This is a genomic window from Krasilnikovia sp. MM14-A1259, from assembly GCF_047159535.1.
Taxonomy (GTDB): domain Bacteria; phylum Actinomycetota; class Actinomycetes; order Mycobacteriales; family Micromonosporaceae; genus Actinoplanes.
Genome location: NZ_BAAGAJ010000002.1, coordinates 6896919 through 6954589, shown reverse-complemented (window position 1 = coordinate 6954589; position 57671 = coordinate 6896919). Strand labels below are relative to the sequence as shown.

Annotated in this window: 51 protein-coding genes and 1 pseudogene (2 of these 52 cut by a window edge); 25 read left to right on the top strand and 27 right to left on the bottom strand. The window is 73.3% G+C overall.

The window, feature by feature from the left end; all coding sequences use genetic code 11:
* Together ACMCNK_RS31715 and ACMCNK_RS31710 are read left to right on the top strand one after the other, a co-directional pair.
* A protein-coding gene (locus ACMCNK_RS31715) for a DUF308 domain-containing protein (protein ID WP_412740009.1) crosses the window boundary here: on the top strand, window positions 1–602 show its 3' portion. Its footprint begins 280 nt before the window's first position; only the last 602 of its 882 coding nucleotides appear in the window; the start codon falls outside the window, past its left edge; it ends in the stop codon at window positions 600–602.
* A 55-nt stretch (window positions 603–657) separates the two neighbouring features.
* The gene (locus ACMCNK_RS31710) at window positions 658–2169 is read left to right on the top strand and encodes an alpha,alpha-trehalose-phosphate synthase (UDP-forming) (protein WP_412740008.1); all 1512 of its coding nucleotides are present in this window, start codon (window positions 658–660) and stop codon (window positions 2167–2169) included.
* Window positions 2170–2173: 4 nt separating this feature from the next.
* Here the strand turns inward: ACMCNK_RS31710 and ACMCNK_RS31705 are convergent, their stop codons facing one another.
* The 6 genes and pseudogenes from ACMCNK_RS31705 to ACMCNK_RS31680 form a co-directional block, all read right to left on the bottom strand.
* Window positions 2174–2965 (bottom strand): alpha/beta hydrolase, encoded by a 792-nt coding sequence (locus tag ACMCNK_RS31705; RefSeq protein WP_412740007.1) that lies wholly within the window; start codon window positions 2963–2965, stop codon window positions 2174–2176.
* Window positions 2962–4296, bottom strand: coding sequence for a flavin-containing monooxygenase (locus tag ACMCNK_RS31700; RefSeq protein ID WP_412740006.1), 1335 nt, complete (start codon window positions 4294–4296; stop codon window positions 2962–2964). Before ACMCNK_RS31700 ends, ACMCNK_RS31705 begins: the two co-directional genes overlap by 4 nt.
* A 25-nt stretch (window positions 4297–4321) precedes the next feature.
* Window positions 4322–5008, bottom strand: a complete 687-nt coding sequence (locus ACMCNK_RS31695; protein ID WP_412740005.1) for an endonuclease/exonuclease/phosphatase family protein — start codon at window positions 5006–5008, stop codon at window positions 4322–4324.
* 37 nt (window positions 5009–5045) lie between these two features.
* On the bottom strand, window positions 5046–5996 hold the full coding sequence (locus ACMCNK_RS31690) for an ROK family glucokinase (RefSeq protein WP_412740004.1): 951 nt from the start codon (window positions 5994–5996) through the stop codon (window positions 5046–5048).
* 585 nt (window positions 5997–6581) lie between these two features.
* Window positions 6582–7020: pseudogene (locus ACMCNK_RS31685) on the bottom strand (hypothetical protein); the annotation flags it as partial.
* Window positions 7021–7049: 29 nt separating this feature from the next.
* Window positions 7050–7502, bottom strand: coding sequence for an SRPBCC family protein (locus tag ACMCNK_RS31680; RefSeq protein WP_412740003.1), 453 nt, complete (start codon window positions 7500–7502; stop codon window positions 7050–7052).
* Between the two features lie 95 nt (window positions 7503–7597).
* On the opposite strand from ACMCNK_RS31680, the gene ACMCNK_RS31675 reads away from it, so the two are divergent.
* Window positions 7598–9286: a GAF domain-containing sensor histidine kinase gene (locus tag ACMCNK_RS31675; RefSeq protein ID WP_412740002.1), complete on the top strand. Its 1689-nt coding sequence runs from the start codon at window positions 7598–7600 to the stop codon at window positions 9284–9286.
* Window positions 9287–9293: 7 nt separating this feature from the next.
* Window positions 9294–9962: a response regulator gene (locus ACMCNK_RS31670; protein WP_130511446.1), complete on the top strand. Its 669-nt coding sequence runs from the start codon at window positions 9294–9296 to the stop codon at window positions 9960–9962.
* 73 nt (window positions 9963–10035) lie between these two features.
* On the opposite strand, the gene ACMCNK_RS31665 is transcribed toward ACMCNK_RS31670, so the two are convergent.
* Window positions 10036–10545 (bottom strand): MarR family winged helix-turn-helix transcriptional regulator, encoded by a 510-nt coding sequence (locus tag ACMCNK_RS31665; RefSeq protein WP_412740001.1) that lies wholly within the window; start codon window positions 10543–10545, stop codon window positions 10036–10038.
* 63 nt (window positions 10546–10608) lie between these two features.
* On the opposite strand from ACMCNK_RS31665, the gene ACMCNK_RS31660 reads away from it, so the two are divergent.
* Window positions 10609–11571, top strand: a complete 963-nt coding sequence (locus tag ACMCNK_RS31660) for an MFS transporter (protein ID WP_412741044.1) — start codon at window positions 10609–10611, stop codon at window positions 11569–11571.
* Window positions 11572–11578: 7 nt separating this feature from the next.
* Here ACMCNK_RS31660 and ACMCNK_RS31655 read toward each other — a convergent pair whose 3' ends face one another.
* From ACMCNK_RS31655 to ACMCNK_RS31640, 4 genes are all read right to left on the bottom strand, one after another.
* Complete coding sequence (locus tag ACMCNK_RS31655; RefSeq protein WP_412740000.1) at window positions 11579–12703, bottom strand: glycosyltransferase family 4 protein; 1125 nt, start codon at window positions 12701–12703, stop codon at window positions 11579–11581.
* Complete coding sequence (locus ACMCNK_RS31650) at window positions 12703–13959, bottom strand: M48 family metallopeptidase (RefSeq protein WP_412739999.1); 1257 nt, start codon at window positions 13957–13959, stop codon at window positions 12703–12705. The genes ACMCNK_RS31655 and ACMCNK_RS31650 overlap by 1 nt, the downstream gene beginning before the upstream one ends.
* Window positions 13960–14026: 67 nt before the next feature.
* A complete protein-coding gene (locus ACMCNK_RS31645; RefSeq protein ID WP_412739998.1) occupies window positions 14027–14245 on the bottom strand; it encodes a hypothetical protein in 219 nt (72 codons plus the stop codon).
* Between the two features lie 133 nt (window positions 14246–14378).
* The gene (locus ACMCNK_RS31640; protein ID WP_412739997.1) at window positions 14379–15743 is read right to left on the bottom strand and encodes an NYN domain-containing protein; all 1365 of its coding nucleotides are present in this window, start codon (window positions 15741–15743) and stop codon (window positions 14379–14381) included.
* Between the two features lie 105 nt (window positions 15744–15848).
* Here ACMCNK_RS31640 and ACMCNK_RS31635 point away from each other — a divergent pair, with 105 nt between their 5' ends.
* From ACMCNK_RS31635 to ACMCNK_RS31615, 5 genes are all read left to right on the top strand, one after another.
* Window positions 15849–17648: a DEDD exonuclease domain-containing protein gene (locus ACMCNK_RS31635; RefSeq protein ID WP_412739996.1), complete on the top strand. Its 1800-nt coding sequence runs from the start codon at window positions 15849–15851 to the stop codon at window positions 17646–17648.
* A 183-nt stretch (window positions 17649–17831) separates the two neighbouring features.
* Complete coding sequence (locus ACMCNK_RS31630; RefSeq protein ID WP_412739995.1) at window positions 17832–19619, top strand: RelA/SpoT family protein; 1788 nt, start codon at window positions 17832–17834, stop codon at window positions 19617–19619.
* A 43-nt stretch (window positions 19620–19662) separates the two neighbouring features.
* Window positions 19663–20181 (top strand): NUDIX hydrolase, encoded by a 519-nt coding sequence (locus tag ACMCNK_RS31625; RefSeq protein ID WP_412739994.1) that lies wholly within the window; start codon window positions 19663–19665, stop codon window positions 20179–20181.
* On the top strand, window positions 20178–21011 hold the full coding sequence (locus tag ACMCNK_RS31620; RefSeq protein WP_412739993.1) for a nucleotidyltransferase family protein: 834 nt from the start codon (window positions 20178–20180) through the stop codon (window positions 21009–21011). Before ACMCNK_RS31625 ends, ACMCNK_RS31620 begins: the two co-directional genes overlap by 4 nt.
* A 151-nt stretch (window positions 21012–21162) precedes the next feature.
* Entirely contained in the window at window positions 21163–21450 is a 288-nt protein-coding gene (locus tag ACMCNK_RS31615) for an Lrp/AsnC family transcriptional regulator (protein ID WP_412739992.1), read from the top strand.
* A gap of 57 nt (window positions 21451–21507) precedes the next feature.
* On the opposite strand, the gene ACMCNK_RS31610 is transcribed toward ACMCNK_RS31615, so the two are convergent.
* Genes ACMCNK_RS31610 through ACMCNK_RS31595 form a run of 4 tightly spaced genes read right to left on the bottom strand, consistent with a single transcriptional unit; the run spans window position 21508 to window position 25750 of the window.
* Window positions 21508–23124 (bottom strand): cytochrome b N-terminal domain-containing protein, encoded by a 1617-nt coding sequence (locus ACMCNK_RS31610; RefSeq protein ID WP_412739991.1) that lies wholly within the window; start codon window positions 23122–23124, stop codon window positions 21508–21510.
* Complete coding sequence (locus ACMCNK_RS31605; RefSeq protein ID WP_412739990.1) at window positions 23121–24221, bottom strand: ubiquinol-cytochrome c reductase iron-sulfur subunit; 1101 nt, start codon at window positions 24219–24221, stop codon at window positions 23121–23123. Before ACMCNK_RS31605 ends, ACMCNK_RS31610 begins: the two co-directional genes overlap by 4 nt.
* A 37-nt stretch (window positions 24222–24258) precedes the next feature.
* Window positions 24259–25107: a c-type cytochrome gene (locus tag ACMCNK_RS31600; protein WP_412739989.1), complete on the bottom strand. Its 849-nt coding sequence runs from the start codon at window positions 25105–25107 to the stop codon at window positions 24259–24261.
* Between the two features lie 43 nt (window positions 25108–25150).
* A complete protein-coding gene (locus ACMCNK_RS31595) occupies window positions 25151–25750 on the bottom strand; it encodes a heme-copper oxidase subunit III (RefSeq protein WP_412739988.1) in 600 nt (199 codons plus the stop codon).
* Between the two features lie 108 nt (window positions 25751–25858).
* On the opposite strand from ACMCNK_RS31595, the gene ACMCNK_RS31590 reads away from it, so the two are divergent.
* From ACMCNK_RS31590 to ACMCNK_RS31575, 4 genes are all read left to right on the top strand, one after another.
* Window positions 25859–26899: a cytochrome c oxidase assembly protein gene (locus ACMCNK_RS31590; RefSeq protein ID WP_412739987.1), complete on the top strand. Its 1041-nt coding sequence runs from the start codon at window positions 25859–25861 to the stop codon at window positions 26897–26899.
* A gap of 51 nt (window positions 26900–26950) precedes the next feature.
* Complete coding sequence (locus ACMCNK_RS31585) at window positions 26951–27394, top strand: hypothetical protein (protein WP_412739986.1); 444 nt, start codon at window positions 26951–26953, stop codon at window positions 27392–27394.
* Window positions 27395–27468: 74 nt separating this feature from the next.
* Entirely contained in the window at window positions 27469–28533 is a 1065-nt protein-coding gene (gene trpD, locus ACMCNK_RS31580; RefSeq protein ID WP_412739985.1) for an anthranilate phosphoribosyltransferase, read from the top strand.
* 163 nt (window positions 28534–28696) lie between these two features.
* Window positions 28697–28906 carry a hypothetical protein gene (locus ACMCNK_RS31575; protein WP_412739984.1) on the top strand — a complete coding sequence of 70 codons (210 nt, stop codon included), beginning with the start codon at window positions 28697–28699 and terminating at the stop codon, window positions 28904–28906.
* A gap of 57 nt (window positions 28907–28963) precedes the next feature.
* Here the strand turns inward: ACMCNK_RS31575 and ACMCNK_RS31570 are convergent, their stop codons facing one another.
* Window positions 28964–29389, bottom strand: a complete 426-nt coding sequence (locus tag ACMCNK_RS31570) for a cytochrome c oxidase subunit 4 (RefSeq protein ID WP_412739983.1) — start codon at window positions 29387–29389, stop codon at window positions 28964–28966.
* An 8-nt stretch (window positions 29390–29397) separates the two neighbouring features.
* Entirely contained in the window at window positions 29398–30327 is a 930-nt protein-coding gene (coxB, locus tag ACMCNK_RS31565) for a cytochrome c oxidase subunit II (RefSeq protein ID WP_412739982.1), read from the bottom strand.
* A 224-nt stretch (window positions 30328–30551) separates the two neighbouring features.
* Here coxB and ACMCNK_RS31560 point away from each other — a divergent pair, with 224 nt between their 5' ends.
* Together ACMCNK_RS31560 and ACMCNK_RS31555 are read left to right on the top strand one after the other, a co-directional pair.
* A complete protein-coding gene (locus tag ACMCNK_RS31560) occupies window positions 30552–31709 on the top strand; it encodes a cysteine desulfurase family protein (RefSeq protein WP_412739981.1) in 1158 nt (385 codons plus the stop codon).
* Window positions 31706–31918, top strand: a complete 213-nt coding sequence (locus ACMCNK_RS31555) for a sulfurtransferase TusA family protein (protein WP_412739980.1) — start codon at window positions 31706–31708, stop codon at window positions 31916–31918. The genes ACMCNK_RS31560 and ACMCNK_RS31555 overlap by 4 nt, the downstream gene beginning before the upstream one ends.
* Here ACMCNK_RS31555 and ACMCNK_RS31550 read toward each other — a convergent pair.
* The 4 genes from ACMCNK_RS31550 to ACMCNK_RS31535 all read right to left on the bottom strand — a co-directional run bounded on the left by ACMCNK_RS31550 (window position 31911) and on the right by ACMCNK_RS31535 (window position 35175).
* Window positions 31911–32411, bottom strand: coding sequence for an AAA family ATPase (locus ACMCNK_RS31550; protein ID WP_412739979.1), 501 nt, complete (start codon window positions 32409–32411; stop codon window positions 31911–31913). The genes ACMCNK_RS31555 and ACMCNK_RS31550 overlap by 8 nt on opposite strands.
* Before the next feature lie 7 nt (window positions 32412–32418).
* Window positions 32419–33396: a carbohydrate kinase family protein gene (locus ACMCNK_RS31545; RefSeq protein ID WP_412739978.1), complete on the bottom strand. Its 978-nt coding sequence runs from the start codon at window positions 33394–33396 to the stop codon at window positions 32419–32421.
* Window positions 33397–33549: 153 nt separating this feature from the next.
* The gene (gene erpA, locus ACMCNK_RS31540) at window positions 33550–33924 is read right to left on the bottom strand and encodes an iron-sulfur cluster insertion protein ErpA (protein WP_412739977.1); all 375 of its coding nucleotides are present in this window, start codon (window positions 33922–33924) and stop codon (window positions 33550–33552) included.
* Window positions 33925–34062: 138 nt separating this feature from the next.
* On the bottom strand, window positions 34063–35175 hold the full coding sequence (locus tag ACMCNK_RS31535; protein WP_412739976.1) for a glycerate kinase: 1113 nt from the start codon (window positions 35173–35175) through the stop codon (window positions 34063–34065).
* Between the two features lie 112 nt (window positions 35176–35287).
* On the opposite strand from ACMCNK_RS31535, the gene nadA reads away from it, so the two are divergent.
* The 3 genes from nadA to ACMCNK_RS31520 all read left to right on the top strand — a co-directional run bounded on the left by nadA (window position 35288) and on the right by ACMCNK_RS31520 (window position 38751).
* Complete coding sequence (gene nadA, locus ACMCNK_RS31530) at window positions 35288–36457, top strand: quinolinate synthase NadA (RefSeq protein ID WP_412739975.1); 1170 nt, start codon at window positions 35288–35290, stop codon at window positions 36455–36457.
* 223 nt (window positions 36458–36680) lie between these two features.
* Entirely contained in the window at window positions 36681–38036 is a 1356-nt protein-coding gene (gene murA / locus ACMCNK_RS31525) for a UDP-N-acetylglucosamine 1-carboxyvinyltransferase (RefSeq protein WP_412739974.1), read from the top strand.
* A gap of 85 nt (window positions 38037–38121) precedes the next feature.
* Window positions 38122–38751 carry a DUF3043 domain-containing protein gene (locus ACMCNK_RS31520; protein ID WP_412739973.1) on the top strand — a complete coding sequence of 210 codons (630 nt, stop codon included), beginning with the start codon at window positions 38122–38124 and terminating at the stop codon, window positions 38749–38751.
* A gap of 21 nt (window positions 38752–38772) precedes the next feature.
* Here ACMCNK_RS31520 and ACMCNK_RS31515 read toward each other — a convergent pair whose 3' ends face one another.
* Complete coding sequence (locus ACMCNK_RS31515; protein ID WP_412739972.1) at window positions 38773–42783, bottom strand: hypothetical protein; 4011 nt, start codon at window positions 42781–42783, stop codon at window positions 38773–38775.
* Window positions 42774–43850 carry a metallophosphoesterase family protein gene (locus tag ACMCNK_RS31510; RefSeq protein ID WP_412739971.1) on the bottom strand — a complete coding sequence of 359 codons (1077 nt, stop codon included), beginning with the start codon at window positions 43848–43850 and terminating at the stop codon, window positions 42774–42776. Before ACMCNK_RS31510 ends, ACMCNK_RS31515 begins: the two co-directional genes overlap by 10 nt.
* A gap of 200 nt (window positions 43851–44050) precedes the next feature.
* On the opposite strand from ACMCNK_RS31510, the gene ACMCNK_RS31505 reads away from it, so the two are divergent.
* The 4 genes from ACMCNK_RS31505 (at window position 44051) to ACMCNK_RS31490 (ending at window position 53381) form a co-directional block, all read left to right on the top strand.
* Window positions 44051–45322 carry an MFS transporter gene (locus ACMCNK_RS31505; RefSeq protein WP_412739970.1) on the top strand — a complete coding sequence of 424 codons (1272 nt, stop codon included), beginning with the start codon at window positions 44051–44053 and terminating at the stop codon, window positions 45320–45322.
* Between the two features lie 56 nt (window positions 45323–45378).
* Entirely contained in the window at window positions 45379–46455 is a 1077-nt protein-coding gene (locus tag ACMCNK_RS31500; protein ID WP_412739969.1) for a TolB family protein, read from the top strand.
* Between the two features lie 425 nt (window positions 46456–46880).
* Window positions 46881–52364 (top strand): WG repeat-containing protein, encoded by a 5484-nt coding sequence (locus ACMCNK_RS31495; RefSeq protein WP_412739968.1) that lies wholly within the window; start codon window positions 46881–46883, stop codon window positions 52362–52364.
* Window positions 52365–52385: 21 nt separating this feature from the next.
* Window positions 52386–53381 carry an aldo/keto reductase family protein gene (locus tag ACMCNK_RS31490; RefSeq protein ID WP_412739967.1) on the top strand — a complete coding sequence of 332 codons (996 nt, stop codon included), beginning with the start codon at window positions 52386–52388 and terminating at the stop codon, window positions 53379–53381.
* Between the two features lie 22 nt (window positions 53382–53403).
* Here ACMCNK_RS31490 and ACMCNK_RS31485 read toward each other — a convergent pair whose 3' ends face one another.
* Window positions 53404–54213 carry a site-2 protease family protein gene (locus ACMCNK_RS31485; protein ID WP_412739966.1) on the bottom strand — a complete coding sequence of 270 codons (810 nt, stop codon included), beginning with the start codon at window positions 54211–54213 and terminating at the stop codon, window positions 53404–53406.
* Entirely contained in the window at window positions 54210–54407 is a 198-nt protein-coding gene (locus tag ACMCNK_RS31480) for a hypothetical protein (RefSeq protein WP_412739965.1), read from the bottom strand. Before ACMCNK_RS31480 ends, ACMCNK_RS31485 begins: the two co-directional genes overlap by 4 nt.
* A gap of 129 nt (window positions 54408–54536) precedes the next feature.
* Here ACMCNK_RS31480 and ACMCNK_RS31475 point away from each other — a divergent pair, with 129 nt between their 5' ends.
* Together ACMCNK_RS31475 and ACMCNK_RS31470 are read left to right on the top strand one after the other, a co-directional pair.
* Entirely contained in the window at window positions 54537–56405 is a 1869-nt protein-coding gene (locus ACMCNK_RS31475) for a bifunctional adenosylcobinamide kinase/adenosylcobinamide-phosphate guanylyltransferase (RefSeq protein WP_412739964.1), read from the top strand.
* Window positions 56398–57141: an adenosylcobinamide-GDP ribazoletransferase gene (locus ACMCNK_RS31470; RefSeq protein ID WP_412739963.1), complete on the top strand. Its 744-nt coding sequence runs from the start codon at window positions 56398–56400 to the stop codon at window positions 57139–57141. The genes ACMCNK_RS31475 and ACMCNK_RS31470 overlap by 8 nt, the downstream gene beginning before the upstream one ends.
* A 3-nt stretch (window positions 57142–57144) precedes the next feature.
* Here the strand turns inward: ACMCNK_RS31470 and ACMCNK_RS31465 are convergent, their stop codons facing one another.
* Window positions 57145–57495, bottom strand: a complete 351-nt coding sequence (locus ACMCNK_RS31465) for an MmcQ/YjbR family DNA-binding protein (protein WP_412739962.1) — start codon at window positions 57493–57495, stop codon at window positions 57145–57147.
* Window positions 57496–57671 carry the final stretch of a glycine cleavage system aminomethyltransferase GcvT gene (gene gcvT, locus ACMCNK_RS31460; protein ID WP_412739961.1) on the bottom strand. The gene runs 916 nt beyond the window's last position, so 176 of the gene's 1092 nt are visible here — the last part of the coding sequence; its start codon lies beyond the right edge, outside the window; the stop codon is at window positions 57496–57498. It abuts the gene before it with no gap.

The window sequence follows — 57671 nt, the reverse complement described above, 5'->3', positions numbered from 1 at the left end:
CCCCACCGGCCCCACGGCAGGACAGCGGATCGGCTCCGGGGGGCAGCCAGAGCGAGATCGACGCCGAGTGGGCGAAGATCATCTCCGGCTTCCACACCGCGGTCGATCCCACCGCCGCCCCGTGGCCCGCCGCGGAGGACCTGGACCCGACGCGCCCGCCCGAGCCACCCGCCACGGACCCGACCTCCCCGCCCGCCGACCGGTCGCGCCCGTCCGGCACGCTGCCGTCGGCCACGGACTTCTCCGGCGTCTCGCTGAACCGGCGGCGCACCGACCCGAAGCCGCCGCCCGAGCCTTCGCTGCTGGACGGTCTCGACACGTTCGGCACCGACACGCCGGGCACCGAGGACGACGACGAGAGGTACACCCCACCGCCGCCGCCCCCGCTGCCGCACATCTCGAAGTACACCGTCGCCGGGGTGCTCGGGGTGGTCATCGGCTTCCTGCTGTTCCTGCGGCCCAGCCTGCTGCCGATCGACAAGAACCTGGTCACGCTCGCCGGTTTCACCGCGGTGATCGCGGGCGCGGTGACGCTGGTCTGGCGGCTGCGTTCCGGCGAGGACGATGACGACGACGACTTCGATGACGGCGCGGTCGTCTGAGATTCATCGAGACTCACCGCTGTATCTCTGCGTAGTCCTGACGTAACCTTTCGTGATGCGTCAGAGCTCTCTCGTCGTCGTCGCCAACCGCCTGCCCCTCGATGACAACGCCGCGCCCGACGGCGCATGCGAGTGGCGCCGCAGCCCCGGCGGACTCACCAGCGCCCTGCACGCCATCCTCGAACAGACGCCCGCCACCTGGGTCGGCTGGGCGGGCGGCACCGGCCGCGCCCCGATCTTGCCGGACCTCGGCAGCCTGCAGATCCGGCCGGTCGCCCTCAGCGAGGCGGAACTGCGCGGCTACTACGAGGGATTCGCCAACTCCACCCTCTGGCCGCTCTACCACGACGCGGTCGAACCGCCGGTGTTCCACCGTGACTGGTGGGAGACGTACCAGTCGGTCAACCACCGGTTCGCGCAGGCCACCGCGGAGGTGGCCGAACCCGGCGCCGCGGTCTGGGTCCAGGACTACCACCTGAGCCTGGTGCCGCAGTACCTGCGGGACCTGCGCCCCGACCTGCTCATCGGGTTCTTCCTGCACGTGCCGTTCCCGCCGCCGGAGCTGTTCATGCAACTGCCCCGCCGCGTCGAACTGCTGCGCGGGATGCTCGGCGCCGACCTGGTCGGATTCCAGCGGCCACAGGCCGCGCACAACGTCGCCCAGCTCGCCGCGAAACTGCTCGCCGCGCAGGCCACCGACGACCAGATCACGCTGCCCGACGCCCGAGTCGTGCGCACCGGCGCGTTTCCGGTCTCCATCGACGTGGCCGAGATGCAGTCGCTGGCCCGCCGCCCGGCCGTCGTCAGTCGCGCCCGCCAGCTACGCCACGACCTCGGCGAACCGCGGCGGGTACTGCTCAGTGTGGACCGGCTCGACTACACCAAGGGCATCGAGCACCGGCTGACCGCGTACAGCGAACTGCTGCGCGACGGGCGCATCAAGGTACGCGACACCGTCGTGGTCCAGGTGGCGGTGCCGAGCCGGGAACGCGTGGACAGCTACCGCTCGCTGCGCGACCGGATCGAGGGCGAGGTCGGGCGGATCAACGGCGAGTACGGCCGGGTCGGCGAGGCCGCCATCCACTACCTCAACCAGCCGTTCGACCGCGCCGAACTGGCGGCGCTGTACCGGACCGCCGACGTCATGGTCGTCACGCCACTGCGCGACGGCATGAACCTGGTCGCCAAGGAGTTCGTGGCGGCCCGCGAGGACGTCGCAGGCGCGCTCGTGCTCAGCGAGTTCGCCGGTGCCGCCGACGAGTTGCAGCACGCGTTCCTGGTCAACCCGCACGACGTCGACGGGCTGAAGGAAACCCTGCTGTGCGCGATGCGGGCCGACCCGGCCGACCTGCGCGCCCGGATGGGAGCCATGCGCGAGCACCTGCGCGGCCACGACATCATCGCGTGGGCACGGGCGTATCTGACCGCACTGGACGACAGTGGACGGCTTGCGGACCGCCTGCCCGCGAGCGGCGCCGCCGGGCCCAAGTCACGCGGCGTGGCCGCCAAGGCCCGCGCGGTGGCGTCCCGTTCCCGGTCCGTGGCCCGCCGAAGGCCCCCCGCCTGATCGGTCAGGAGGTGCCGGGTGCCAGTTCCTTGCCGAGCCATTCGAGGATCGCGTCGATCGGCTCCGCCCAGCCCGCGTCGAGCATCAGGTCGTGACCCATGCCGGGGAACAGCAGCGGGGCCACGCCGTACCGGCCGGCGGCGCGGTCCAGCGCCTTGCGCGGCACGACCCGGTCGTCCGGGCTGCCCACCACCAGCACCGGTGCAGGCCCGGCCGGCCGGGGCGGCGCCCCGGCCATGAGGACCTGCCATTGCGTACGCGCGCCCGCCGGGGCCAGGCGTCCACGGAACGCGTCCGCCTGCTCGGCGGGCAGCTCCGCGCTGAACAGCTGGCGCCGGCTCAGCCGCAGCGCCCCGCCGAACGCCGCGGGCACCGTACCCAGCGGGTTGGTACGCAGCGCGGCGCGCAGCCCCGCCCAGCCGTCGAGCACCGGCGCGACCAGCACCGCGGCGCGCGCCGGATACCGGGCCAGCACCCGCGCGACCACCAGCGCCCCGGCCCCGTGCCCGATGAGGACGGCCTGCCGGGGCAGGCCCGCGGCCACCTGCACGACGTCGTGCGCGTACGCCCGCAGGCCGCCTCGCTCGCGCAGCGCCATCGCATGCGCCGGGAAGCCCCGCCGGGCCGCATGGCCCAGCCAGTGCTCGGCGAACGCCCACGGGCCGTGCCCCAGCCCCGGCACGAACAGCAGCGGCGGGCGGCCCTCGTCGCTGTCCGGCAGCGCGCTGTGCACCTCCCGGGCGACCGGCGGCACCGGGGACGCCCAGTCGGCGTACCGCAACAGGTGCGATCTCATGCCGGCTCCAGGCGGGACAGCAGGTCCTCCAGGACCCGCAGGTAGCGGGTGGACTCCACCTCGAACCAGTGCCTCGGGGTCGGCACGACCCGGCGGGGAGCCCAGCTACGCAGCGGACGGGTCGACTCGCGGCGCTGCACCTGTGCGGCCCGGTCCCGGTCCGTGGCGTACAGCCGCAGCCAGCGGGCGACGGCCACGCTCTGCCAGTGCGCCAGCGGGAACAGCCCGGCGTCCGGCTGGAGCAGGCCGACCACCGCGAGCGTGGGGTGGCGCCGGGCGAACGCGTGCAGGTGCAGATCCGGCCGCCCCTGCGCGTCGGTGTCGAGCAGCTCCGGCGCGAGGAACTCGAACCGCGGGCGGTAGCCGGTCGCCGCGACGACCAGGTCCGGTTCGATGTGCCGGTCGTCGGCCAGCACCACCCCGCGCGCGTCGAAGCGGGCCACGTCCGGCACCGCGGCGATCCGGCCGTCGTACAGGTAGTCGGCGAGCTCGCCGTTACGGACCGGATGGCTCTCGAACGGCCGGTGGTCGGGCACCGGCACACCGGCGCGGGTCAGGTCGCCCACGACGAGGCGCAGCATCCGGCGGTACAGCCACTGGGCCGCCCGGCGCGGCAGCCGGCGGGCGAGCACCTGATCGACCGGGCGCCCGGCGAGATACCGCGGGCCGTACCAGTAGCCGCGCCGGGTGGAATGCCACACCTCGGTGGCGTGCTGGGCCGCGGCCACCGCGAGGTCACAGCCGGTGTTGCCGCCGCCGACCACCAGCACCCGGCGCCCGCGCAGTTGCGCGGGATCCTTGCACGCCGAGGCGTGGATCAGCCGGCCCCGGAAGTCGTCGGCGCCGGGAAACACGGGCAGGTACGGCGCCCAGTTGTGGCCGTTGGCGACCACCACGGCGGCGTAGCGCTGGACGCGGGAGGCGCCGCCGCCCGGGCTCTGCGTGGTCACATCCCAGCTGCCGTCGCCGGCCGGCACCACCGAAACGACCTCGGTGCCGAACCAGATGTGCTCCGCCAGGCCGAAATGGGCGCAATAGCGCTCCAGATAGGACAGCACCCGGGTGTGGTCGGGGTATTGCGGCCAGGTGTCCGGCATCGGGAAGTCCGGGAACTCGGTGCGGGCCCGGGACGTGACCAGGCGGGTGCCCGCGTACACCGGGCTGCGGTCGTGGCGCCAGTTCCAGGCGCCGCCGACGGACGTCTCGCGCTCGTAGCAGTCGACGGCGAAGCCGTGTTCGCGCAAGTTCTTGACCGCCGCGAGGCCGCTGGCGCCCGCGCCGATCACGCACACCGCTGCGTGGCGGTCCGCAACCTCTCCGGAGTCGTGCACCCGGCGATCTTTGCAGAATGCGCGCCTACGAGGAAGGCAGCAAAAGATCCGCCAGGACGGGCAGGTGGTCGCTGGCCAGCCGGGCGCGCTCGGAGTCCACCACGTCGTGTGCGGCCACCTCGATGTCGGGCGAGACGAACAACGTGTCGATGCGCTGCCGCGGCAGGGTCGCCGGGAACGTCGGGGTCCCGCCACCGTCGGCCACGGCGTCGGTGAGGCCGTCGGCGACCGTACGCCAGGCCCCGCCGCCCGGCCCCTCGTTCAGGTCCGCGCCCACCACCAGCGGGCCGTCGACCCCCGCGGCGGCGGCCTTCCACCGCTCGGCCTGGCCCGGCCGTTCCGCCGGGTCGGTGGCCAGGTGCGAGCCGGTGACCGTGAACCGGGCGCCCTTGACCGAGCAGCGCGCGAACACCGCCCCCCGCAGGTGCCGGCCCGGGGTCAGCGGGTAGCGCAGACACCACGTCTCGTGCACCTTCACCCGCAGGCTGACCAGCAGCAGATTGCCCAGCGACGGCAGGCCCCCGGCCGCGACGACCAGCCCGAAGTCGTCCGCGAGCGCGGCGCACTTGTGGCGCCACCGGAACCGGCGCGGCGCCTCCTGCACGATCATCACGTCCGGGGCCAGGTCGCGGACCAGGCCGACCAGGGCGGCCCGGTCGTCGCGCAGGCCGTGCACGTTGTAGCTCAGCACCCGCAACGGAACCCCGGTCACGCCGCGCTCTCCTCCCGTCCGCTCCGGCCCGCCGGGCTCAGATCCGGCGGGCGAGGTCGGCGGCCCCCACCACCCCGGCGGCGTTGCCCGCCTCCGCGGGTTTGAGGTCGGCGACCGGGAACCGGCGTCGCTGGGCGAGCTGGTCGCGGTACGCCCGCTCGGTCGGCAGCAGCAGCAGGTCACCGGACTCGACCACGCCGCCGCCGACCACCAGCACCTGCGGGTCGAAGATCTGCGCGAGGTCGGCCAGCGCCACCCCGAGCCAGTAGCCCACCTGGGCGAACGCGTCCCGGGCCACCTCGTCGCCGGCCCGCGCGGCCTCCGTCACCATGCTGCCGCTGATCTTGTTCGGGTCGCCGCCGGCCTGGACCAGCAGCCCCGCGGCGCGCTCGGGCTCGCGCAGCGCCCCCGCCCGCGCGAAACGGACCAGGGCGTTGCCGCTGGCGTACTGCTCGATGCAGCCGAGCCGGCCGCACCCGCACGGGTGGCCGTCGGGGACCGACTGGATGTGGCCCAGTTCGCCGGCGATGCCGTTCGCGCCGCGCCACAGCCCGCCGTTGAGCACCACGCCGCCGCCGATGCCGGTACCGACGGTGATCATGACCATCGAGTCCTCGGCCTGCCGCGCCGCGCCGAACCGGAACTCGGCCCACGCCGCGACGTTCGCGTCGTTCTCCAGCACGGTGGGCAGACCCACGGCCTTCGCCACGTAGTCGCGCAGCGGCTCGTCGTGCCAGGCCAGGTTCGGCGCGAACAGCACGGTCGAACCGGTGGCGTCGATCCACGCCGCGGCGCCGATGCCGATCGCCATGGCGGACGGGTACGCCGCGGCCAGCTCGGCGGCCACCTCGACGATCGTGTCCCGGGTCCCGGCCTGGTCCTTGGCGGGTGTGCTGCGGCGGACCTGCGCCAGCACGTTGCCCTGCTCGTCGACCACCCCGCCGGCAACCTTGGTGCCGCCGACGTCGATTCCGATGGTCAGCGTCACGCTGCCCGTCCCCTCTGTTGGTTCACCCCGCGGCGCCGGCTCGGGCGTCGTCGCCCGTGCCCGCGGCGCGGTCCTCGGCCGCCGATGCGGCCGGCATGGTCCCGGCCCCCGCCCGTCCGGAGGCCGTACGGCCGGGAACATCATGATCCACGGTGGGCGACGGCGCCATGTCGGGAACGCCACCCTCGGGGTCGGCGGTGGCGGCGGCCCACGCATCGTCGTGCGGGCGCGGCCGGCGGCCGGCCGGGCGCAGCGAGCCCTTTCCGGGCTCGGCTCGCCGCACGGGTGCGGGGACCGGCCGGGTGCCCGTGCCACCGGGCGCCGGCCGGTCGACGGCAGCCCGGGTCGCGGCCGACCATGCGTCACCCACTTCGGCTTCTGCCACGCCCGAGGCACCGGCCGTCGGGCTGGGGGTCCGGGTCGAGCCCGACCTTTCCTGCTCCGCCGGGCGCGCGGTCCGGGTCGTACGCTCCGGCTCCGCCGGGCGCGGCGCGCGCGTGGCAGCCGACCAGGCCGTGTCCGGGTCGGGCTGCGGCGCGTCGGCGGCGTCACCGCGGCGCGGGGCCGGCGGGCGCGGAGCCGACATGCTGGAGAACGCGCGCAGCAGGCTGGCAACGCCGGCGGCGAAGTCGCCCGCTCCGGTGGCGAGTCGCTCGGCGACCTCGGGGCTGGGGTCGCGCATCGTGGCGATCACCCGGCAGAGGGGACACACGCAGCACTCCGCGCTGCCGGTGGACCAGCCACCTTCGTGGTGCCCCGAATCGGACGGCGCGGCACTGCCCGGCTGTGCGGCGCCGCCGGTGCGGGATCCGGGTGCCGGGGCGGGCCCGGCGAGCTGGCCCAGCAGGCCGGAAACCGTGTCCCCGAGCAGGGTGAACCCTTCGGCGACGCGGCCGGCCGTACCGGAATGGGAGTCGCCGGGGCTGCGCTCGGCCCCGGTCAGGCCATGCTGCGCGGCCATCGCGAGCACCGTGGCGACGAGTCGCTCGGCCTCCTGGCGCGCCGACCCGGTGGTGCCTGGCATGTCGTGCTCCTGCCTGCCCTGCCGGCCGCTCAGGCCTCGGCGAGGCTCTCGACGCGGCGCTTGAGCTGCTTCAACGCCGTATCCATGATCATCTTCTCGGCCTTGCGGCGGAACATGCCGAGCATGCCGATCGCAAGTTCCACCTCCAGGGTGTACGTGACCGTGGTGGTGCCGTCGCCGTTGTCGGCCAGGTCGTAGGAGCCGCGCTGGGACTTCTGCGTCTTCGACGGGGCGACCAGGTGCCACTCGACGCGCGACAGGTCCTCGGCGTATTCGTACTGCAGGGTGTACTCGTCGGCCATCACGCCCGCGTCGATGACGTAACGGACCTGGCTGGCGTAGCCGTCCTCGTACTCCTCGATGACCTCGACCTCCTTCATCGCATCCGCCCACTGCGGGTACTGCGGGAAGTCACAGATCACCGCGGCCACCCGGTCGAGGGGCGCATGTACCTGGATGGACTGCGTCGAGGTGTCCGCCATGCTCGGAGGCTACCGCGTCCGGGGCCGGATCCCGGCGACCGGGCCCTGAGGCGCACATGGCGGACACCGGCGGGCTCGGGTCTACCATCCGTCACGTGCCAACCTCAGCCAGCACCCCCGCCCGGGTCCAGCCGCTCGCGGTGGCCGCACGCATCGTCATGCTCGCCCTGGTCGGTGCGCTGACCCTGATCGCCACGCAGGACATCGCGGAGCTGCGCTGGATCGCGCTGCTGGCGGTCGCCGCGCTGCCCGCGCTGCTCACCCCGGACCACCGGATCGCGGCCCCGCTGGGCCGGTTCGCCGAGGTCACGATCACCGGCCTCGCGGCCGGGTCGGTCGCCGCCGCCGCGGACGCCACCGGCACGGTGGATGCCGGTTTCGGCGCCGAGGCCGTGCTGCCGTACCTGGCGGTGCCGCTGCTCACGGCCGCGCTGCGGCGCCGGCCCACCGAAGGCGCGGCGCTGCTGGGGGTCGCGGCCGTGGCGATGGTCGGGGGCGGGCTGATGGGCGAGGGAGTCCCCCCGATCACCCAGCCCGGATACCTGGCCGCGTGCGGCCAGTGGCTGGTGCTCGGTGCGATCGTCACGTTCGCGGCGGACACGATGCGCCAGCTCATGCAGCCGGCCGAGCAGCAGCCCCAACCGTACGCGGAGGCCACCCGGCTGCTCACCCAACTGCGCAGCGTGGCCCGGTCCCTGCCGGGGGCCACCCTGGACCCGGGGGGCATCTCCGAGCACCTGCTGGAGGAGCTGCGCGCGGTGGCCCCGGGCAGCCGCGCGGCGGTCCTGTCGGCCAGCGGAGGCGGGCGGCTCGTGGTACTCGCCCAGACCGGCGCCGAACGGGTCGACTGGGAGGTCACGCTCGACGCGGACTCCGCGATCGCGGACGCATGGGCGTCCCAGCAGCCGCAGGTGGCCAGCCGCTCCCAGGCCCGTACGCATGCGGGCGCCGAGGTGTCCTCGCTGGTCGTGCCGCTGGTCGCGGGCGTACGCACGATCGGGCTGGTGATCCTGGAGGCGGACGTGCCGCAGGCGTACCCGCCCGCGGTGGTGTCGGAGGTGCTGGAGGTGACCGGCCCGGCGGCACTGCGGCTGGAGGCGGCACTGCTGTTCGACGAGGTTCGCTCGCTGGCGACCAACGAGGAGCGCCAGCGCCTGGCCCGCGAGATCCACGACGGCGTGGCCCAGGAGCTCGTCATGGTGGGCTACGGGATCGACAACGCCCAGGCCACACTGCCGGAGGAGGCAAAGGAGGCGGCCGAGGAACTGCGCATCCTGCGCGGCGAGGTGACCCGGGTGATCACCGAGCTGCGGCTGAGCCTGTTCGAGCTGCGCTCGGAGGTGGACCGAAACGGCGGCCTGGCCGCGGCGATCGCCGAGTACGCCCGTACCCTGGGCACCTCGGCGGGTCTGCGGGTGCACTTCACGTTCGACGAGTCCACGGCGCGGCTGCCCGCCGCCACGGAAGCGGAGTTGCTGCGCATCGCCCAGGAGGCCATCACGAACGCCCGCAAGCACGCCGGGGCGTCCAACCTGTGGGTCACCTGGACTGTCGACCCGCCGTACGCGGAGATCGAGGTCTCTGACGACGGCAAGGGCTTCGCGGACGACCGCCCCGACGGGAGGTACGGCCTTGCGATCATGGCAGAGAGAGCGGAACGTATCCGGGGCCGTCTGGAGATCAGACCGCGACACCCCAGCGGGACAACCGTTGCGGTAAAGCTTGGAACTTCGACTCGGCGCGATAGCGTGCGGGATAGCGTTTCTGCACCAGAAGGGGAGTAACCCGAGCATGTCGACCAGTCCGCTGCCGACGACCCGCACCAAGGTGCTGCTTGTCGACGATCATGATCTGATCCGTAAGGGGCTGCGGCACGCATTCGAGCGGGACCGGCAGTTCGAGGTCGTCGGTGAGGCGGCCACGGCCGCGGAGGCGGTCCGGCAGGCCGGTGCCCTGCAGCCCGACGTCGTCATCATGGACCTGCGCCTGCCCGACGGCAGTGGCCTGGAGGCCACCCGGGCGCTGCGTAAGAACAACGCCAACATGGGCATCGTCGTGCTGACCATGTACGCGGGTGACGACCAGCTTTTCGGCGCCTTGGAGGCCGGAGCCAGCGCGTTCGTGCCGAAGACGGCGCCCGCCGACGAGGTGGTGGCCGCCGCCCGGCACGCCGCCAGTGCACCCAGCGCGTTCACCGCCGCCGACCTGGCCGAGGCCATGAAACGGCGCCTCGCCCCGTCCGGGCCGCAACTGTCGCCGCGCGAGGGTCAGGTGTTGCGCCTGCTCGCCGACGGCATGAGCGTGGCGGGCATCGCCAAGCAGCTGTTCGTCAGCGAGTCGACCGCGAAAACCCACATCTCCAAGCTGTACGAGAAGCTGGGCGCGGCCAACCGGGCCCAGGCGCTGATGACCGCGTTGCGGCTGGGGCTGTTGGAGGCCCCGGACGCCCCGAAGTTCTGATCAACTTTTTTTTGATCCGCCCGGCATCCGCCGGGCGGATCGGTTTGTCCCCCGTGGACGGTGGTCTCCCGCCTCATTCGTCGAGCGACCGGATCACCTTGCGCAGCAACGCATTGAGCTGCTGCAACTCGGTCACGTCGAGCGCCTGCAGCAGCCGCTGCTCGCGGGCCATGCCCTCGAAGATGTGCCGTTCCCACACCGCCCGTCCGGTCGTGGTCGGCCGCACCACCACGCGGCGCCGGTCATTGGCCCCGACTTCCCGGGTGATGAGATCCGCCGCCGCGAGCCGGTCCAGCCGGCTGGTCATGGCAGCCCGCGTGACGCCGACGGTGGCGGCGAGCTGGGCCGGGGTGGCCTCGGTGGAGTACGGCTGCACCATCAGCGCATGCAGCGTCTTGTAATCCTCCAGGGTGAAGTCACGGTCGGTGAACGCCGCCGCGTCCTCCCGGCGCATCCGGCGCAGGATGTGGTCCATCCGCACCAGCGCGCCCTCGACCTCCGGCGCGAACACGGGGTCGCTCTTCCAGTAGTCGGCCCAGCGTGCGACGTGATGGTCCACCGCGTCGCGGGGCTGCTCGCTCATGCCGCCCATCCTGCCACCTATGACTAGTAGTTGACTATCAACTACCGAATAGTTAGATGGTGAATTACTCTCTCGGCATGCGCCTCCCTCTTCGGCGGTGTGTGGGCCGACCGGCTGCAGCCGCAACGCGTCATGATCGCCGCCGATGTCGTCCGGTTCGCCACGACGGCAGCGATGGCGATCATGTTCGGCTCCGGCCACTACAGCCTTCCGGCGCTGTGCGCGCTAGCCGCCGCCTCCGCCGGCGCGGGCGCGTTCTTCTCCCCCGCCCTCATGGCCCTCAAGCCGCTGCTCGTCGCGCCCGCCCGGCGCCAGTCCACCAACGCCACGCTCAGCCTCGTCCAGACCTGCTGCTCCGTACTCGGCCCGGCCCTCGGTGGCCTCACCGGCGCCCGGTTCGGCGCCAGCACCGGCTTCGCGGTCAACGCGGCGAGCTTCCTCGCCTCCGCCGCCGCGGCACTGTTCATCCGCGCCCGCGCGGAACGGGCCCCCGGCGCCGGGATGTGGCACGACCTCGGCGCCGGATGGCGCGAGATCCGCACCCGGGACTGGCTGCTGGCCGGCGTGCTGTCCGCCACCCTGTACCACATCGCCAACGGCGTCGTGTTCGTCCTCGTTCAGGTGATCGCGGTCGAACGCCTCGGCGGGGCGGGTGCCGCCGGTTTCGTCGCCTCGGCGGAAGGACTCGGCGGTGTCATCGGCGCGGCGGTCGCGCTGCGCCTGCGCCCGGTCCGCCTGCTGCGCGCCGGATGGTTCGCCCTGCTGCTGATGCCGCTGTGGGCGCTCGCGTACGTGTGGCCCGGCGTGCTGCTGCCGGTGGGCAACGCGCTGGCCGGGCCACTGTCCGAGACGTTCGGCATGAACCGGGTGCTGGTGGTGTGCGCCCTGGTGTTCGCGGTGGCGGCGGCCGCACCGCTGCTGGTGCCCGCGTCGCGCAGGCTCACCCGCGCCCCGGCCACAGCAGAGCCACCCCCAGCCGAGCCACCCGCAGCGAAGCCACCGGTCGCGGCCACCACCGCACGCTGAGCGGGCGTCAGCCGTCGAGCAGGGCCCTCATCCGGTCCGCCTGGCGTTCCCAGCGCCACTCCTGCTCGACCCAGGCCCGGCCGGCCGCACCCATCGCACGCGCCCTGGCCGGATCGGACAACAATTCCACCAGCCGGCCGACGAGCACGTCGAGGTCGCGGCCGCCGACCACGAAGCCGGTCTCGCCGTCGCGGACCGCGTCCGGTGCGCCGCCGGAGTCACCGCCGACGACCGGCAGGCCGGTGGCGGACGCCTCCAGGTAGACGATGCCGAGGCCCTCCACGTCCAGGCCGGCCGCACGGGTGCGGCAGGGCATCGCGTACACGTCGCCGGCCGCGAACAGCGTGGGCAGCTCGGCCCAGGGCACCGAGCCGGTGAAGACCACATCGGACTCGACGCCGTGCTCGCGGGCCAGCCGCTCCAGGGTTTTCCGGTACGGGCCGCCGCTGCCCAGCAGCAACGCCGCCCCCGGCACCCGGCGGCGCACCGCGGGCAGCGCCCGGATCAGGGTGTCCTGCCCCTTGCGCGGCACGAGCCGCGAGACACACACGATCACCGGCCGGTCCGCGAGACCGTACCGGGCACGGACGGACGAGCCGTCCACATCGGGATGGAACGCGTCGACGTCCACCCCCGGGGCCAGCCGGTGCAACTCGGTGCGCCCGCCCAGCGCCCGGGCCAGCCGGACCCGCTGATACTCCCCCAGGTACGTCAGGACGTCGGTGCCGTCGGCGATGCGGCGCAACAGGTGCCGCGCGCCCGGCAGCGCCGCCCAGCCGATCTCGTGCCCGTGGGTCACCCCGACCGCCCGGTGCACCCCGGCGCGGCGGCGCAGCCCGGCGGCGAGCAGGCCGAGCGGGGCCGCCGCCCCGAACCAAACCGTGTCGCAGTCGTGCGTCCGGGCCAGCTCGGCCGCGCGGCGCGCCACCGCGGGGGTGGGCAGAAGTACCCCGGTGTCCTCCCGGACCACCTCGAACGGCTGCTCGGCGTCGAACTTCGCCGCGCCCCGCCACGTGGAGGCGTAGACCACCACGGACCCGGACGGCTGGCGCACCGCAAGGTTGTGCACGAACTGCTGGATGCCGCCCGGCCGGGGCGGGAAGTCGTTCGTGACCAGCAGGGTGCGGCCCATCAGCGCTCCCCCCGGGCGTACGCGCGGGCGGCAGCCATCCGCTCCACCGTGGACGGGTGTGACGCGGACATGACGTACTCCCAGGTCGGCGGGTCCGGGTCGGAGAGGTTGACCGAGCCCAGGCGGCGCTGCATGGCCTCGAAGGTGGCCGCGTCGCCGGTGAGCGCCAGCGCGTGCGCGTCGGCCCGGGCCTCGATCCGCCGGGTGACGAACGCCTGCGCGGGGCCGGCCACCAGCCCGGCGACCGTGCCCAGCGCGAGCAGCAGGGCGATCGCCCGGGGCTCGCCGACGGAGCCGACCCCGGCGTGACGCAGCAGGGCGCCCCAGCCGCCGAGCAGGAACAGGGCCACCACGGCGGCCGCGGTGCCCAGCGCGCCGATCAGGGTGCCGGTGAGCACGTCCTGATCCTTCGCGTGGCCGAGCTCGTGGGCCGCGACGGAGACCACCTCGGCGGGGTCGGCCTCGGTCAGCATCGTGTCGTACACGACGATGCGCCGGGTCGGCCCGAACCCCGACACGTACGCGTTGACCGCACGGGTGCGACGCGACGCGTCCGCCACGAGCACGTCGCGCACGGGCACCCCGTCGCGGCGGGCCAGCTCCAGCAGCTCGGTGCGCAACGGCCCGTCGGCCATCGGCGTGAACTTGTTGAACACCGGCTCGACCACCACGGGCAGCACGAACGACAGCAGCACCACGAGCGCCGCCGCACCGGCCGCCCCGAACGCCCACCACCAGCGCGGTGACAGCCGCACGACCGCGAAGAAGCCGAACAGGGCGATGCCGCCGATCACGGCACCGACCGCGTAGCCCTTGAGCAGGTCGACCGCCCAGCCGCCCCAGGACTGGGTGGAGATCCCGTACCGCACCGCGACGGTGTGCCGCCACGCGGCGAACGGCAGGGTGAGCAGCTCGACGGCGAACACCACGACGAGCCCGCCGAGCACGGCCTGCGCGGCCCAGTGCCCGCCGAACGGCCGCCCGGCCAGCTCGACCAGGCGCGCGCCCAGCGGGGTCAGCCCCAGCACCAGCGCCGCGACCAGCCCGAGCACGAGCGCGCCGTACGTCCCGGGGCGAAGCTGGGCGTGGAAGGCGCGGGCCCGCGCGACCTGCTCGGGCGGGAACTCGCGCAGCGCGGCGAGCTGATCGGCGCGCGGGGCGGGCGGCCGGTGCCACGGCACGGTCAGCGCCGCCGCCACGATCAGCGCGACGACGAGGGCGGCGAGGGCACAGGCCGCCCACAGGCGGGGGGTCATCCGTCAGCTCGCGGGCTCATGGCCGCCCATCGTAGAGAACCACCGCGGATGATCACGCAGGGTGTGATCATGCCACCCGGCGGGGGCGGCGCATCGGCACCACGACCGGCGGTGGCGGCGTCGCCAGCAGCTCCACCTCGAAGCCCGCCAGCTCGAACGTCTCGACGGCCCGCAACTCGTCACCGGTGAGATCGGCGATGCCGTCGGGGGTGTCGTACAGCGTGCTGACCAGGCAGCCGTGGCACGCCTCGGTCCGCTCGACGCACTGCCCGCAATCGATGATCATCTCTTCTCCCTCCGCGCCGGTGACCGGCCGCGATGTCGACCGGAAGGGTCGACGGGGGAACGTGTCGCGGACCGACCACCATCGGTGACCGTCACGCTATGCGAGGGGTACGACAAGAACACCGCACCGCAGCTCAGGAACGCGCCAGCCGGCGCAGCAGCGAGTCGGCACCCATCGGGTAGGCACCGTGGCGGCGTACCCCGTCGGCGACCTCCCGGTCGGACGAGACCACCACGATCGGCCGGCCCGCGGGCTCGGCCCGCACCAGCTGGCGGATCAGCTCGTCAGCGGTGTCGCCCTTGCGGGAGAACAGCACCCGGACGCCGCGTGGCGCCGGCGGCAGCCCGTGCACCCGCTCCGCGCCGTCGAACACGACCGTCACCTCGTCGCCGGTCTGCGCCGCGATCCCGCCCAGGCCGGTGATCAGCCGCTTGCGCTGATTCTCCAGCGACATCTCCGCGAAGCCGCGCTTGGTCACGTTGTAACCGTCCACGACGAGATGCGCCCGGGGCAGCGCGAGCAGCTGGTCGAGCCGCGCCGGGTCGTCGGTGTCCTGGGCCCGCGGCCGGGACCGCTCCTGCTGGCCGGGACGGTCCGCCGCCACGTCGGCCACGAAATCCGCGGGCAGCCGGTCGGACGGCCCCAGCGCCAGCTCCCGGCGCAGCCCGGACGCGGCCTGCCCGATCGTCTCGATCAGCAGCCACAGCCGGGCGTCGTCCGCGGCCCGGGCGTCCCGGGCGCTCTGCCGGCCCGTGGCGGCGGTCGCCTCCGCCTCGGCGAGTTTCGTGCGCAGCCGCCGTACCTCTGCCTCATGATCGGCCGTGGCCCGCGTCGCGCGGCCCTTCTCCGTGGCCAGCAGGTCCGTGGCGCGCTTCTGCGCGGCCTGCGCCTCGCGCAGCGCGCGGCTCGCGCTGCGCGCCTCCTCGCGGACCTGGCCCAGCTCCTCACGCACCCGGGCCAGCTCGTCGCGCAGCTTGTCCGCCTCCACCTTGGCGACCGCGCGGTCGTGCTCGGCGCGCGTCGCGCGCTGCTCGGCATCCCGGATCAGGCTCGCCGAGGCGGCGCTGTCCGCCTCGGCGCGCACCGCGTCGCCGGCCGCCTCGACCAGCGCCCGCCAGCCCTCCGGGCGGGCCAGATACGCCAGCGCGGCCACCTCGACCGGGTCGGCGGCGGCCGGGGCGACGCCGTCGGTGATCGCGGCGCCCAGGTCACCGGCGTCCGTCACGATCCGGGCGCCGATCCGCTGCCGGAACAGCGGGTCCGCGGTCAGCTGCGCCGCGATCGCGGGACCGCCGAGCCGGGCCCGGCGGTTCGGCGCGAACCGCACGACCCGCCGCAACGGCACCGGCACCTCCTCCGCGGCCAGGGCGGGCAGCGCCGCCGCGACCAGCGCGGTGACCCGGGCGCGGACCGGCTCCGGCAAGGCCGGCTCAACCCCGGACACGTCCGTGACCGCCTCCTCCGGGAGGCGGGCGCCGAACGAGGGGTCCGCGGACATGGGTACCAGTCTCCCACCGCAACGGACCGGTCCGTCCAGGGACAGAGGTGATCACCTTTCGGGCGGCCCCGCGGTTTGTCGTACCCCCGCCCTAATGTGCGCGCCGTGGCACAACCGGCATACGTGCAGGGCACTCTGGACACCCTCCTGAGCGCCGACGGCTCCGTCGCACCGGCGGCGCTGTCCCTGCGGGACACGACGTTCGTGGTTCTGGATCTGGAGACCACGGGCGGTGCCCCCGACGGCGCCGGGATCACCGAGATCGGCGCGGTGAAGGTGCGGGGCGGCGAGCAGCTCGGGGTGTTCGCCACCCTGGTCAACCCGGGCGAGCGGCTGCCGCCGTTCATCACGGTGCTGACCGGCATCACCGAGGCGATGCTCGCGCCCGCCCCGCCGATCGAGTCGGTGCTGCCCAGCCTGCTGGAGTTCCTGCGCGGCGCGGTCCTGGTCGCCCACAACGCGCCGTACGACGTGGGATTCCTCAAGGCCGCCTGCGCCCGGCACGGCTACCCGTGGCCGCAGGTGCGGGTCGTCGACACCGCGGCACTGGCCCGGCGCGCGCTGACCCGCGACGAGGTGCCCAACCGCAAGCTCGCCACGCTCGCCCGGTTCTTCCGCGCCTCGGTCGAGCCCACCCACCGGGCGCTGGACGACGCCCGCGCCACGGTCGACGTCCTGCACGGCCTCATCGAGCGGCTGGGCAGCCACCGGGTGCACACGCTGGGCGAGGCGATCGAGTTCGCCAAGGCGGTGACCCCGGCCCAGCGCCGCAAGCGGCACCTGGCCGACGGGCTGCCGCACGCGCCCGGGGTCTACGTGTTCCGCGGCGCGGACGAGCGCGCCCTGTATGTCGGCACGTCGAAGGACATCGCCACCCGGGTGCGGACGTACTTCACCGCGAGCGAGAAACGGGCCCGGATCTCCGAGATGCTCACCGCGGCCACCCGGGTGGAGGCGGTCGAATGCGCCCACTCGCTGGAGGCCGAGGTGCGTGAGCTGCGGCTGATCGCGGCGCACGCGCCGCCGTACAACCGGCGGTCGAAGTATCCCGAGCGGGTGGTGTGGCTGAAACTGACCACGGAGGCGTATCCGCGGCTGTCCGTGGTGCGCCAGCTCGCCGACGACGACGCGACGTATCTGGGCCCGTTCTCGTCACGGCGTACCGCGGAGCTGGCTGCCGCCGGGTTCCACGACGCCGTCCCGTTGCGGCAGTGCACCCACCGGCTGTCCGTGCGCACCCCCACCCCGGCATGCGCGCTGGCCGAGCTGGGCCGCTGTCCGGCCCCCTGCGAACACCGGATCACCACCGACGAGTACGCGCACCGCGCGGCGCTGCCCTTCCGCACGGCCACCCACGGCGACCCGGAACCGATCGTGGACGCCCTGCTGGCCCGAATCACCGCGCTCAGCGACCGGCAGCGCTACGAGGAGGCGGCCGTGGTCCGGTCCCGGCTGATCGCTCTGCTGCGGGCCACGGTCCGGATGCAGCGCCTCGGGTCGCTGACCCGGCTTGCCGAGCTGGTCGCGGCCCGCCGCGACCAGCTCGGCGGGTGGGAGATCATCGTGGTCCGGTACGGGCGGCTCGCCGCCGCGGCGACCTCTCTCCCGCGCCAGCACCCACGCCCGACCCTGGATGCGGCCCGGGCGACCGCCGAAACCGTGCGGCCCGGCCCGGGCCCGGTCCCGGCCGCGTCCGCCGAGGAGACCGAGCGGATCCTCGCGTGGCTCGACCGGCCCGACACCCGCTTGGTGGAAACTTCTGGTGACTGGGTGTCACCGGCCCGTGGCGCCGCGCGGTTCAGTAGCCTGCTCACCAGGGCTGAGGCCGCGGCGTCAAGCCGGGACTCGGCCGTTTGCTCATCGGTAACTGACCGTTCGGATGACCGCCGCTCGCATAGGCTGTAGGGCACGCGGGGTTACCGACGCGTCAGATCGGGCGGCACGCCGTCCGGCCGGCAGTCCGGTGAGCCGGTTCCGGTCCGCCGGATTCCGGCAGCCTCGCCGCCGGTCGCGGTTCTCCGGTGTGCGACCGGGCCCTCGGGTGGTGTTAGCGGTGCGCGCGTGACAGATCGGTGAGGGGGTGTCCGGGTGGATGTCGACGCCGGTCACGGCGCCGTGTTCGGCCGCGCCTTGTCAACGGCACCCACCGAGGCGAGCTTCTCCCAGCGACTGCGCTCACTGCTGAACTTCCAGAGCGGCGACGACGACCCGGTCGCCGCCCTCGCCCGGACCCACCGGGCCATCCACCCCTCGGCCGACGTCGCCATGCTGCGCCGCAGCTACTCGATCGCCGCGACGATGCACGAGGGGCAGAAACGCAAGAGCGGCGACCCGTACATCACCCACCCGCTCGCGGTCGCGCAGATCTGCGCCGAGCTGGGCATGGACACCACCACCCTGGTCGCCGCGCTGCTGCACGACACCGTGGAGGACACCAGCTACACGCTCGAGGCACTGCACGGCGACTTCGGCCCCGAGGTGACGCACCTGGTCGACGGCGTGACCAAGTTCGACAAGGCGTTCTACGGCAAGGTCGCCGAGGCCGAGACGATCCGCAAGATGATCGTGGCGGCCGGCAAGGACGTCCGGGTGCTGGTCATCAAGCTCGCCGACCGCCTGCACAACATGCGTACGCTGGACGCCCGCTCCCCCGCCTCCCGCGCCCGCATCGCGACCGCCACTCTGGACGTGCTCGTGCCGCTGTGCGACCGGCTCGGCATCCAGGCACTCAAGCGCGACCTCGACGACGTGGTGCTGTTCCACCTGCACCCGGACGCGTACACCCGCATCGACGACCACGTGAAGAACCGGCCCGGCTGGGCGCAGTACCTGACGGACGTCACCTCCAAGACATTGGGCGCGCTGCGCCGGTCCAAGGTGGACGCCAAGGTCACCCCGCGCCCCCGGCACTACTACTCGATCTGGAAGGACACGGTCGCCGGCGGCTACACGGTGCCGTTCGACCTGCCCCGCATCGCCGTGGTGATCGACGGGCCGGACACGGACTGCTACGCCGCACTCGGCGCGATCCACGGCCGGTGGCGCCCGGTCGCCGGCCGGTTCAAGGACTTCATCGCCTCACCGAAGAACAACCTCTACCGCTCCCTGCACACCACGGTGACCGGGCCGGACGGCCGCCTCGTCGAGGTCCTGATCCGTACGGAGTCGATGCACCGCTGCGCCGAGTACGGCGTCGCCACCGGCTTCCGCTATCCCAAGTCCGAGTCGGTCGAGACCCCCGGCTCCGATCAGCTCGCCTGGCTGCGGCGGGTGCTCGACTGGGAGCAGGAGACCACGGACGCCGGGCAGTTCCTCGCCTCGCTGCGCTGTGACCTCGCCGAGGCCCAGATCCAGGTGTTCGCGGACGGCAGCACGGTGGAACTGCCCGCCGGTTCCACCCCGGTCGACCTCGCGTACGAGCTGAGCCCCGAGACCGGCGACCAGTGCCTCGCCGCCACGATCAACGGCCGGCTCGCCCCGCTGAGCTCCCCGCTGCGCGACGGCGACGTGGTGGAGATCTTCACCGAGGCGGACGGGCACGTCGAGGTGGAGCCGGACGCCCCGCGCGGCCCCCGCAAGGAATGGCTGCGGTTCGTCAAGTCGACCCACGCCCAGATGCAGATCAACCGCTACTTCGCCGAGGCCGACGCCCCCGGCATCAGCATCGCGGACAAGGTGCGCCTGGGCCGCGCCACGATCGGGCTGACCCTACGCAAGCACGACCGCGGCCTGGCCAGCGAGGTGCCGCTGCGCCGCCTCGCCGAGGAGCTCGGCTACCCCGACCTGGAAACCATGCTGGTCGCGGTCACCGAGCGCAGCCTTGAGCCGGACAATGTCGTCGAGCAGCTCATCGCGCTGGTGGACCACCCGGACTGACGCGGGCTCGGCGGGTGGGTTGCGCCCCCGATAGCCTGACGGGGTGAATCTCCACCGGCGACTGCGTGGCTACGCGTACCAGACGTTCTACCGGTTGCCGGGCCGGGTGCGCCGTCGGCTCGTTCACCTGATCGCCCCGAAGTACCTCGTCGGCGCGGTGAACCTGATCCATGACTCGGAGGCCCCGCAGCCGGGTCGGCTGCTGCTTCTGCGCCAGCCACCGGGCCGTGGCTGGGGGCTGCCCGCGGGCCTGCTGAAGCGGCACGAGCCGCCCCGCGTGGGCGCCGCCCGGGAGCTGTTCGAGGAAACCGGCGTGATGCTCGATCCGTCGGCGCTGGCCCCGGCCGTGCCCAACGCGATCGTCCACGCCCAAGGCTGGGTGGACACCGTGTTCACGGCAGCCGTGCCGGCTTCCCGGACGACGCTGGTCGTGGACGGTGGTGAGGTACTGGAGGCCTGCTGGTTCCCGCTGGACGACCTGCCGCCGCTGACCTCCGCCACGGAACTGCTGCTGGGCCTGTACGGCATCGGCCCGCAGGCGGCACCCGGCGGCGCCTCGTGATCGGTGTCTGCGCGGTGGTTCTGGCCGCCGGGGAAGGGCAGCGGCTGCGCCCGCTGACGGAACACCTGCCCAAGGCGCTGTGCCCGGTCGGCAACGTGGCGTTGCTGGACCGGGCCCTGCACCGGCTGGCCGGGCTCGGGCTGACCGGGCCGGAGACGACCGCGGTCAACGCCGCGTACCTGGCCGGGCAGGTGGTGCGCCACGTGGGTGGGCGCGCGTACCTGTCCGTGGAACCGGACGGCCCGCTCGGGACGTCCGGCGGGATCGGGCGGCTGCGTGGCTGGATCGACGGGCGCGGCGTGCTGGTCGGCAACGCCGACGCCTACCTGGTCGATGCACACCGCGAGCCCGGAAAGGACATCGCGGCTTTGCTCGACGGCTGGGACGGCGAGACCGTACGGATGCTCACCCGGCCCCTGCAGCCCGGCACGCCCGGCGGTTTCAGCGGGCGCCGCTTCGCCGGGTTCTCCCTGCTGCCGTGGCGGCGGGTCCGCCACCTGACCGCACAGCCCAGCGACCTCGTACGGACGGTGTGGCGGCCCGCGGAGGCCAACGGCGAGCTGGAGCTGGTCGACTTCGAGGGGCTGTACCTGGACACGGGCACGCCCGCGGACTACCTGGCCGCTAACCTGCACGCCGCGGGCGGGGAAAGCCTGATCGACCCGGCGGCGACCGTCACGGGCCGGTGTGAGCGATCCGTGGTGGGCGCCGGGACGCTCGTGCACGGCGACATCGACCGTTGTGTGGTGTGGCCGGGCGCCACGGTGTCCGCCGGCGAACGGCTGCACCAGGTGGTACGCGCAGCCCCGGACGTGACCGTCGCCGCCTGAGACGGCGCCGCACGGCAGGCGCCAGGAACAGGCGCCGCTGGACGGCGGGCGCCCGCGTCGTCAGGAAGCAGGCGCGGCCGCATGGGTGTGCGCCGTCGCGGCTAGCATGAGCCCATCCGATTCGGCCAGCTTGGAGCGAGGAGCCCCGCAGGTGAACACCGCGATCGTGCACATCGACTGCGCCACCGATTCCATCCCCGAGGTTGCCCAGGCGCTCGCGGAACTGCCCGGCGTCAGCGAGGTGTACTCGGTGGCCGGCAACGTTGACCTCATCGCGATCGTCCGGGTGCCGCACTTCGACGACATCGCCGAGGTCATCGCGGGCCGCATCTCGAAGACCCCGGGGGTGGTGAACACGGAGTCGCACATCGCGTTCCGGGCGTACTCGAAGCACGACCTTGAGGATGCGTTCGCCATCGGCCTGCCCGACGCCGACTGATCTCCGCGTAACGCGAAAGGGCCCGCCGGGTGGCGGGCCCTTTCGTCGTGCGGTTGGTCAGCGACCGGAGGTGATCTCCTCGCGCTCCTCGCGGGTCACCGGCGGCACGGCGGGCGACACCGGGGCCTCCGCCGGCTTCTCGACCGGGAAGAAGAAGCCCTTGATCGCGGGCGCGAGCGCACCGACCCGGTTCATCTTCTTCGGTACGGTCCAGCCGGCGTAGTCCAGCGGCAGCGGGTGGCCGTGATCGTCCACCGGGCTGAGCGGCTGGTGGACCTCCATGAACCGCCCGTCGGGCAGCCGCTTGATGATGCCGGTCTCCACGCCGTGGGCCAGCACCTCCCGGTCGTGCTGTTGCAGGCCGAGACAGATCCGGATGCTGATGAAGTACGCCAGTGGCGGCAGAATGATCAGGCCGATACGGCCGGCCCAGGTCATCGCGTTCAGGCTGATGTGGAACTTGTCCGCGATGACGTCGTTGCCGCCGGAAAGCGTCGCGACGATCCAGAACGTGAACGCCATCGCCCCGACACCGGTGCGCTCGGGCGCGTCCCGTGGCCGTTCGAGCAGGTGATGGATCCGCTTGTCCTTCAGCCGCCGCGCCTCGATGGCCGGATAGAACATCGGGATCGTGGTCAGCGCCCCCAGCCCCACGACCGCGGGCCAGAAGAGCGGGGGAATGCTGTACCCGTCGCCGAACGGCAACGTGATCTGCCAGGCCGGCATGAGCCGGACCAGCCCGTCCATGAACATGACGTACCAGTCGGGCTGGCTGGCCGAGGACACCTCGTACGCGCGGTACGGCCCGAACAGCCAGATCGGGTTGATCTGGAACAGGCCGGCCATCAGTGCCACGACGCCGAACACTGCCGCGAAGAAGCCGCCCTGTTTGAGCGCGTACCGCGGGAACATGCGCTCGCCGACGACGTTCGTGTTGGTCCGCATCGGGCCGGGCCACTGGGTGTGCTTCTGCTTGAACACCAGCGCCAGGTGGGCGCTGATGAGGCCGAGCAGGCCGCCCGGGATCAGCAGCACGTGCGCGATGTAGAACCGGCCGATGATCAGGTGACCGGGGAACTCGCCGCCGAAGATCGACGCCGAGAGCCACGTGCCGACCACCGGGATGGACAGCATGATCGCGGAGGCGATGCGCAGACCCGTACCGGAAAGGCCGTCGTCGGGCAGCGAGTAGCCCGTGAAGCCCTCCAGGAAGCCGAGCAGGAACAGCACCAGGCCGATCGCCCAGTTCGTCTCGCGCGGCTTGCGGAACGCACCGGTGAAGAAGATGCGTGCCATGTGCACCACGATCGACGCCATGAACAGCAGCGCCGCCCAGTGGTGCAGCTGACGCATGAACAGCCCGCCACGCACCTCGAACGACAGGTGCAACGACGACGCGTACGCCGAGGACATCTCCTGGCCGCGCAGCGCCAGGTAGGCGCCGTCGTACGTCACGTCCTGCATCGACGGGTCGAAGAACAGCGTCAGGAACGTGCCGCTGAGCAGCAGGATGATGAACGAGAACAGCGCGATCTCGCCCAGCAGGAACGACCAGTGGTCCGGGAAGACCTTGTTCAGCAGGCGGCGCAGCGGCGTGGCGACCTGGAACCGCTCGTCGATGCCAGCCGCGGCAGCGCCGGGCATGGCGCCGATGTCCAGCTTTCGGCGCTTCATGGCCGCTCCCAGAAGTCAGGCCCGATGGTCTCTTTGTAGTCACCCGTCGCCACGAAGTATCCCTCCGGGTCCACCGCGATGGGCAGCTGCGGCAGTCTCCGGGTGGCGGGCCCGAAGATCGGGCGGGCGTTGTCGGTGATGAGGAACTGGGACTGGTGGCACGGGCAGAGCAACCGGTTGGTCATCTGCTCGTACAGGCTGGCGGGGCAGCCGGCGTGGGTGCAGATCTTCGAGTACGCGACGTAGTTGCCCCACATCAGGCCCTGGTTGATCGGCGCCGCATTCTCCCGCGTCTTCGCCGCGTCATCCTCGCGCAGGTGGATGAGCAGGGTCGGCGAGTCGGCGTACTCGTTGGTGGCCCCGCCCGGGACGCCGGGGAAGACCGTGATCTGGCCGCCGACGCTGACGTCTTCGGGCCGGATCGGGCTGCCGTCCTCACGGGTCAGGCGGATCTTCTGGCCGTCGCGCGGGGTGAAGCCGGTGCGGAACAGCGGCGGGTCCTGACCGCGGTCGGGCTTGTGCGGGTTCTTGATCAGGCCGCCGATCAGCGGGGCGGCCGCGACCAGCCCGATCGGCGCGAGGCCGAACGCGACCGCGCCCTTGAGCAGCGGGCGGCGCTGGATGCCCAGCTCGTCGACCGTGAACAGCATCGTCTGGCCGGCGATCTGCTGGTCCTCGTCGCTGGAGGGGCCGTCGTGGCGGCCCTGGATGGCGACCTCGTGCGGCAGCAGCTTCTTGGCCCACGCGAGGATGGCCAGGCCGATGGCCAGCAACGCGATGCCCAGCGAAATGCCCAGGATCGGGGTGTAGTAGTCGCTGAGCGTGTGACCCAGCTCGAACTCCCACGGCCACCAGATGTACGCGCCCAGGAATGCCAGCGCCATGATCCCGGCGATCACGAACAGCAGGGCGATGGCCCGCTCGATCCGCTTCTCGCCCTTCGAGCGCGGGTGGGGGAACTGCGACTCGTACGTGACGATCTCGATGTCGTCACGCCGCGCCCCCTCACGGACGATCTCGAAGCGCGACAGCCGAGGGTCGCTGAGGTCGACCGGCTGGGTGCCGCCGGTCTGCCCCTCGTCCTTCGTATCGGTCATGGCCGTGCCTTTCTTGTCCTGCTCTCGGTGCGCTCGGTCATGACTTGCCGGCGATCCACAGGGTCACAAAGACCAGGATGACGATGCCGACCAGGAAGATCGCCAGGCCCTCGGTGACCGGTCCGTACCGGCCGAGGTTGAACACGCCGCCCGGGTCCTGATCCTGCTGGAGCTGGTACGTGACGTACGTGATGATCGCGCGCTTCTGGTCCGGGGTGATCTCGTTGTCGCCGAACACCGGCATGTTCTGCGGGCCGGTCAGCATCGCGGCGTAGATCTGGTCCGCGGTCGCGTCGTGCAGGCTCGGGGCGTACTTGCCGGAGGACAGCGCGCCGCCGGCCCCGCCGAAGCCGTGGCAGGAGGTGCAGTTCTGCCGGAACAGCTCGCCGCCCTCGGACAGCGTGCCCGGGTTGGCCTCGGGGTCGACCGTCAGCGGCCCGGCCGGCACCTGCGGCCCGCCACCCAGCTCCTGGATGTATTGGCCGAGCTGCTTGACCTGGTCACCGGTGAACTGCGGCGTCTTCTGCTCGGCCTGGGCCTCCTGGCGTGCCATCGGCATGCGGCCTGTGCCGACCTGGAACTCCACCGAGGCCGAACCCACGCCGATCAGGCTGGGCCCGCGACCCTCGACACCTCGGGCGTCGCGCCCGTGGCAGGAGATGCAGCTGTTGTCGAACAGCGCCTTGCCCTCCTGGGCAGCGGCGGAGAGCTGCGTGTTGTCCTGCGCGAACGCACCCGGGGCGAAGGCGGTGTACACGCCACCGGCCAGGGCGAGCGCGGCGAGCATGCGGACCGCCGCGCCGATGCGCCGCCGCGCCCGGCTGGGCGCCGACCGCCGTCGGCGGAACACCCGGAAGCGCCGACCGGCGGGGGTGTCAGAAGTCATGGGCCTGAATCCTCTTGAGTTTCGACCTGGGGCGGGCGGGCGGCTACTGCAGCCAATAGATCATGGAGAACAGCGCGATCCACACGATGTCGACGAAGTGCCAGTAGTACGACACCACGATCGCCGAGGTCGCCTGCGCCGGGGTGAACCGGCCCATCGTGGTGCGGATCATGTAGACGATGAAGGCGATCAGGCCGCCCGTGACGTGCAGCCCGTGGAAGCCGGTCGTCAGGTAGAACATCGAGCCGTACCCGTCGTGGTTCAGCGCGATGCCCTCGCCCACGAGGTGGCGGTACTCGTTCGCCTGGCCGAGCACGAAGATCAGGCCCATGACGAAGGTGATGGCGAACCAGCGCCGCAGCGCGAACACGTCACCCTTCTCCGCCGCGAACACGCCGAGCTGACAGGTGACCGACGAGAGCACCAGGATCACCGTGAACGTCGTCGCGTACGGGATGTTCAGCTTCGGGGTGTGCTCTTCCCACATGCCGTAGTCGGCAGCACGGATCGAGAAGTACATCGCGAACAATGCCGCGAAGAACATGAGTTCGCTGGAGAGCCACACGATCGTCCCGACGCTCACCATGTTGGGGCGCGTCAGCGAGTGGATCCGGCTCTTGTCGATGGCTGGGGCCGCTGTCACGGGCTCATTATTGCCCCGCGATCACCGCAACGTGTCGCGGGGGGCCCATTCCGGTACGTGTCGACGCCCGGTGACCGGGCCACCGCGGGTTCGGCCTAGCCTCGAGTGGTGCAGCTCGTCGAAACCCACACCCTCGCGGGCCCGGTAGGGGACACTGTCCCACCCCCGTTCACGGTGGCGGAGATCTTCACCCAGGTCCGGCTGGACAGCCTGATCGCCCTCGGCCTGCTGGTCGCCGCCGCCCTCTACGGGTACGGGGTGCACCGGCTGCGGCGGCGCGGCGACGCCTGGCCGACCGGCCGGTCGGTCGCCTTCCTGCTCGGCGGGCTCGGCTCGATCGCCGCGGTGACCGTCAGCGGGCTGGAGGCGTACGACACCACGCTGCTGTCGGTGCACATGGTCCAGCACATGGTCCTGTCGATGGTCGGCCCGATCTTCCTCGCGCTGGGGGCGCCGGTCACGCTCGCCCTGCGTACGCTGGCCAAACCCGCCCGCCGGCGGCTGCTCGCGGTGCTGCACAGCCGGGTCGTGGGGGTGCTGACATACCCCCTGGTCGCGTTCGGCCTGTTCGTGGCCAACCCGTTCGTGCTGTATTTCACGGGGCTGTACCGGTACACGCTCGAACACCCGTGGGCGCACGAGTTCATCCACGCCCACTTCATCGTCACGGGCTGCCTGTTCTTCTGGCCGCTGCTGGGCCTCGACCCGCTGCCGAACCGCTGGCCGTACCCGGCGCGGGCGCTGCTCATGGTGCTGTCCGTGCCGTTCCACACCGTCCTGGGCCTGACCATCATGCAGAGCCAGACCCTGCTCGGCGGCGACTGGTACCCCGCCCTGCACCTGGCCTGGGCCGACCCTCGCAACGACCAGGTGGTGGCCGGCGGGATCCTCTGGGCGGGCGGGGAGATCGTCAGCGTCACGATGCTCGGCATCCTGGTCGTGCAGTGGATCCGCCAGTCCGAGCGCGAGGCCCGCCGCATCGACCGCGCCCTCGACCGCGAGGAGGCCGCGGAGCAGGCCCGCGCGCAGGCCGCGGAGCAGGCGCTGGTGCAGGCCGCGGAGCAGGCGGCCCCGCAGGCCGAGGAGGCCGCCACGGAACAGGCCCGGCTCGCCGCGACGCAGGTGCGCCCGCAATCGGACGCGGAATAACCGGTTCGCTACGATCAGCGGGCAGCTACGAGCGTGGGAGCCGGGCACGACATGAGCGATGCACAGAGCCACCGGGACGAGCCGGATCGCTACACCATCCTGCTCTACAGCGACGACCCAGCGGTGCGCGACCGCATCCGGCTGGCGATCGGCAGCCGGCCCGCCGCCGACCTGACGGTGGAGTTCGTCGACGCGGCCACCTGGGAGCAGTGCCGCGAGCTGCTCGACACGTATGAGATCGACCTGATGGTCCTCGACGGTGAGGCCGCCCCCGCCGGCGGGCTGGGCATCGCCCGTCAGGTCAAGGACGAGTACAAGGTGCCGCCGCCCACCTGCGTCGTCATCGCCCGCGCGGCAGACCGCTGGCTGGCCGCGTTCGCCCAGGTCGACGAGACCCTGGTCCACCCGCTGGACCCGGTCACCACCGGCCAGACCGTGGCGGGCATGCTGCGCGCCCGCCGCGCCGGCGCGATCCCGCTGGGTCAGATCGGCTGACGTTCCACACCTGCGCAGGGTGACGCCGAGGTCGCCGTCACCACCCGCCGTACCCCCCGGACGGAGGCCCCGCCATGGGTGCACTTACCTGGCCACACCTGCTGAGCGCGCTGCTGCGCGGCGAAGAGCTGTCGACCCAGGACACCGCCTGGGCGATGGGCGAGATCATGAACGGCACCGCCAGCCCGGTGCAGGTCGCCGGGTTTGCGGTGGCGCTGCGCGCCAAGGGCGAGACTCCGGCCGAGCTGGCCGGCCTCGTCGAGGCGATGCTGAGCAACGCCACGCTGGTGCCGTTGCCCGACGACGTCCGCGACGACGCGGTGGACGTGGTGGGCACCGGCGGCGACCGGGCCCACACCGTGAACATCTCCACCATGGCCGCGGTGATCGTCGCCGCCAGCGGCGTCCGCGTGGTCAAGCACGGCAACCGGGCGGCGTCCTCCGCCTGCGGCACCGCCGACCTGCTGGAGCACTTCGGCATCCCGCTCGACCTGGGCCCGCAGGGGGTGGCCCGGACGGTGGCCGAGGCCGGCATCGGCTTCTGCTTCGCCGCCCGCTACCACCCCGGCATGCGGCACGCCGCGGTCACCCGGCGCGAGCTGGCCGTGCCCACGTTCTTCAACATGCTGGGCCCGCTGACCAACCCGGCGCGGCCCCGCGCTGCCGCCGTGGGCTGCTTCGACCTGCGGATGGCCCCGGTGATGGCCGAGGTGTTCGCCCGCCGCGGCGACTCGGCGCTGGTGATGCGCGGTGAGGACGGCCTGGACGAGTTCACCACCGCCGCGCCCACCCGGGTCTGGATCGCCCGCGACGGCGCGGTCTCCGAGGCCGTGGTGGACGCCACGGACCTCGGCCTGCCGCGCAGTGCGCCCGGGGATCTGCGGGGCGGCGATGCGGCGTTCAACGCGGACGCGGCGCTGCGGATGTTCGCCGGGGAGACCGGTCCGGTCCGTGACGCGGTGCTGCTCAACGCGGCGGCGGCGCTGACCGCGCACGCGGGCTTCCCGGGCACCTTCGCGGACGCCATGCGGGCCGGCATCGACCGGGCCGCGGCCACCGTGGACTCGGGCGCGGCGACGGCCCTGCTGCAGCGCTGGGTCAAGGCGGCCCAGGAGGCCAAGGCGGCGGAGCCCGCCTGAGGCGATGATCACGCCCGGTCCCGCTGTGGAAAAGATCATCTTCGGTACGCGGTGAGCTGCCTGCGCGACACGCCGGGCAGCGTCCACCGCTGTGCCCCGATCGCATGACAGCGTTTTCTCAGGATTTCGGGTAATTCCACCTTCCGGCGAAGAGGAGACACCCGTGCGAGAACGCGAGATGCACTGCGTCACGTGCCGGCGCGCCATGCTGTTCGAGATGGCCGCGGGCGAGGACGCCGACGATTGTCCCGAGCTGATCTGCACCGGCTGCGGTACGGCGGAAGTGCTGGTCCCGGCCACCCTGCGGGTGTGGATGCCGACCAGTGACACGCGGAGCCACCGGGTGGCCCCGCAGCAGCGCCGCGCCGCTTGAGGCGAACCGACAACGGCCCGCGTCCCCCTGGGGGCGCGGGCCGTGTCCTTGCGTACGTCAGTGCTCGACGGTGTGCCGGGTCCCGGAGTAGTACTCGAACAGCAGGCCGCAGGCGGAGAAGATGACCGCGACGAGGCCGACCCCGACGAGCCACCACATCACGAACACCAGGCCGATGGCCGCGATCGCCGCGGCCAGCGCCAGCCCGAACGGCCAGTAGCTGCCCGGGCTGAAGAAGCCGATCTCGCCGGCACCCTCGGCGATCTCGCCGTCCTCCCGGTCCTCCGGGCGCAGGTCGATGCGGCGCGCCACGAACCAGAAGAAGCCGCCGCACATGGCGCACAGCAGGCCGGACAGGATCAGCGCCACGGTGCCGACCCACTCGGTGTGGTCGTTCGCCAGGTGCGTCCACGTCGCATACGTGGCCGCGGCGGCGAACAGGAAGAGAGCGACCCCGCTGAAGATCTTGTATTCGGTCTTCATCTGGTCCCCTACTTCCCGATGGCCGTCTGCGGCTGGTACCAACTCTGGTTCTGCCGGCGCGTGTCGAACGGCTTGGTGGTGACGGCGAACGCCTGCTTACCGGTGAAGCCGATGGCGGCCATCGCCTCCGGCGTGGAGTCACCGGCCTCCTTCGCCTTCAGGAACTGGTCGAACTTGTCCGGCGACACCACGACCAGCTCGAACTGCATGAACGCGTGGTACGTGCCGCACAGCTCCGCGCACCGGCCGACGTAGCGGCCCTCCTTGTCGAGGGTCACCTCGAACACGTTGCGGGTGTTGCCGGGGAACACGTCGCGCTTGAACAGCAGCTCCGGCACCCAGAACGAGTGGATGACGTCGCGGCTGGTCTCCTCGAACCGGATCTTCTTACCGGTCGGCAGCACGAGCAGCGGGATCACATCGGACGAACCCACGGTCGAGGCGACCGTCTTCGCACCGATGCCCTGACCGTCGCGGTAGTTGAACTGCCAGTTCCACTTGAACGCGACGATCTCGACGACCTGGTCCGGGTTCTTCGACAGCTTGTCGACGCTGGTCTGCACGATCGCGGTGTAGTAGAAGAGGATCGCGACCACCAGCACCGGGGTGACCGTGTACAGAACCTCCATCGGCATGTTGAACCGGGTCTGCACGGGCAACTCGTCGCCACGCTTGCGGTACCGGATCACACACCAGAAGATCAGGCCCCACACGAAGAAACCGACCACGAGCGCCGCGATCACCGACGCGATCCACAGGTCGTACATCTTGTGTGCCTGCAGGCTCACGCCGTTGCTCGGCCATCCGAAGTTGCCGAACTTCGCACCGATACTGTCCGCGGAACAGCCCGCGAGCAGGGTCAGCAGCAACGCCCCACCGACGCCGAGCCCGGCGAGCCGGACTGCTCGTGGCCGTGCGGCCGAACTCTTTACGCCCACCTGCTCCTGCCTCCTATGCAGCGCCCGCCTGGCGCCGAGCCCCTCATGAGCGCCGCTTGGCGCCGAGCGCCGTGAGCGCCCCGTGAGCGCGGATCCGGACACCGGCGGCAAGGCGTCACCGACGGTCGCACATTACTCGACCAGGCCCTACCGTCCGGTTGCGGGGTCCGATCTTCGGCTCACCCAGGCGTTCCGCCGACAAGCTGGACGATACCGTTCCTGAGGTGGAATACACGCGCGATCACGCCGGTGCCACGGCGTACCTTGACGCGGCCACCGCCGCGCCGCTGCACCCCGTGGCCCGGCAGGCGCTGCTGGCGGCGCTGGAGGACGGCTGGGCCGACCCGGACCGCCTGTACGCGAGCGCCCGCCGCGCCCGGCAGCTGGCCGACGCGGCGCACGGCGCGGTCGCCGAAGTGCTCGGGGTGCGGCCCGACGAGGTGAGTTTCACCGCCAGCGGCACGGCCGCGGCGCACGCCGCGGTGCTGGGCGGGCTCGCCGGGCGGCGCCGGGCGGGCAGCCGGCTGGTCCATTCCGCGATCGAGCACTCCGCGGTGCTGCACGCGGCCGCGCTGCACGGCGACGCCGCGCCGGTCGGCGTGGACGTGCGCGGCCGTCTGGATCTGGACGCGTGGCGCGACGCGGTGGCCGCCCCGGGGGTCGCGCTGGCCGCCCTGATCAGCGCGAGCCACGAGGTCGGCACGGTGCAGCCGGTGGCCGAGGCGGCTCAGGCGTGCACGGCCGCCGGGGTCCCGCTGATGGTGGACGCGGCCCAGTCGCTGGGGCACACCGCCGTACCGGCGGGCTGGTCGCTGCTCACCGGCAGCGCCCGCAAGTGGGGCGGGCCGCCCGGGGTGGGACTGCTGGTGGTGCGCAAGGGCGTGCGGTGGCTGGCGCCGTACCCGGGTGACGACCGGCACCGGCCGCACCCGGCCGGCGCGCTGGACCTGCCCGCGATCGTCGCCGCGGCGGCGTCGCTGCGCGCCGTGGCCGCCGCGGCGGCGGCCGAGGCGGTACGACTGTCCGCGCTGGTCGAGCGCATCCGGGCGCGGGTCGCGGCGAGCGTGCCCGACGTGGAGGTCGTCGGCGACCCGGCGCAGCGGCTGCCGCACCTGGTCACGTTCTCCTGCCTGTACGTCGACGGCGAGGCGCTGCTGCACGCGCTGGACCGCGCCGGGTTCGCGGTCTCGTCCGGCTCGTCGTGCACCGCCTCCACACTGCGCCCCAGCCACGTGCTGGAGGCGATGGGGGTGCTCAGCCACGGCAACGTACGGGTGTCGCTGCACCGCGGCACCACCGAGGCCGACGTGGACAGATTCCTGGCCGTGCTGCCCGGCATCGTCTCGGAGCTGCGCGCGGCGGCCGGGGTGAGCGGGCTGTGATCATTCTGGACTGTCTGGGCCAGCGCTGCCCGCTACCGGTGATCGCGCTGGCCCGGCGGCTGCCGCAGGTGCCGGTCGGCGAGGTGGTCCGGGTGCTGGCGGACGACCCGGCCGCGGCCAACGACATCCCGGCGTGGTGCCGTCTCAAGGGCCAGCAGTACGTGGGGGCGGCCGACGGCCCCGGCTTCGACGTGCGCCGGGTCAGCTGAGGTAGTCGACCACCTGCGGCACCGGGTCCTTGGCCAGGTGGGTGTCCACCACCAGGCGCGGCCCCAGGTACGGCTCGTACTCGGTGGCCCGCTCCAGCACGCGCACCCAGTCGGGGACGCCCTCGTGGTCGCGGGCGGCGTAGCGGGCCTCGACCCGGCGGCGGTGCTCCGCGTCGTCGCCGCAGACCACCTCGACCACCCGCAACGGCACCTCCATCCGCTCGGCCAGATCCACCCACATCTGCCGGGCGGCGCGCACCGGGTTCACCGCGTCGATGATCACACTGTGCCCCATGGTGAGCTGCGTCTCGGCCAGCGCGGCGACCACCGCGTACGCGGCGAAGCCGGGGCGGGGCTCGGTGACCTCGTACGACTGCAGCGTGAAGTCGACCGCGTCGACCGCGAGGACGGCGGCGGGCAGCGCCGAGCCGACCTGCCGGGCAAGCGTGCTCTTGCCCACGCCCGGCAGGCCGGCGAAGACGGCCAGGACCATCCGCGGATCAGGCGGGCAGGTGTGGCAGGACTTCGGCGGCGGCCTCGTCGCCGTACGAGTCGGCGAGGCGCTTGGCGAAGAAGTCGCTGCGGATGTCGTACTCCTGCGGGCCGACCGTCTCCAGCACCAGCGCGGCCACCAGCGAGCCGACCTGTGCGGCGCGCTCCAGCCCCAGCCCCCAGCTCACGGCGGCGAAGAAACCGGCCCGGAAGCCGTCGCCGACGCCAGTGGGGTCGCCCACCACGACGTCGCGGGCCACCGGCACGTGGATGCGCTCCATGCCCCGGCCGGTGATCTCCACACCGTCCTTGCCCAGCGTGGTGACGCGAATCTTGACGTGCTCCAGCACCTGCGCGTCGGTGAGCTCTGCCTTCGTCTCCAGCAACGACTTCTCGTACTCATTGGTGAGCAGGTAGTCGGCGCCCTGGATCAGGGTCAGCACGTCCGCGCCGTCCATGCGGGCGAGCTGCTGAGACGGGTCGGCCGCGAACGCGAACCCGCGGGCCCGGCACTCCTGGGAGTGGCGGATCATCGCGGCCGGGTCGTTCGCGCTGATCAGCACGAGGTCGAGGCCGCCCGCGCGGTTGGCGACCGGGGAGAGCTCGATGTTGCGGGCCTCGGACATCGCGCCCGCGTAGAACGAGGCGATCTGGTTGAGGTCGTCGTCGGTGGTGCAGACGAAGCGGGCGGTGTGCGCCACCTCGCTGACATGCACGGAGTCGCAGTCCACGCCGTGCCGCTCCAGCCACGAGCGGTAGTCCGCGAAGTCGGCGCCGACCGCGCCCAGCAGGATCGGGCTCAGCCCGAGCTGGCCCATCCCGAACGCGATGTTCGAGGCGACCCCGCCGCGGCGCACGACCAGGTCGTCGACGAGGAAGGACAGCGACACCTTGTGCAGTTGGTCCGCGATCAGCTGGTCGGCGAACCTGCCGGGGAAGTGCATCAGGTGATCGGTGGCGATCGAGCCGGTGACGGCGATCTTCATGTGAACCCTCGTGGTCGGGTCGGCGGGATTACCGGGAGAGCCTACCGGTCCGGCCCCCGCCGGACCGTTCTGCGCCGCGTTGCAGACACGGCGAGGCCGCCCCTTGGGGTGGTGCCCCCGGGGACGGCCGGTCGTGCGTGGGTGCGGAGCGGCTCAGTGGAACGAGTCGCCGCAGGCGCAGGAGTTCTGCGCGTTCGGGTTGTCGATGGTGAAGCCCTGCGCGTCGATGCGGTCCGCGAAGTCGATCGTGGCACCGGCCAGGTACGGCGCGCTCATCCGGTCGACGACGACCTCGACGCCGTCGAAGTCGGCCACGACGTCGCCGTCGAGCGAGCGCTCGTCGAAGAACAGCTGGTACCGCAGGCCCGAGCAGCCGCCGGGCTGCACGGCGATCCGCAGCCGCAGGTCGTCGCGGCCTTCCTGCTCGATCAGGGCCTTGACCTTCACCGCGGCGACGTCGGTCAGGATGACGCCGGTCGGCGCGGCGGCCGGGGCCTCGGTCGACTCGGTGTGCGCTTCAGTGGTCACTGCGGTTCTCCCTGCGAAGGCGGATGGTGCGATGGAAGAGGTCATGCGTAGTCAACCAACGCTAACCCGCACCCGGGCCATTCCCAATCGGCGGGGGCGAGATGTGTCCAACACCCGATTGACCTACTGAACCCCTGCTCAACGGCTCCATTGCCGGGCCAGCCGGGCACCGATCTCGCACAGTCCGCGGGCCGGCTCGGCCAGCGCGGTGCGCTCGTCGCCGAAATGCTCGACGAGCGAGTGCAGTTCGCTCACCCCGGCGTTCGCGGCTTCCCGGTGCCCGGTTTCCACCCGTCCGGCCACCACCACGCAGGGCAGGCCCCGGTCCCGGGCGGCGCCCGCGAGCCCGGCGCACACCTTGCCGCGCAGCGACTGATGATCGAACGCCCCCTCCCCCGTGATCACGAGGTCGGCGGCGTCCAGCTCGGCGCCGAGCCCGATCAGCTCCGTGACGAGGGCGACGCCGGAGACCGTACGGGCGCCGAGGGCCAGCAGGGCGGCGCCCACGCCACCGGCGGCTCCCGCGCCCGGGCGCCCGGCCAGCCCGGAGGTGCCGAACGCCCGCTCCAGGACCCCCGCGAAGTGCTCCAGGGCGGCGTCCAGGCGCAGCACGTCCGCCCGGGACGCGCCCTTCTGCGGGCCGTAGACGCTGCTGGCGCCGTACAGGCCGGTCAGCGGGTTGTCCACGTCCGTCGCGGCGACCAGCGCGACCTGGCGCAGCTGCGGGGCGGCGGCCAGCCCGGCTGCGGCGGTGAGCGCGGCCCCGCCGTACGGCAGGGCGTACCCGGCGGCGTCGACCGGGGCGGCGCCCAGCGCGGCGAGCATCCCGGCGCCGCCGTCGTTGACCGCGGAGCCGCCCAGGCCGACCACGACCTCGGTGGCCCCGGCCTCCACCGCGCCCGCGAGCAGCAGCCCCAGGCCGTACGAGGTGGTGACGTTGGGGTCGCGCTCGGCACCGGTCAGCAGGTGCAGGCCGCACGCCTGGGCGCTCTCCACGTACGCCGTGGCGCCCGCCAGCAGCACCTCCCCGGGCACCGGGCGGCCGAGCGGGTCGACCGTCCGGACCGGGACCCGGCGGGCGGGCAGCGCCTGCGCGAGGACCTCGACGAAGCCAGGGCCGCCGTCGGACAGCGGCCGCTGCACGAGGTCGTCGCCGGGCGCCGCGGCGGCCCAGCCCTCGGCCAGCGCGGAGGCCACCCCGGTGGCGGGCAGCGTTCCGGCGAATTTGTCCGGACAGATCAGGACGCGCACCCCCGGGAACCTACCGGGGGCGCCGGGTGGTGACCGGCACCGGGCGGCCGCGCGCGCCCGGCGTGGGATAGGACACGATTTCTCGCGTGTCACGCTGTGGAAACATGGTGCCGTGACGTCGACCTGGACCGAACCCTCCCCCACCGCGACCGCCCTGCTGCTGCTCGGCCACGGCTCCGACCCGGCCAGCGAGCGCGGGGTGGACTGCCCCGGCGACCTGCCCGCGCCCAGCGACCCCGGCCTGGTGGCACGTGCCGAGGCGGCCAAGGCGGCGCTCGGCGACCGCGTCTTCGTGCTCGGTCACCACTACCAGCGCGACGAGGTCATCCGGTTCGCGGACGTGACCGGCGACTCGTTCAAGCTGGCCCGGGAGGCGGCGGCCCGGCCGGACGCGGAGTACATCGTCTTCTGCGGCGTGCACTTCATGGCCGAGAGCGCGGACATCCTGACCGGCGACCACCAGCGGGTCGTGCTGCCCGACCTGGCCGCGGGGTGCTCGATGGCCGACATGGCGGTGCTGGGTCAGGTGGAGACCGCCTGGGATTTGTTCGTCGACCTGGGCATCGCCGAGTCGGTCGTGCCGGTGACGTACATGAACTCGTCGGCCGACATCAAGGGCTTCGTCGGCCGCAACTCCGGGGTGGTCTGCACCTCGTCCAACGCCAAGCGCGCGCTGACCTGGGCGTTCGAGCGGGGCGAGAAGGTGTTCTTCCTGCCCGACCAGCACCTGGGCCGCAACACGGCCGTGCGGGAGATGGGCTTCGACCTCGACGACTGCGTGCTGTACGACCCGCACAAGCCGCACGGCGGTCTCACCCCCGAACAGCTGCGCGACGCCAAGATGATCCTGTGGCGCGGGCACTGCTCGGTGCACGGCCGGTTCACGCTGGACAGCGTCCGGGAGGTCCGCGAGCGGGTGCCCGGCGTCAACGTGCTGGTGCACCCCGAGTGCCGGCACGAGGTGGTCCGTGCGGCCGACCAGGTGGGCTCCACCGAGTACATCATCAAGGCGCTGGACGCCGCGCCGGCCGGCTCCGCGTGGGCGGTCGGGACGGAGCTGAACCTGGTCCGCCGGCTCGCACTGGCCCACCCGGACAAACAGATCATGTTTTTGGACCGGACGGTCTGCTACTGCTCGACGATGAACCGGATCGACCTGCCCCACCTGGTGTGGGCGCTGGAGGAACTGGTGGCCGGCCGGGTGCCGAACCAGATCACGGTGGATCCGGACACCGCGCACCAGGCCCGGACGGCTCTGGACCAGATGCTCGCCCTGCCGTAGCTAAGCGTCACTCAGCGTCACGGTCGGTCACCCGAACGAGCCCTCAAGATTTCTTGAGCAATGCGGGAGATCAGCAATTCGTGCCATCCTGAGCATTCTGGTGGTTTCTGCAATCGTCACTCAGCGCTATAGTGCCCGGGCGGCGCTTCCGCGGGTCTCCCCCCGACCTGCGCGCCCCACCCCCCGTTTCCACGGGCGCTGACGCCCCACGCTGGAGGTTGCGTTGACCGACGACGTCCTGGTCGTACACGGTGGCTCCCCACTGCACGGACAGATCCGCGTCCGTGGTGCCAAGAACCTGGTCTCCAAGGCCATGGTCGCGGCGCTGCTGGGTGAGACCCCGAGCCACCTGTACGACGTGCCGCGCATCCGTGACGTCGAGGTCGTCAGCGGCCTGCTGGAGCTGCACGGCGTCAAGGTCAGCGACGGCGCAGACGACGGCGAGCTCGTCATGGACCCCACGAACGTGGAGAGCGCCAGCACCGACGAGATCAACGTGCACGCCGGCTCCAGCCGTATCCCGATCCTGTTCTGCGGGCCGCTGCTGCACCGCCTGGGCCGCGCGTTCATCCCGGACCTCGGCGGCTGTCACATCGGGCCCCGCCCGATCGACTTCCACATCCAGGCGCTGCGGCAGTTCGGCGCGGTCGTCGACAAGACCCCCGAAGGCATGCACCTGACCGCCCCGAACGGGCTGCACGGCACGAAGCTGGAGCTGCCGTACCCCAGCGTGGGCGCCACCGAGCAGGTGCTGCTCACCGCGGTCCGGGCCGAGGGCGTCACGGAGCTGCGCAACGCCGCGGTCGAACCGGAGATCATCGACCTGATCTGCGTGCTGCAGAAGATGGGCGCGATCATCACGGTGCACACCGACCGGGTCATCGAGATCCAGGGCGTGCCGCGCCTGCACGGCTACCGGCACAAGCCGATCCCGGACCGTATCGAGGCCGCCAGCTGGGCCGCCGCGGCGCTGGCCACCCGCGGCGAGATCGAGGTGCTCGGCGCACAGCAGGCCGACATGATGACGTTCCTGAACGTGTTCCGGTCCGTGGGCGGCCAGTTCGAGGTCACCGACGCCCGCGCCTCGCGTCCCGGCGTGCCGGGCACCGAAGGCGGCATCCGGTTCTGGCACCCCGGCGGCGAGCTGCAGGCGGTGGCGCTGGAGACCGGCGTACACCCCGGCCTCGCGACGGACTGGCAGCAGCCGCTCGTCGTGGCCCTGACGCAGGCCCGCGGCCTGTCGATCGTGCACGAGACCGTGTACGAGCAGCGCCTGGGCTACACCGAGGCGCTGGGTGCCATGGGCGCCACCATCCAGGTCTACCGGGACTGCCTCGGCGGCACCCCGTGCCGCTTCGGGCGCCGCAACTTCAAGCACTCGGCGGTCATCGCCGGGCCGGCCAAGCTGCACGCCGCGGACCTGGTCATCCCCGACCTGCGGGCCGGTTTCAGCCACCTGATCGCCGCGCTCGCCGCCGAGGGCACCTCCCGGGTGTACGGCGTGGATCTGATCAACCGCGGCTACGAGGACTTCGAGGGCAAGCTCGCGGCGCTGGGCGCCCACGTCGAGCGACTCTGAGGTCACCGCGCTCGGGCCGGCCGTCCGGCCCGAGCGCGCCGAGGGCCACGCAGGCGCTCTTGGCCAGGACCGCTACGCTTTGCGGGTGCCCTCCCTGTTTCGCCGCAAGTCCACCGACGTCGTCTCCGACGCCATCGAGTCCGTGACCCCGGAGACCCCGGCCGCGTCGCGGCCCAAGAGCTACACGCCGAGCAAGAAGGAGCTGGGCCAGGCCACCCCGAAACGCGCCGCCACCGGCCGCCGGGTCTCCGAGGCCACCCCGCCGGCCAACCGGCGCGAGGCGTACAAGCAGATGCGCGAGCGGCAGCGTCAGGATCGCGCCGACGCGGCAGAGGGCATGCGCCAGGGCGACGAGCGTTACCTGCTCGCCCGCGACCGCGGCCCGGAACGCGCCCTGGTCCGCGACATCGTCGACTCCCGGCGTACGGTCGGCACCTGGTTCTTCGCCGGCGCGCTCATCGTCCTGATCGGCTCGTCGGGGCGGATGCCGGCCGCGGTGCAACTGGCCTCGAACCTGCTGTGGGCACTGCTGGCCATCGGCGTGATCGTGGACAGTGTCCTGATCTCGCGCCGGGTCAAGCGGCTGGTCGGCGAGCGGTTCCCGAAGACGACCCAGAAGATGGGCTCGCTCTACCTGTACGGCATCATGCGCGGGCTGACGTTCCGCCGCATGCGCGTGCCCAAGCCGCAGATCGAGCTCGGCGCCAAGGTCTGAGCCCCACCGCCCCGCCGACGATCAGTCGATCACCGGGACCATCGGGTAGGCGTACCCGGCGCCGTCGCCGAACGACGTCAGCGTGTGCATCCCCCAGCAGCTCACCGCACCGTTGGTGAGCAGCGCGCAGGAGGTCGCGCCGTTGGTGGCGAACGCGGCCGCCGGCAGGTAGCCCGCGCTGTTGAACACCGCCTGAGCCTCCGGCTCGCTCGCGCGCAGCAATCCGTTGCCGGTCTGCCCGTCCGCGCTCGCACCGAAGCACCAGCCCTGCGCGTTCGGGCTCTTGACGCACGTGACGTCGCCGCCCAGTGCCACCTTGGAGGCGCCCACGTCCGGCACCACCGTCGGGGCGGAGCGGTCCGTCGTGTCGCCCAGCCCGAGCTGACCCGAACCGCCCGCACCGAAGCACGACAGCGTCTTGGCCGGGGTCTGCGACACCGTGCAGGTGTGTGCCCGGCCGGCCCCGATGCTGGTCACGGTGACCAGGCCGGGGATCGGCGCGGCCAGCGAGCCCGACGACGCCGAGCCGAGCCGTCCCGCGCCCGGGTCGCCGAAGCACCACACCGCACCGGACTGCGGATTGACCGAGTTGTACTGGTTCACCGCGCACACGTGCCGGTCGCCGGCCGTGATCAGCGAGACTCCGGTGAGCTCGCCCTGCGCGGTCAGCACCTCGGCCGGCGCCGGGTGCGGCTGCGTCCCGGTCAGGCCGGCACCGAGCAGGCTGGACGTACCGAAGCACCACAGGGTGCCGCCGGACTTGCGCGCGCAGGTCACCTCGCGGCCGACCGCGACGTCGGCGATCGGGGTGAGCGGCACCTTGGCGACGCCGGCCGTCGGTGACGCGGTCTGACCGGCCTGACCGGTGTCGTTGGCGCCCCAGCAGTACAGCTCGTTGATCGTGGTCGTGGCGCACGCCGTCGCCGCGCCCACCGACACGGACCGGGCGACCGCGGTCGCGGGCAACGGCACCTTCACCGGGACAGGCACGGGGATGCCCGCCGCCGAGCCCGCAGCGCCGAAGCGGTTCGGGCCCCAGCACCACACGGCCGAGTCGCGGATGATGCAGCTCGCGTCGACGCCCGTGGCGAGCCGGGTGGCGCCGTCGAGGCCGACGATCGACTCGCTGGGCTGCGTCCGGCGCTGGGTCTGGCCCGTGCCGGTCTGCCCCGAGCCGTTCGCCCCGAAGCACCACAGCGACCCGTCGCGGGTCAGCGCGCAACTCGTGTCGCCCGCGCCCGCGACCACCGCCGTGGCGGTGTCCACGTTGAGCACCGCGACCGGCGCCGAACGGTCCCGCCCGCTGCCGTCGCCGAGCTGCCCGGCACCGCCCGCCCCGTAGCAGCGGGCCTGACCGGACAGCAGGGTCACGCACGTGTAGTGGTTGCCCGCGCTGACCGCGACCGCGTTCGGCACGTCCACCGGAGCCGGGGAGCCGGACGCGGTGACCGGGCGGCCGAGCTGCCCGACGTCGCCCGCGCCGAAGCAGGACACGGTCGCACCGGCCAGCACGCACGTGTGGTCGGTCCCGGCGCTCACCGCGGACACCCCGGTCAGGCCGGTCACCCGTACCGCGGAGGTTGCCGCCGACGGGCTGCCCGAACGCTGACCCTTGTCGTCCGCGCCCCAGCATGCGACGGTCGCGTCGGTCAACCGGGCGCAGGCGTGCCGGGCACCCACGGCGACATCGGTCGCCGCGGCGGGCAGCGTCACCCGTACCGGGGTGGCGCTGGACGCGGGCCCGCCGAGCTGGCCGGCCGCGCCGTCGCCGAAGCACCACACCTGGCCCGCGGTCACGGCGCACGTCGTCGCGCCGCCGGCCGCGACCGCGGTGACCGCGGACAGGCCCGGCACCACGGCCGGCGCCGTGGACGATCCGGGTGCTCCGGGCGCCGCGCCCCAGCACCACAGGGCACCGTCACCGGCCACCGCGCAGGCGTGCCGGGTACCCGCGGCGATCCGGGTGACGCCGCCCGGGCCGGTCACCGCGACCGGTCCGCTCGCGATCGCCACGGTGGAGCCGTCGCCGAGCTGGCCGCCGTCGTTCGCGCCCCAGCACCGTACGCCGCCGTCGACGTGCAGCCCGCAGGCGAACGCGGCGCCGACCGCGACGGCGCGCCACGGCGCCGTGGGGGTGGCCACGGCCACGGGCGACAGGGCGGAGCCGGTGCCGTCGGCGTAGCGGGCCTGGACCTGGAAGCGGTACACCCGGCCGTCGGTCAGTTCCCGGACGGTCATCGCACTGTCGGTACCGGTGCGAACCTCGGTGCCGTCGCGCAGCACCCGCCAGCCGGTGACCGGCTTGCCGGCCGCCGCCGCGGTGAACGTCAGCAGCGTTTCCTCGTGGCCGCTGCGCGCCTGCAGCGTGGGGGCGTCCGGACCCGGCGAGACCGGGGTGACGGTCACCGCCTGCGACTCCCCCGATTCGACGCCGCGCCCGTCGAGCGCGGTGACGGTGTAGTGGTACGCGGTGCCGTTGTCCAGCGCGCCGTCGCGTACCGGCGAGGAGACGGTCTCGGTGACCAGCGTGCCGTCGCGGTACACCCGGTACCGGGCGGGGGCGGGCACGGGCATGTCCCAGGTCACGGTGACCTCGCTGTCCCCGGCGTCCGCGGCCACACCGGTGGGGACGGCGGGCGGGATCGCCTTCGGGGTCACCGACACCGCCGGCGACGGCACGGACTGCTGGTCGTCGGCGCCGATCGCCACCAGGGCATATCCGTACGTGACGTCGTTGAGCGCGGAGGTGTCCACGAACGTGGTGTCCGTCTGCACGCCGCCCAGCGGCAGCCCGTCGCGCAGGAGCTGCCAGCGGGTGATGCCGTTCGCGGCCGACCAGGACAGGATCACCTGGCTGTCACCGGCCCCCGCGGCGAGGGCGGCCGGGGCGGCCGGGGCAGGAGCCGGTACGACCGTGGCGGCCGTGCTCGCCGGCCCGGTCGCCTGGTTGGCGTTGCGGGCGATGAGCGTGTACCGGTACGTCGTGCCGTTGCTCAGCCCGGTGTCGGTGTGCGTCATAGCCGTGCCGGGCAGGTCGGCGACCACGACCCCGTCGCGGCGCAGCTCGTACGCGGCGACCGAGCCCGTGGGGGCCTCCCAGCTCAGCGCGGCCGCGCCGTCGCGGGCGCGGACGACCAGCGGACCCGGGGCACCGGGCACGGCGAGCGGTGTCGCGGCCCTGGCCGGGGACAGGGCCGAGGACTGCCCGGCCACCACCACCTGGACCTGATACTGCAGCGTGACCCCGTTGGTCAGGCCGGTGTCGGTGCTGTGCGTGACCGGGGCGTTGACCGTACGCAGGTACTTCCCGTTGCGGTACAGCAGGTAGCGCTGCGCGCCCGCGGTCGACGACCAGGTCAGGTCGACCCGCGCGTCGCCGGCGGCGGGGGTGAGCCCGAACGGGCTGCGCTGCCCGGCGGCGGTGGGCACGGCAGTCAGATTCACCGACCTCGAGACCGTGCCGTTGCGGTTCACCGACTGCACGGTCAGCAGGTACGAGTGGTTGTTGCGCAGGTTGGCGATCACGAACGAGCCCGCCGACGTGGGCAGCGAGGCCACCCGGGCGCCGTTGAGCAGGAGGCGCACCGTGACCGCCGGGGACGGCACCGGCGTGTTCCAGGTGATCGTGACCTGACTGTCCTGGTTGCGCAGCGTCACCCCGGTGGGTGCGGGCGGGGGCGGGAGCGGAGTCACCGATTTCGCCGTCGTCGCCTTGGACTTGCGGCCGCGGGAGTCGACGCTGCGGACCGCGTACTTGTAGGTGACGCCGTTGCGCACGACGGTGCTGGACCACTTGGTGCCGTGCACCTTCTTGGCCACGACCTCGCCGTTGCGCAGCACGTCCACCGCGGTGGCGCCCTTGGGCAGCCGCCAGGACAGGCTGACCCGGCCCACCCCGGCGGTCGCGGTGAAGCCGGTCGGTTTGGCCGGTCTGGTCGCGGCGACCGCGGCGACGCTGCCGCTGAGCAGCACGGCGATGCAGGCGAGCGCGATGACCAGCAGTTGACGCGGCCGGGTACGGATCAGCGGCACGTGCCCACTCCCGAATCGGAGAACGACGACGTGGCGGGCTTGGCCTCGGCGAAGTTCCACTGGTAGCCGGTGTCGTTGAGGCGCAGGAACAGCACCCCGAACAGCGCGACCGAGGTGTCGGCGAACTTGGCGTCGGTGACCTGCTGGACGTCCGGGTGGTCGCTCGACAGGCCGTAGTTGTTGGCGCCGCCCGTGCCGACGACCCAGGTGCGCATGCCCTGCGACTCCGGTTCGCGTGTCGGCGGCGCCATGGTCACGTTGTCGATCGCGGTGGCCGGTCCCAGCGGCGCGAACCGCTGGTAGTTGTGGTCGTGCGCGGTGAGGATGACGTCCACCCCACCGTCGTACAGCGTGTTCCAGACCGGGGTCATCGGTGCGTACGCGCCGTGCGCGCCCAGCGAGTACAGCGGATGGTGCCAGTACGCGAGTGTGCAGCGGTTCGGGTGCGCGGCCAGGTCGGCCTTCAGCCACTTGATCATGTTGCTGGTGTCGTTGCACGGGGTGACCGGAGCGCACAGGTTCGAGTTGATCGCGATGAGGTGCCAGGCTCCGACGTCGTAGCTGTACGTGCCCGGCACCCCGTACGGGGTGTCCTTGTGCGCGGCGGCGCCGAAGTAGCCGTAGTAGCCGGCCCCGCTGGGCGTCTTGTACTCGTGGTTGCCCGGAATCGGATGGCTGATCGCCTTGTACGGGCCGAAGAACTGGTCGTAGACGTTGACGAACTCGTCCAGCTTCCCCTCCTCGTACTGCAGGTCGCCGAGCGGAAGGAAGGCCGCCAGCCGCTGCCCCGCGAGTTCCGCGGCGACCGCGTCCTGCCGGCAGCCGGGCTTGTCGCCTTCGCCACCGCGGTACATGGGGTTGGTGGGTGCGCAGGAGATGTCGCCGACGACCGCGATGAGCTGGCCCTCCGCCGACGGGAGCTGCTGCGCCACCACCGTGCGCCCGGGAGCGGAGGAACGGGCGGCCACCACCGCGGCCGAGGCCACCGTGGGCACGAGGACGATCGCCGCGAGCGCGGCGAACACGGTCATTCGCCCGCCCCGGCGACGCAGCCTCAGGTGGTTCATCCCTGCACGGTGGCGGGTGCGGAGTGCGCGCCCGGTGCGACCCGGGTGCAAAACCGGTGCGGGGGTGCGCCGCACCGCAGCCGCACCCCGCCGTGCACCGATACGCTCCCCCGCCCCGCCACGCTGGCCGGGTTGCCAGGTCCACCCACGCGGCGCCGGACCGCCCCGCCGGTGGACCGAGACCGAAAGGCAGGACATCCGTGTACGTGACCGTGCGCGACCGCCCGGCGGCCTCCGCGGGTCGCGCGGCGGGCCGGGTGGCCACCACGGTGCTGCTGCTCGGCATCGTCAGCCTGCTCACCGACATCTCCTCGGAGATGGTCGCCGCGGTCCTGCCGCTGTACCTGACCGCGCAGGCGGGACTGGGTTATCTCGGCTACGGCCTGGTCGACGGCGCGTACCAGGGGGTCAGCGCGCTGGTCCGGATGGTCGGCGGGTACGCGGGCGACCGCAGCGACCGGGCCAAGTGGATCGCGGTGGTCGGGTACGGCGTGTCCGCGCTCAGCCGGATCGCGCTGCTGCCCGCGCACGGCCTCGCCGCCATCACCAGCGTGATCACGGTGGACCGGCTCGGCAAGGGGCTGCGCACCGCGCCCCGCGACGCGCTGATCGCGAACGCCTCCCCGCCACACGCCCTGGGCCGCGCGTTCGGGGTGCACCGGATGCTGGACACGATCGGTGCCGCGCTCGGGCCGCTCGTTGCGTTCCTGCTGCTGGCCGTCGTGCCCGAGGGGTACAACGCGGTGTTCGTGGTGTCGTTCGCGTTCGCCATGGTCGGCCTGGCCGTCCTCGTGCTGCTGGTGCCGGACCGGCGTACCAACCGGGGCACCCGGGTACGCCTGGCCGCCGTGCTGCGCGAGGTGACGACCGGGCCGCGGCTGCGCCGCCCGCTGCTGGCGTGCGCGCTGCTCGGCGCGGTCACGGTCGGCGACGGCTTTCTGTACCTGGTGTTGCAGCAGCACGGTCGGCTCGACATCCGGTGGTTCCCGCTGCTGTACGTCGGCACGAACGTGGCGTACCTGCTGCTGGCGCTGCCGCTGGGCCGCCTCGCCGACCGGGTGGGCCGGGCCCGCGTCCTGCTCGGCGGGCACCTCGCACTGCTGACGGTCTACCTCGTGGCGGCCGGGCCGAGCCGCGGCCTGGTGATGATCGTCGCGGTGCTGGCGCTGCTGGGAACGTTCTACGCGGCCACGGACGGGGTGTTGCCCGCCCTGGTCAGCCGCCTGGTCACGCCCGAGACCCGGGCCAGTGGCATCGCCGCCGCCCAGACCGTCACGGTTGTCGCCCGTTTCGCCTCGTCGGTCGCGTTCGGTGCACTATGGTCGGCCGTCGGGGCGCGCTCGGGGCTGATGGCGTTCGCGGTGCTGCTCGCCACGGCCCTGCCGGTGGCGACCGTGCTGCTGCGCGGCACCGGCCGCACGCCGGAGGCGGCCGGTGCCCCCGTCGCAGCGTCGCCCGACGAGGACCGATGACCGCGGCCCGAACGGAGACCGATGAGCACCATGACGGCGGGCCCGAGCGGAGACCGGTGAGCGACGGCCCACCGGACATGCCGGTCGCGGACGGGGACGCCGGCGCGGGCGGCCGTGACCGTGCCCGGCTGATCGCCGTACTCGCGGTGACCGTGGTCGCCGTGCTCGGCGCGGTCGCGTACGTCGTCCATGCCCGGAACGAGTCCCGGCACGCCGCCGAACGCGCGCCGCACGCCGCCACCGGCGGCGACTGGGCCGCGGTGTCCGCGGGCCCGCACGTGGCGTTCCGCAACACCGGCGCGGGCGCCGATCAGGGCCACGTCGCGGTGGTCCCGCTGACCGACCCCACCGGGCCCCGCGCGATCACCCCCGCCAGCTGCGACCGGTTGTACGCCACCCGCGTCCGGGCCGTATGCCTGTCCGCACGCACCGTCCTGGCCACCCGCAGCTACCAGGTCCGGCTGCTGCGGCCCGACTGGTCCACGGAACGGGACCTGGGTCAGCTCGCCGGTCTGTACAGCCGCACCCGGCTCTCGCCCGACGCCGGCCAGGCGGCGGTCACGGCGTTCGTGTACGGCGACTCGTACACGAGCCCCGGCAAGTTCTCCACGCGCACCACGATCAGCCCCGCGAACGGCGGGAAACCGTACGACCTGGAGACGTTCGCGCTGGTGGTCGACGGGAAGGTGCGCCGCGACCGGGACCGCAACTTCTGGGGCGTGACGTTCGCCGACGACGACCGCTTCTACGCCACCGCCCTGGTCGGCGGCCGGACCTGGCTCGTCCAGGGCAGCATCGCGGCCCGGCGGCTCACCGCGCTGTTCGACGACGTCGAGTGCCCGTCGCTGTCCCCGGACGGCACGCGGATCGCGTACAAGAAGCACGGTGACCTGCCGGACGGCCAGTGGCGGCTGACCGTGCTTGACCTCGCCACCGGGCGGCAGACCCCGCTCGCCGAGACGCGCAGCATCGACGACCAGCCGGAGTGGCTCGACGACCAGCACGTCCTGTACGGCCTGCAGAGCGGCCCGATGGCGGCCCGGACCACGGACGTGTGGGTCGCCGATGCGGGCGGCGGCGGCAGTCCGCGGCTGTTCATCCCCAACGCTTGGTCACCCACGGTCGTCCGGTGAGCACAAGCGGCTACGTTAGGTGATCCTCGGCCTGCTCACACGTACGTGTGAGGCCGAGCATCGTCGATCCGGCCGGACGGACCCCCGCCGCGACGGCCGCCCGGCCGGGACCGCGGCGAACCCGCGGACGGTGCCGGTGGACGATCCAGCCGTCGTGGCCTGCCGATAGGATGCCCGGCGTCGGAAACCCGCCCACCGGAGCGCGCCGAACGTCGTCGCGACCCCGCGGAACGGACGACGCGGAGAGATCGTCGGCACCCTGGCGTCCGGTACGTCCGCGCCGTTAATCTCCTCCCCGATAGCCCTGCACCGAAGCCGGGCGAATCTACCCGGTGTGCACCCCCGCCACCGCCCGGATACCTCGACAAGGTGGATCTCGCCGTGACGGAGCGTCGCCAAGCATCGGCTACCCCTTCGGGTGCCCGATGAACGGCTGGAGCTCGCACGCGGGCGGCGGCGGCTGGGACGACGAACCCGGCTGGCTGTACGAGATCACCTGGGAGTGGGAGCCGGTGCCCGGCCAGCGGTACCCGGGCGACCAGGGGCGCCTGCGCGCGGTGCACACCCCGGTGTTCGACCCCACGGTCGATCCCCCGCCCGCCGATCCGCCCGCCTGGACCGAGGGCGCCGACATCCACCAACCGTCCCGCGACTCCGCCGCGGGACGGCGCGCCGCGAACGCCGCCGAACAGCCCGCGTGGAACCGGCCGATGGCGCAGCCCATGAGACCGCTCGACAGCCGTACGCCGTTCCGCGACGCGCAGCCGAACCTGCAGGAAGCGCTGGCCAACTACTACGGCCCCCGGATGGCCGAGCGCAACGCCCGCCCGCCCGCGGCCCCCTCCTCGCCGCCGCCCGCGTCTGCACCGCAGTCACGTCCCGGCGACTCCCCTCCGGCGCAGCCGGGTCGTTCCGGGCAGATCGTGCCGCCGCGGGACGGCCGGGGTGGAACGCCGCCGCGCGGTGACGCCCCGGCGCAGCCCGGCGGTGACGGCCGTCCGATGCCACCGGTACGCCGCGACGCCACCCCGTACGTCGGCGGGCCCTTCGACGATCCGCGCCCGATCTCCCCGGCCGATCGTGGTCAGCCCGGCTCGCCGGCTGCTCCTTTCCCCGGGTCGTCTTCCTCGTACCGAGGGTCCGGCCCTGCCCCACATCCCGGGCCTTCCTCGTATGCGGGGCCTTCCCCCCGCCCCGGGCCCTCCCCGCGCTCTGGACCTTTGCCGCACCCGGGCCAGCCCGCACACCCGGGCCAGCCCGGGTACCCGGGATCTGGCGCTTTCCCGGGCACCGAGGCGTTTCCCGGACCCGCCGGTGCGCCGCCGACCGCGCACCGGCCCGGTCCCCCGCAACCGCCGGCCCGGCCGGGTCCGCGCGGGGCGCAACCTCCGTACCCGCCCGGTGGCGCCCCGCCGCCGATGCGCGCGGGTGACATGCAGCCGGGAGCCTGGCCCGGTGAGCCACAGGCTGCGCAGCGGCCCGGTGACGTGCCACATCCGCGCAGCGGACACCCCATGCCCCCGCACGGCCACCGGCCAGGATGGCCGGATCCGTCCATTCAGCCCGGCGGATCCCGCGAAATGCGCCACGGCGGTGCGCCGGAGGCCCGGCCGCGCTCCGGCGCTCCGTACCAGGGTCCCCGGCCGCAGCCGGGCCATCAGGACACCCGGCCCCAGCCGAGTCACCCGGACACCCGGCCCCAGCCGGGCCACCAGGGTTCCCGGCCGCAGCCGAGCTACCCGGACGGCCCGCCGCGACCGGGTTATCCGGACGGCCGGCGTCAGCCCGGCTTCCCGGACGCCCGGCCACAATCGGGTGTCCCGTACCAGGACGGCAGCGCAGACACGCACGGCGCACCGCCCCGGGACGCCGTGCCACCGCCCGGCGCATGGCGACACGACCAGGCCGGACACCAGCCGCCGGCACCCCACCCGTCGGGCCCGAGGCCCGAGAACCAGGCACGCGTACGCCCGATGGACCGGTCCCGCCCCGATGCGGCGTATCCCGAGGGCGGGCCGCGGGGGCCTCGGTCCGGCGTACCGCTGCCCGAGGCACGCCCCGCCTCCGCACCGCCACGAGGCCCGCAGCCACCGGCACCGCCGTACGGGCGGGCATCCGGCGCGCCCGAACACGGCTCCGCCGCCCGCCCGTTCGACGGCCGGCGCCGCGATGCCGACGACACACCGCCGTTCGGGTTGCCGGCGGTGCCGCGCCCGGCGCCCGGCACCGAGGCGTCCCCGTTCGCCCGGCGCGAGCCGTCGCCACCGGCAGCCGGAACTCCGCCGATGCCGCCGCGCGTCGTACCGGAAGCCGGGCCCCCGGTGCAGTACCGGCCGATGCCGCAGACGCCGTACCCGTCGCCGCAGCCTCGGCACGCCCCGACGACCGGCGACGACCCGCACGTGCGGCACGAGATTTCACACGAGGCACGCCAGGTCATTCCTCGGCCCGTCCCGCCGCGTGCCGAGTCGTCATCGACTGCCGGCCTCCGGGACGAGGCGCGCACCGAGACCCCGACGACGCCCGCAGCCACACGGCCCGATGCCGTTCAGCGCCCCGACACGGCTGCGCGGCAACCGGCCGCGCCGCGTCCGCAGGCTCCGGCGGACCTGACGATCACCGAGCGGCTGTCGGTCGACGCTGCTTCCCCGGCCGCGGACGCGGCGCCCACCCAGGCGGCCGTCAGCACGCCCGTTGCCCCCGCGGCAGCCCAGGCGGCCGTCAGCACACCCGTTGCCCCCGCGGCCGTCAGTACACCCGCGGCCCCAGCGCCAGCCCAGGCGGTCGTCAGTACACCCGCGGCCCCAGCCCCAGCCCAGCCCGCAGCCGTCACCACACCCGCGGCCCCGTCGGGCGCTGCATCCCCCGCCGAGACTGCGCCGGCACAGCCCGCCGCTGCGCCCGCCAACCCGCAGGGCGCGGCGCCTGCGTCCAAGCCGCCGGCGCCTGTGCCGCCGACGAGCTGGTTCGCACCGATTTCGGCGCCCCCTGCCGCCGAGCAGCCCGTTTCCGCGCCGCCACGGCGTGACGACGCCCAAGCGGACGAGCATGCCGACGCCGCCCGGCGCCCGATGGGCGACGTGTCCGGTCACCGGCCGGTCGAGAACGGCGACGTGCCGCTCTCCCCCGACGAGGCAGGGCTGAACCGCCACTCCTCGCGGAAGGCAACGGCGGACGTCGATGCGGTTGCCAACCCGTCGGCGCAGGGGACCACGGCAGGCGCCGACAACGATGACAGCGCCGCTGACCAGCCCGAGAGCGAATCGCGTGGGCTCGGTTGGCTGCTGCAGCTCAGTGGACTCGGCGCGCCGACACTCGGGCCGCGGCCGACCACAAACCCGCCCGCCGGGTCCACACACGACTCCGGGGCGACGACCGACGCGCCGCTCGCGGTCGCCGCACCGGCCGTTCACACTCCGCCCGAATCCGATCTGCGGGAACCTGCCCCGGCAACGCGCGACGCGCAGGACCCGTCCGATGCCGGTCCCGCCGAGCCGGAACCGCGCGCCATCGAAGCGGACGATCAGAAGCCCGCCGCCGAACCGGACGAGCACACGCCTGTCACTGACGAACCGAGCGCGCCGGAACTCATCGCCACCGAAACGGACGCGCACACGCTCGTCGCCGCCGAAACGCACGAGCGGGAGCAGGCGAACGCCGAAACAGGCCTGCAGGAATCAGTCGCCGAGCAGGTGGATGCGCGGGAAACGGCACCTGCGGAGCAGGAAGCACAGCAGTCTGTCGTCGGGCCCGACGAACAGAACCAGGACAACGCCGAGGCAGAACCGGCCGACGCGACCACATCGGATTCCCCGGACGGCGCACCCGCCGATGCCGCGGAGAGCGCTGCCCCGCGCGAGGCAGCCGACCCAGCCGACGCAGCCCACCCAGCCAAGGCGCCTGCACCGGCACCGGCAGAGATGAACACGGTCGCCACGGCACCCGCAGCCCTCGACGTGGACTCGACGGACGAGCCGGCGCCCGAAACGCCGCCCGCATCCGAGCCGACGCCGCACGATCCGACCCTGACCGCGGTCGACACGGAAACCACCCCGGCGACAGAGCCCGGCACGGACACGGCCGTGTCCGACGACGCAGACCTACCGCCCACTGCGGATCCGGCCGTTGACCGGCTGCCCGAGACCACCTCGTCCACAGCCGACGCGGCGAGCGACGGATCCTCCACTCTGGAAGCTCCGGTCCGCCCCGGCATCGAGGCCGAGGCCGCGCAGCCCACCGAATCCACAGCGCTGACCGAAACCGCCGAGCCGGAGGCGGCCAAGACCGACGCGGCGAGCGACGGATCCTCCACTCTGGAAGCTCCGGTCCGCCCCGGCATCGAGGCCGAGGCCGCGCAGCCCACCGAATCCACAGCGCTGACCGAAACCGCCGAGCCGGAGGCGGCCAAGACCGAGGCGGCCGTACCGGAAGCGACCCAGACCGAGCCCACCGCCTTGACGGAAGCGACCCAAACCGAGCCCACCGCCGTGGCGGAAGCGACCAACGCGGAAGCGACCAACGCGGAGGCGACCAACGCGGAGCCCGTCGAGACCGCGGCCGCATCGACCGGAACCACCGGCCCGGCCCCCGTGGCCGCCCGGACCGACCCCGAGCAGGTGCTGGCCACGTACCCATGGCGGTTGTGCCCGGAAACGCTGCGGGAGCTGGCCGACGACCTCGGCCCGCTGCGGGCGGTGCGGGATCGCCTGGCGGACAAACTGGAGTACGCGGAGCGCAACGCCGTCCGTGCCCGGCTGCTGAGCCTGCGGGCGGTGGCCTGCCGCGCGCTGGGCGAGCTGGACGCGGCGCTCGCGGACGCGAACGACGCCCTGAGCCACGCGGAAGCGACCACCGACCTGCACCTGACCGCGCTCGTCCGGGTCCGCCTGGCGCGGGTGCTGCAGTGGCGCGGCGAGTACGCCGAGGCCGACCGCCAGTTCACCGAGGCCGACTCGGCCGAGCTGCCGCACACGCTGCGGGCGGCGATCGCCGAGCTGGCCGCTCGTTCACGTTTCGAGCAGGGGCGTTACCTGGAGGCGTGCACGCTGTTCGAACGGGCGCTGGACCTGTGCCGGGTCGAGGATCCCCGGCTCGTGGCGCGGGTCGAGTCGGCCCTGGACGCGGTGCACGCCCGGGTCCGTGAGTCCGGCTGGGGGCCGTTCGCGCGCACGGCCGAGGAGGTCCGGCGCCAGCCGGTACGGCCCCAGCCGTCGCAGGACCACGAGTCGGGCCGGTGGGGGTACGCGGACGCGGACGGCACGCTGGTGGTGCCGCAGCAGTACGCGGACGTCGCGCCGTTCCACGAGGGTTTCGCGTGGGTACGGCGTCCGGCCGGGCGCGCGTGGGAGCTGATCGACGCCGCGGGTGCCACGGTCATCGGCGTGGACGCCGGGTACCTGGGGGTCGGACCGTTCGCCGAAGGGCTGGCGTGGGTCACCAGGGACGGCACCGGCGGCTGGTTCGCGGTCGACGCGGCCAACGAGGTCGTGGTGCCGGGCGGCTTCGACGACGTACGGGCGTTCCACAGCGGGCTGGCTCCGGTGCGGCGCGGCGTCGGCTGGGGCGCGGTGGACCGTACCGGGCGGCTCGTGGTGCAGCCGAAGTATCTCGGTTTCGCGACCGCGCTGGCGGGCGGGCGGCTGCTGGACGGCTTCAGCGACGAGGGCCTGGCCGTGGTGGACGCGGGCAACCGCAAGGGCGTGGTGGACCGCAGCGGCCGGGAGGTCGTGGCTGCGACACATGCCGCGCTGCTGATCCATCCGACGGCGTTCCTGGTCGGTGACCGGGACGGGCGGTGGGGCGCGCTGGACCGTACGGGCGATCCGCTCGTCGAGGTGGTACACCCGAACCCGGCCGCCGTGCTGGACGAGCTGGACCAGCGGCAGGCGGACGACCGGCCCGTCCTGTAAGGGGCGAGTAGGGTCGCGGGCATGGAGTTCCGTCACCTCGGCCGTTCCGGCCTCATGATCAGCGAGATCGCTTACGGTAACTGGATCACTCACGGCTCCCAGGTCGAGGAGGAGGCCGCCGCCGCGTGCGTGCGGGCCGCCCTCGACGTGGGCATCACGACATTCGACACCGCGGACGTGTACGCGGGCACCCGCGCGGAGGAGGTGCTCGGCCGCGCACTGCACGGGCAGCGCCGGGAGGGTCTGGAGATCCTCACCAAGGTCTACTGGCCGACCGGCCCCGGCCCGAACGACCGCGGCCTGTCCCGCAAACACATCATGGAGTCGATCGCCGGTTCGCTGCGCCGCCTGCAGACCGACTATGTCGACGTCTACCAGGCCCACCGGTACGACTACTCGACTCCGCTGGAGGAGACGATGCAGGCGTTCGCCGACATCGTGCACTCCGGCAAGGCCCTCTACATCGGTGTCTCGGAGTGGAAGGCCGCGGAGATCCGGGCGGGCGTCGAGCTGGCCAAGGAGCTGAAGTTCCAGCTCGTCTCGAACCAGCCGCAGTACTCGATGCTGTGGCGGGTCATCGAGGCGGAGGTCGTGCCCACGTGCGAGGAACTGGGCCTGGGCCAGGTGGTCTTCTCCCCGATCGCCCAGGGCGTGCTGACCGGCAAGTACCTGCCGGGTCAGCCACCCCCGGCCGGTTCCCGGGCCACGGACGAGTCCGGCGCCGGGTTCATCCAGCGGCTGCTCGCCGACGACGTGCTCACGACCGTGCAGCGGCTGAAGCCGCTGGCCGAGCAGGCCGGGCTGTCGATGGCGCAGCTCGCGGTCGCCTGGGTGCTGCACAACCCGAACGTCTCGGCCGCCATCGTCGGCGCCTCGCGCCCCGAACAGGTCTACGACAACGCGAAGGCGTCGGGGGTGAAGCTCGACGCCGACCTGCTCAAGGCGATCGACGAGATCCTCGACCCGATCGCCGAGCGCGACCCGGCGCACACCGCCAGCCCGGCCCGCCGCCCCTGACCGGTGCGGTTCTGGGCCGGGCTCAGAACTCGGCCCAGAACCGCATCCACTCCAGGCCCACCCGTCCGGCGAGGTCCGGGATGCCGACGACGTCGCACAGCAGACCGACGAACGAGAAGAACCACACGTTGACCCGGGACTGCCACAGCAGCACGAACAGCAGCATGAATCCGTACGGGGCGAACAGGTCGTAGGCGCGCTGGTACTCCCGGTTCAGCCAGGGCCGGACGATGTTGCCGCCGTCCAGGCCGGGCACCGGCAGGAAGTTGAGCACGCTCGCGGTCACCTGCAGGAAGCCCAGCGAGGCCAGGGCGATCCAGAAGTTCGCGTGCTCGCCGATGATCTCCCCGCCGCTGAAGCCGAGGTCCTCGCCCCCACCCAGCGCGAACGGCACCGCGATGAGCAGCGCGAACACCACATTGGTGGCCGGGCCGGCGAGGCTGATCAGGGACTCGCGCTGTCGCGTACGGACCAGCGAGTGGTCGATCCACACCGCGCCGCCGGGCAGGCCGATGCCGCCGAGCACCACCGCGATGATCGGCAACACGATGGACAGCAGCGGGCTGGTGTACTTCAGCGGGTTGAGCCGCAGGTAGCCGCGCTCGGCGACGCCGCGGTCACCGCACGCGTACGCGACCGCGGCGTGGGCGTACTCGTGCAGGCACAGCGACAGCAGCCAGCCGCAGACGACGAACAGGAACACGTCGACCCGGACGTTGCCGAAGGCGGTCCACGCCATCCAGCCGCTGACCGCGGTCAGCGCGACGATGCCGACGAACACAGGGCTGGGGACGAACGCGCTGCGCGGCCCCACCGAGCTGGAGACGTTCACTCGGCCGGCAGCAGACTCATCTTGTAGTCCTCCCGGTCGTCCTCGACCAGGGTGACGGCGGTGATCCCGGCGCCGGCCAGCTCACGCCACGCCTGGCCGATCCACGACTCGGCGTCCGCCTGGCTGCTGAACGTCTCCGCGGGCCCGGCCATCGCCTGACCGTCGACACCCTCGTACCGCCAACTCCACGGCATGCCGCAAGCCTCCCTCGTGTCCGTCAGCTCGTGTCGATCAGGTTGCCCGACGCCGTCCACCCTACGGCCTCACGGGCGCCGTTCGGGGCCGCCCGCACCCGGACCGGCCGCGGCCTTAAGGTACGGGGCATGTCCGTTGATCGGTGGCACACCGTCCTGGTGCTCGGCGGGATCCGCTCCGGCAAGTCCGCGTACGCCGAGTCCCTGGTCGCGGACGCGTCGTCGGTCCGCTACCTCGCCACGGCCGCCGGGGCGCCCGACGATGCCGAGTGGAGGGCCCGGATCGAGGCCCATCAGCGGCGCCGGCCGGGTACCTGGAGCACCGAGGAGACCGGCGCCGACCCGCAGCGGCTGGCCGTGCTGCTGGCGGACGCCAAGCCCGACGACACGCTGCTCGTCGACGACCTGGGCGGCTGGGTGGCCGCCCTGCTCGACCCGGCGCGCCCGACCGGCGACCCGGCCGGCCCGAGCGGCGACCCGGCGCGCGGGGCCGGACCCGACGCGGAGATTGCGGCGCTCGCCGCCGCGATCCGGGAGTGCGCCGGCCGCGTCGTGGTCGTCAGCCCCGAGGTCGGGCTCTCGCTCGTACCGACGACGCCGGTGGGCCGGGCCTTCACGGACGCGCTCGGCGACGCGAACCAGGCCGTCGCGGCCGCCTGCGACCGGGTGGTGATGGTCGTCGCGGGCCGCCCGATCTGGCTGAAGTCGGACGGCGGGCCCGCACCGCAGCGCGACCGTCACGCCGCGCCGGGGGCGACGAGCCCGCCGCCGGACGGCGCGGACCGGTCACCGGCCACGAGCGCACCCCCCACCGGGGCGGTCATGGTGACGCCCGCCCCGATCCCGGCCGCGGACCGTCCGGCCGCGCCGACACTGGTCGCCCCGCCGGTCACCGCCGATCCCGGCACCACCGGGGCACCGCCGAGCATCGCGCCGGGCATGGATCTGCCGCTGCCTGACAACGACTCCGGCCCGGACGCCCGCGACCGCCTGGAAACCCTGGACCTGCCCGGGGCGGGCCTTGGCGCGCTCGTCGAGGCGGTGGAGTTCAGCGCCAGCGCCCAGGGCACCGCGGTGCCCCGGCCGTGGGGGCCGGTGCGGCTCCTGCTCATCGCGGGCGAGCACACCGGCGGCGCCGCCGCCGGTGCGGACCCGGCCGACGCGGAACGCCGCCTCGCCGAGGTCTCGGCCGGCGCCGGCCCACTGGCTCGGCTGGCCGCCGAGGCGGGCGCGGACATCCAGATCGTCCGGGTCGCGGCCGCGGGCGCCATGGAGGACGGGCCGGTGCTCGACGCGGACGGCGTACAGGCCGCCCTGCAGCAGGGCTGGGCCCTGGCCGAGCAGGCCGCGGACGAGGGGCGCGACGCGGTGGTGCTCGGCGCCTGCGGCACGGGTACGGAAGCCGCCGCGACCGCCGTGATGGCCGCCTGCACCGGCACCGAGCCGGTCGCCGTGTTGCCGCGGGTGCTGCTGCCCGGCGGCCGGTACGACGACACGGCGTGGATGCAGCGCTGCGCGGCGGTCCGCGACGCGCTGCACCGGATCCGCCGGGAGCCGCGCGGGGCCCGCGACGTGCTGTCCCAGCTGGGCGGCGCGGACGTGGCCGTGGCGACCGGGGTGCTGCTGGGCGCGGCGTCCCGGCGGTTGCCCGTTCTGCTGGACGGCCCGGTCGGCGTCGCCGCCGGGCTGGTGGCCCGGGATCTGGCCGCGCAGTCGCGGCACTGGTGCCTGCTGCCCGAGGCGGGCCGGCTCGCGCTGGTCAAGCAGGGCGCCGACGTGCTCGGCCTGACCCCGGTGCTGCAGCTCGGCCTGGACCTCGGCGAGGGCGCGAACGCGCTCGCCGCGCTGCCGCTGGTCCGCAGCGCGATCGGCCTCGCCGAATCCCTCGCGGTGCACCCGGCCTTGCTGGACTCGCCGGGTGACGACGGCTGGGACGACGCCGAGTTCGCCGAGCCCGAACCGGACGGTCCCGGCCCGGCCCGCGCCCCCGGTGCGTGACCTCGCGGCGGGGGTACGGCTGGCGGTCACCACGCTGACCGTGTTCCCGTTGCGGGCCGGCCGGGTGGACCGTGGCGTCGCGGCGGTGGCGATGGCGGCCGCCCCGGCGGTTGGTGCACTGCTGGGCGTGGCGGTGGCCGTGGTGCTGGCGGCGGGCCGCGCGGCCGGTGCCCCGGGTCAGCTCGCCGCGGCGCTGGCGGTGGCGGCCGGTGCCCTGCTCACCCGCGGAATGCACCTGGACGGGCTCGCGGACACGGTGGACGCGCTCGGCTCGTACCGGTCCTCCGGCGCTGCACTGGAGATCATGAAGAAGCCGGACATCGGCCCGTTCGGGGTCGCGGCCATCGCGCTGACGCTGCTCGTGCAGGCGGGCGCGTTGGCCGGGGCCGGCGCGGGCGCGGTGGTCGTGGCGTGGACGGCGGGGCGCCTGGGGGTGCCGCTGGCCTGCCGCCGGGGGGTGCCCGCGGCGCGGCCCGAAGGGCTGGGCGCGCTGGTGGCGGGGACCGTACCGGCGCCGGTCGCGGCCGCCGCGGTGGTGCTGGTGGCGACCGCGGCGGTGTGGGCCGTCCCGGGCCGCCCGTGGCAGGGCCCGGCCGCGGTCGCCGCCGCGAGCCTGGCCGCGCTGCTGCTGGTACGCCACGCGGTGCGCCGCTTCGGCGGGGTGACCGGCGACGTCATTGGCGCCGCCGTGGAGACCGCCACGACCGTCGCCCTGATCGGTCTTGCCCTGGGCTGAGCGCTACCGCGTCGCGTCGTACTCCTTGACCAGCCGCTTCGGTGCGGTACGCCGCCACGCCTCCACCACGACCTGGCGCAGTTCGGCGGGGTCGGCGGTGGCGAGCTCGACCCGGACCCAGCCGTAGCGCCCGACGTACTCGGCGACCGCGTACGTCCCGGGCGCGCCCGCGATCAGCTCGGCCTGCTCCTCCCGGGTGGCCTTGACCGACATCGTGGGCGAGCCGGGCGCGCCACCGGCGATCATCTTGTCGCCGACCCGCAGCGTGGGGTGCCCCCACTGCTCCACCATCACCTCGCGGGTGCCGGGCAGCTCCAGCACCCACGCGCGCACCTGCTCGTAGGTGACCGCCATTCAGCGCACCGACGGCTGCACGAACGGCGGTTTCACGATCCGTGCCTCGGTACGCCGCCCGCGGATGTCCACCTCGACGACGTCGCCGTCGGCCAGCCCGGCGGCCGTGTCGAGCAGGGCCAGCGCGACACCGACCTTCTTCGTGGGCGAGAACGTGCCGCTCGTGGTCTCGCCGA

Bases quoted from the DNA above. Each gene is read 5' to 3' on its own strand.
- ACMCNK_RS31605 (WP_412739990.1), bottom strand. From the start codon at position 24,221: ATGACCGATACGAAGGACGAGGGGCAGACCGGCGGCACCCAGCCGGTC.
- ACMCNK_RS31495 (WP_412739968.1), top strand. From the start codon at position 46,881: ATGAACGGCTGGAGCTCGCACGCGGGCGGCGGCGGCTGGGACGACGAA.
- ACMCNK_RS31710 (WP_412740008.1), top strand. From the start codon at position 658: ATGCGTCAGAGCTCTCTCGTCGTCGTCGCCAACCGCCTGCCCCTCGAT.
- ACMCNK_RS31650 (WP_412739999.1), bottom strand. From the start codon at position 13,959: ATGACCCCCCGCCTGTGGGCGGCCTGTGCCCTCGCCGCCCTCGTCGTC.
- ACMCNK_RS31550 (WP_412739979.1), bottom strand. From the start codon at position 32,411: ATGGTCCTGGCCGTCTTCGCCGGCCTGCCGGGCGTGGGCAAGAGCACG.
- ACMCNK_RS31465 (WP_412739962.1), bottom strand. From the start codon at position 57,495: ATGGCGGTCACCTACGAGCAGGTGCGCGCGTGGGTGCTGGAGCTGCCC.
- ACMCNK_RS31665 (WP_412740001.1), bottom strand. From the start codon at position 10,545: ATGAGCGAGCAGCCCCGCGACGCGGTGGACCATCACGTCGCACGCTGG.
- ACMCNK_RS31600 (WP_412739989.1), bottom strand. From the start codon at position 25,107: ATGACTTCTGACACCCCCGCCGGTCGGCGCTTCCGGGTGTTCCGCCGA.
- ACMCNK_RS31490 (WP_412739967.1), top strand. From the start codon at position 52,386: ATGGAGTTCCGTCACCTCGGCCGTTCCGGCCTCATGATCAGCGAGATC.
- ACMCNK_RS31705 (WP_412740007.1), bottom strand. From the start codon at position 2,965: ATGAGATCGCACCTGTTGCGGTACGCCGACTGGGCGTCCCCGGTGCCG.
- ACMCNK_RS31610 (WP_412739991.1), bottom strand. From the start codon at position 23,124: ATGAAGCGCCGAAAGCTGGACATCGGCGCCATGCCCGGCGCTGCCGCG.
- ACMCNK_RS31570 (WP_412739983.1), bottom strand. From the start codon at position 29,389: ATGAAGACCGAATACAAGATCTTCAGCGGGGTCGCTCTCTTCCTGTTC.
- ACMCNK_RS31510 (WP_412739971.1), bottom strand. From the start codon at position 43,850: ATGAACCACCTGAGGCTGCGTCGCCGGGGCGGGCGAATGACCGTGTTC.
- ACMCNK_RS31545 (WP_412739978.1), bottom strand. From the start codon at position 33,396: ATGAAGATCGCCGTCACCGGCTCGATCGCCACCGATCACCTGATGCAC.
- ACMCNK_RS31655 (WP_412740000.1), bottom strand. From the start codon at position 12,703: ATGGGCCGCACCCTGCTGGTCACGAACGACTTCCCGCCCCGGCCGGGC.
- ACMCNK_RS31645 (WP_412739998.1), bottom strand. From the start codon at position 14,245: ATGATCATCGATTGCGGGCAGTGCGTCGAGCGGACCGAGGCGTGCCAC.
- ACMCNK_RS31585 (WP_412739986.1), top strand. From the start codon at position 26,951: ATGAGCGATGCACAGAGCCACCGGGACGAGCCGGATCGCTACACCATC.
- ACMCNK_RS31670 (WP_130511446.1), top strand. From the start codon at position 9,294: ATGTCGACCAGTCCGCTGCCGACGACCCGCACCAAGGTGCTGCTTGTC.
- ACMCNK_RS31480 (WP_412739965.1), bottom strand. From the start codon at position 54,407: ATGCCGTGGAGTTGGCGGTACGAGGGTGTCGACGGTCAGGCGATGGCC.
- trpD (WP_412739985.1), top strand. From the start codon at position 27,469: ATGGGTGCACTTACCTGGCCACACCTGCTGAGCGCGCTGCTGCGCGGC.
- ACMCNK_RS31640 (WP_412739997.1), bottom strand. From the start codon at position 15,743: ATGTCCGCGGACCCCTCGTTCGGCGCCCGCCTCCCGGAGGAGGCGGTC.
- ACMCNK_RS31680 (WP_412740003.1), bottom strand. From the start codon at position 7,502: ATGGCGGACACCTCGACGCAGTCCATCCAGGTACATGCGCCCCTCGAC.
- ACMCNK_RS31475 (WP_412739964.1), top strand. From the start codon at position 54,537: ATGTCCGTTGATCGGTGGCACACCGTCCTGGTGCTCGGCGGGATCCGC.